Raw genomic sequence first — 46,614 nt, forward strand, 5'->3', positions numbered from 1 at the left:
TCATGGTCGACGTCCACGGCCAGGCCACGCTCGTGGACTTCGGCCTCAGCAAGCTCACCGCCGAGCACCAGACGGCCGAGGTGTGGTTCACCCCCGGCTACGCGGCTCCCGAGGTCTTCGACGGCAAGCGCACCCCGGGCACCGACCGGTACGCCTTCGGGGCCATCGCCTACTTCCTGCTGAGCGGGCAGTCCCCGCCCGCCACGCCGGGGCTGCTGGCCGACGCGATGGCCGAGCTGCCGCAGATCGCCGCGCTGGACCCAGAGCGGCGGGCGCGGGTCGCCGCGCTCTGCGCGGCCGACCCCGGGCAGCGGCCGCTGAGCCTGGCCGCCTGGGTACGGGACGTCCGCGCGGCCGTGGTCTCCGTACAGCGGGACGTCCAGGACGCCGTCCCGGGCCCGTTCCCGGCGCCGGACCGGCGGCGGCCCCGCCAGGTGATCGGCGCGGTGGCGGGGGTGCTGGTCCTGGCGGCGCTCGCGGTGGCCGGCGTACAGCTGCTCGGCGACAAGGACGACGACAAGGACAAGGGCAAGAACAACGGCGTTGCGGGGAGCGCGGAGAGCCCGAGCCCCACGCCCTCCCGGTCCCCGGAGGACGCCCCGTCCGGCCCCGGCGGGGTCTCGCTCACCACCCTGCCGGTCGACAAGAGCGAGATGGGGTGGCTCGACACGGGCCGGGGCACGCTCGCGAACCAGGAGTACGACACCGCGCTGGTCTCCTCCGGCCCGTACAAGATCTGCGACGGCTCGGCGGAGTACGACCTGGGCGGCGGCTGGAAGACCCTGACCATGGTCGCGGGCGTCGACGACTCCTCGACGTACGCGTCGGCCCGGATCAACGTGACGGTGGACGGCTCGCCCCTGTGGGCCGGCGACGTCCGGGTCGGATCGCCGAAGCCCCTGTCCCTCGACGTCACCAACGGCCGACGCCTGAAGATCTCCTACCTGGACCCCGCACGCAACTGCGGACTGGGCCCGATCGTCCTGGCCGCTCCCACCCTCAAGCGCTGACCCCGCACACACGCCAGCGGCCCCGCACCGGAGAACCGGTGCGGGGCCGCTCTTGCGTTCGGCAGCGACTACTCGGAGACGCCCAGGCGCTCCAGGATGAGCTCCTTGACGCGCGCCGCGTCGGCCTGGCCGCGGGTGGTCTTCATGACCGCACCCACCAGCGCGCCGACGGCCGCGATCTTGCCGCCGCGGATCTTGTCGGCGATGCCCGCGTTGCCCGCGATGGCCTCGTCGACGGCCGCGCCGAGCGCGCCCTCGTCCGAGACGACCTTGAGGCCGCGCTTCTCGACGACCTCGTCCGGGGTGCCCTCGCCGGCGAGGACGCCTTCGAGGACCTGGCGGGCCAGCTTGTCGTTCAGCTCGCCGGCCGCGACCAGGGCCGCGACGCGCGCGACCTGGACCGGGGTGATCGGCAGCTCGTCGACGACGACGCCCTGCTCGTTGGCGTTGCGGGCCAGCTCGCCCATCCACCACTTGCGGGCGGCGGTCGAGTCGGCGCCGGCCTCGATCGTGGCGACGATGGAGTCCACCGCGCCCGCGTTGAGGATCGACTGCATGTCGTGCTCGGTGACGCCCCACTCCTGGAGGAGGCGGTTGCGGCGCACGCGCGGCATCTCGGGCAGACCGCCGCGCAGCTCCTCGACCCAGTCGCGGGCCGGGGCCACGGGGACCAGGTCGGGCTCCGGGAAGTACCGGTAGTCCTCGGCGTTGTCCTTGATGCGGCCGGCCGTGGTGGAGCCGTCCTCCTCGTGGAAGTGCCGGGTCTCCTGCACGATCGAGCCGCCCGACGAGAGCACCGCCGCGTGGCGCTGGATCTCGAAGCGGGCCGCGCGCTCGACGGAGCGCAGCGAGTTGACGTTCTTCGTCTCGCTGCGGGTGCCGAACTCGGACTCGGGGGTCGGGCGCAGCGACAGGTTCACGTCGCAGCGCATCTGGCCCTTGTCCATGCGGGCCTCGGAGACGCCGAGCGCCTTGATGACCTCGCGCAGCTCGGCGACGTACGCCTTGGCGACCTCGGGGGCCCGTACGCCCGCGCCCTCGATCGGCTTGGTGACGATCTCGATGAGGGGGATGCCGGCGCGGTTGTAGTCCAGCAGGGAGTGGGACGCGCCGTGGATACGGCCGGTGGCGCCGCCGACGTGCAGCGACTTGCCGGTGTCCTCCTCCATGTGGGCGCGCTCGATCTCCACGCGGAAGATCTCGCCGTCCTCCAGCTGGACGTCCAGGTAGCCGTTGAAGGCGATGGGCTCGTCGTACTGGGAGGTCTGGAAGTTCTTCGGCATGTCCGGATAGAAGTAGTTCTTCCGGGCGAAGCGGCACCACTCGGCGATCTCGCAGTTCAGCGCGAGACCGATCTTGATGGCGGACTCCACGCCGATCGCGTTGACGACCGGGAGGGAGCCGGGCAGACCGAGGCAGGTGGGGCAGGTCTGCGAGTTGGGCTCGGCGCCCAGCTCGGTGGAACAGCCGCAGAACATCTTGGTCTTGGTGCCGAGCTCGACATGGACCTCAAGGCCCATGACGGGGTCGTACGACGCGAGGGCGTCTTCGTACGACATCAGTTCGGTGTAGGTGCTCACGGTGAAACTTTTCCCTCTCAGCCCAGCAGGACGTCGTCGTCGCCCAGGCGCTTCAGCTCGCGGTACAGGATCGCGAGACCGGTGACGATGGCGGCGGCGGACACGACGGCGTCGACCAGCTTCAGCGTGTCGTGCTCGGTGCGGGCCTTACGGGCCTGCTTGATCACGCTGAAGGCGCCGAAGGCGGTGGTGCCGATCGACAGGTAGGTACCGGACTTGGACTTCTTGAAGCCCTTGGCCTTGGACAGTGCACTGGTGCTCACAGCGACGGTGCCTCCTCAAGCAGCGGGTGACCCCAGCGCTCGACGAAGGCCGCCTCGATGGCGGCGCCGACCTTGTACAGCCGGTCGTCCTTCATCGCCGGGGCGATGATCTGCAGCCCGACCGGGAGGCCGTCCTCCGGAGCCAGGCCGCAGGGCAGCGACATGGCGGAGTTGCCGGCCAGGTTGGTCGGGATCGTGCACAGGTCCGCGAGGTACATCGCCAGCGGGTCGTCGGTGCGCTCACCGATCGCGAAGGCGGTGGTCGGGGTCGTCGGGGAGACGATCACGTCGACCTGCTCGAAGGACTTCTCGAAGTCCTGCGTGATGAGCGTGCGGACCTTCTGGGCGGAGCCGTAGTACGCGTCGTAGTAGCCGGAGCTGAGCGCGTACGTACCGAGGATGATGCGGCGCTTGACCTCGTCGCCGAAGCCGGCTTCGCGGGTCAGGGCGGTGACGTCCTCGGCGGACTTGGTGCCGTCGTCGCCGACGCGCAGGCCGTAGCGCATGGCGTCGAAGCGGGCCAGGTTGGAGGAGCACTCGGACGGCGCGATCAGGTAGTACGCGGCCATCGCGAGGTCGAAGGACGGGCAGTCCAGCTCGACGATCTCGGCGCCGAGCTCCTTGAGGAGCTCCACCGACTCGTTGAAGCGCTGGACGACGCCGGCCTGGTAGCCCTCGCCGGCGAACTGCTTGACGACGCCGACGCGCATGCCGGCGACGGAGCCGTTGCGGGCAGCCTCGACGACCGGCGGGACCGGGGCGTCGATGGAGGTGGAGTCCATCGGGTCGTGCCCGGCGATGACCTCGTGCAGGAGGGCCGCGTCCAGGACCGTACGGGCGCAGGGCCCGCCCTGGTCGAGGGAGGAGGAGAAGGCGACCATGCCGTAGCGGGAGACACCGCCGTACGTGGGCTTCACGCCGACCGTGCCGGTGACGGCGGCGGGCTGGCGGATGGAACCGCCGGTGTCCGTGCCGATGGCGAGCGGGGCCTGGAAGGCGGCCAGCGCGGCCGCGGAGCCGCCGCCGGAGCCGCCGGGGATGCGGGTGAGGTCCCAGGGGTTGCCGGTGGGGCCGTAGGCGCTGTTCTCGGTCGAGGACCCCATGGCGAACTCGTCCATGTTGGTCTTGCCGAGGATGACGACGTCGGCTTCCTTCAGCTTGCGCGTCAGGGTGGCGTCGTAGGGCGGGATCCAGCCTTCGAGGATCTTCGAACCGACGGTGGTCGGGATCCCGACGGTGGTGAAGATGTCCTTGAGGGCGAGCGGGACGCCGGCCAGCGGGCCGAGCTTCTCGCCGGCGGCGCGCTTGGCGTCGACGGCCGCCGCCTGGGCAAGGGCGCCTTCGCGGTCGACGTGCAGGAAGGCGTGGACCTTCTCGTCGGTCGCGTCGATGCGGGCCAGGTGGGCCTCGGTGACCTCGACGGCCGTGAGCTCGCCGGAGGCGATCTTCTCGGCGGTCTGGGCGGCCGTGAGCTTGATGATCTGGTCAGTCATGGTTGTTAGTCCTCCCCCAGGATCTGCGGCACCTTGAAACGCTGCTGCTCCTGGGCGGGAGCGCCGGAAAGCGCCTGCTCGGGGGTGAGCGACGGACGGACCTCGTCCGCGCGCATGACGTTGGTCAGCGGCAGCGGGTGGGAGGTCGGCGGGACGTCTTGGTCGGCGACCTCGGAAACGCGGGCGACCGCGCCGATGATGTCGCCGAGCTGTCCGGCGAAGTGATCCAGCTCGTTGCTGGACAGCTCAAGGCGCGCCAGCCGAGCGAGGTGGACGACCTCCTCGCGCGTAATGCCAGGCATGCAGCGATCCTCTGGGGGTGGGTGGATGTTGGTTTCGGGCCCAATCCTATGGGGCCGGGCCCGCTCACCACGAAACGGTTTGCCGCCACCCGGCCGGACCGCTGGACGGCGGGGCCTATTCCGGCCCCGCCGGGGGGCACCCCCGGCGGGTCAGACGGCGTCGGCCTCGGCGGCGGCGGAGAGTTCCGCCGTGATGTCGGCCGGGCGGCGCCAGCCGCGCTCGCCGCGGGCCAGCAGCCAGGCCGTGGCCTCCTGCGGGGGCATCGCGGCGGCCACCAGCCAGCCCTGGACGGCGTCGCAGCCCAGGTCCCGCAGGCGCTCCCACGTCTCGTCGTCCTCGACGCCCTCGGCGACGACCAGGAGGCCGAGCGAGTGCGCGAGGTCCACCGTGCAGCGGACGATCTCCGCGTCCTGCGCGTCCACCGCGAGCCGGGCCACGAAGGACCGGTCGATCTTCAGTTCGCTGACCGGGAGCCGCCGCAGGTGCACCAGGGAGGAGTAGCCCGTACCGAAGTCGTCCAGGGACATCTTCACGCCGTGGCCGGTCAGGCCCGCCATGGTGTCCGCCGCCCGCTGGGGGTCCTCCAGCAGGACGTGTTCCGTTATCTCCAGCTGGAGGCCGCTCGCCGGGACCCCGTGCCGGGCCAGCCGTGCGGCGACCGCTCCGGCGAAGCCGGGGGTGTGGACGTCGCGCGGCGAGACGTTGACGGCCACCGGGACCTTCAGGCCCTGGGCGCGCCAGCGGGCCACCTGGGCCAGCGCCGTCTCCAGGACGTACTCCGTCAGGTGCGGCATCAGCCCCGAGGTCTCGGCGATGGCGATGAACTCGTCCGGCGAGACCCGCCCCCGCTCGGGGTGCACCCACCGTACGAGCGCCTCCAGGCCGGCCACCTGGCCGTCGAACCGCACCTTCGGCTGGTAGTGCAGCTCCACCTCGCCCGCGTCCAGTGCCCGGCGCAGGTCGCCGAGGAGGCCGAGGCGGTCGGGGGTGTTGCTGTCGCGCTTGGACTCGTAGACCTCGACGCCCGTGCGGTCCCGCTTCGCCTGGTACATCGCCACGTCGGCCCGCCGCAGCAGCCCCTCCGCGTCGAGCGCGTGGTCGGGGAAGACGGCGAGCCCGGCGCTGGCCTCCAGGACCAGCGTGAGGCCGTCCAGGTCCAGCGGTGAGCTCAGCTCCGCCACCAGGTTCCGGGCGACCCGCTGGGCGCTGGTGGTGGAGTCGGCCACGGGCAGCAGTACGGCGAACTCGTCGCCGCCGAGGCGGGCGGCCTCCGCGTCCTCGGGGAGGGCGGCGCGCAGCCGGTCCGCGATCTGCAGGAGCAGCCGGTCCCCGGCGAGGTGGCCCAGGGTGTCGTTGACCGCACGGAAGCGGTCCAGGTCGATCAGCACAAGAGCTGACCGGGTGCCCAAACGTTCAGCCTGGTCCAGAGCGGTCCAGGCCCGCTCCAGCAGCCACTGCCGGTTCGGCAGCCCGGTCAGCGGGTCCCGCAGCTGTTCCTCGGCGCGCGCCCGGGCGATCCACAGGGTGGAGTCCAGGGCGATCAGCGGTACGGCGAACAGCGGCAGCAGCACCGGCTGCGTGACGGCGACGACGCAGATCAGCGGGGCGATCCCGAGCAGGGCGATGGCCACCAGGGCCTGGCGGACCAGCGCGGTACGGGCCACGGTGGGCAGCCCGCCGCCGCGCGGGGCCAGCGCCATCCACAGCAGCACACGGGTGACGAGCAGGTAGGAGACGGCGACGAGGATGACCTCGGGCACCGCGTCCAGCTCCCAGGTGGTGGGGTTCCACGGGGTCTCGACGCTCGGCGCCTCACCGAAGGCGGTGAGGACCAGAGCCCCCGCACCGATGCCGAGGATGTCGGTGGAGCCGTGCAGCAGCCCCTGGCGCCAGCGGTGCCGGCGGGCGGCGCCGACCAGGGTGACCACCGCGAGCGAGACGAGCCCGGCGGGGATCCAGCCGTAGAGGACGAGCACGCCGAGGGTGAGCGCGGCGCCCGATCCGGTGCCGCCCCACCAGCGGTCGCGGCCGAGCGCGACGAGGTGGCCGACGATGATGCCGGTGAGGAGCGCGAGCGCCCAGCCGACCGTGCCTCCGGGGAACAGGGCGTGACGGTTGCTCAGGGCCGTGACGACACCGACGGCGAGCACCACGACGGACAGGGCCACGACGGCGACGGGCAGCACGGTGCGCTGGCCCGGTCCGCCCGCGCCCACCGCGGTGTCGAGCGGTCGGGTGTCCGGCGTCCTGGAACCCAGGACACCGAGCCGGCCCGTCCTCATGGACGGGATCTCCCCGCCGAAATCTGGTGACGGGTCGGCGCTTTCGGTGGGTTTCATGCCCGTCCCTCTCACAGCCGGCGGTGCCGATGCCACGCGATGGCACCGATGTCATGCCATCACGGCCGGAATCGCGTCCCGCTGCCGTGCACGACTGGCGCACCCCTCAACAGTAGGACGCGGGAGGCTCCCAAGGGCAGCGGTCGGCGGTGGTTGCCCGAATGCGACCCAGCCATCCTCATCAGTACGGTATCCGCCGAACGGGTGAGTTTGGACCAACACCCCGCCGTCACCCGTCCGATGATCCGACAGGTCACCGCCCTGCCGACAGCTTTCTACCAGCCGTTTACCACCGCTGCTCGCGCCAGGCGTGCGCCCGCCCGTACGGCCGCACGCCACGCATCCGTTCGCCTTCGCTACTCCCCCGGGGCGAGTCCCTCTACCGGTATTACTCCGCCGCGGCGTCGCCGTCCACCGGGAGCGCCGCCTCGCGCGCCGCGTCCGGGCCCTGTTCGAGCAGGACCGCGAAGCCCGCGTCATCGAGGATGGAGAGCTTCAACTGCACGGCCTTGTCGTACTTGGAGCCGGGGTTGTCACCGACGACGACGAAGGAGGTCTTCTTCGAGACGGAGCCGGTCACCTTGGCGCCGCGGCTCTGCAGGGCCTCCTTCGCGCCGTCCCGGGTGTGGCTCTGCAAAGTGCCGGTGACGACGACGGTCAGGCCCTCCAGCGGGCGCGGTCCCTGCTCCTCGCCGGAACCTTCCTCCTCCATCCGGACACCGGCCGCCCGCCACTTGCGCAGGATTTCCTGGTGCCAGTCGACGGCGAACCATTCCTTGAGCGAGGCCGCGATGATCGCGCCGACCCCCTCGGTCGCCGTCAGCTCCTCCTCGGTGGCCTGCTCGATCCGCTCGATGGAGCGGAACTCGCGCGCGAGGGCCTCGGCCGCGACCGGGCCGACGTGACGGATCGACAGGCCGTTGATGATGCGGGCCAGCGGGCGCTCCTTGGCGGCCGCGATGTTCTCCAGCATGGCCAGGGCGTTCTTCTTCGGCTCGCCCTTCTGGTTGGCGAAGACCGTGGCGATCTTCTCCTCGCCCGTCTTCGGGTCCCGCTTGGGCAGCCCGCTGTCCGGGTCCAGGACGTACGCCTTGATGGGCAGCAGCTGCTCGATGGTGAGGTCGAAGAGGTCGCCCTCGTCGAGCAGGGGCGGCTGGGCCGGCTCCAGCGGGCCGGTCAGCGCGGCCGCCGCGACCATGCCGAAGTTCTCGATGTCCAGGGACTGCCGGCCGCCGAGGTAGAAGAGCCGCTCGCGCAACTGGGCCGGGCAGGTCTGGCCGTTGGGGCACCGGACGTCGATGTCCCCCTCCTTCATGGGCCGCAGCGCCGTCCCGCACTCGGGGCACTCGGCGGGCATGACGAACTCCCGCTCGCTGCCGTCGCGCAGGTCCGCGACCGGGCCGAGGATCTCGGGGATCACGTCGCCCGCCTTGCGCAGCACGACCGTGTCCCCGATGAGCACGCCCTTGGCCTTGACGACCTCCTGGTTGTGCAGGGTCGCGAACTCGACCTCCGAGCCCGCCACCGTCACCGGCTCCACCTGCGCGTACGGGGTCACGCGCCCGGTACGGCCGACCCCGACCCTGATGTTGATCAGCTTGGTGTTGACCTCCTCGGGGGCGTACTTCCAGGCGATGGCCCAGCGCGGGGCGCGCGCCGTGGAGCCGAGCCGGCCCTGGAGCGGGATCTCGTCGAGCTTGACGACGACGCCGTCGATCTCGTGCTCGACGGAGTGCCGGTTCTCGCCGAAGTACGCGATGAACTCCCGGACCTCGGCGAGCGAGGACACCGCCTTGTTGTGCCTGGCGGTGGGCAGGCCCCACTCGCGCAGCAGCTCGTAGGCGTGGCTGAGCTTGTCGATCTCGAAGCCCTCGCGGGCGCCGAGGCCGTGCACCACCATGTGCAGCGGGCGCGTGGCGGTGACCTTCGGGTCCTTCTGGCGCAGCGAACCGGCCGCCGCGTTGCGCGGGTTGGCGAAGGGCTTGTCGCCCGCCTCGACCAGGCGGGCGTTGAGCTCCTCGAACTTCTCCATCGGGAAGAAGACCTCGCCGCGGATCTCGACCAGGGCCGGGATCCGGTCGCCCTTGAGGCGGTCGGGGATCTCCGCGATGGTGCGGACGTTGGGCGTGATGTCCTCACCGGAGCGGCCGTCGCCGCGGGTGGCCGCGCGGGTCAGGCGGCCGTTCTCGTAGGTGAGGTTGACGGCGAGGCCGTCCACCTTCAGCTCGCAGAGGTAGTGGTAGTCGGAGGTGTTCGCGTCCCGGGCCACGCGCTCGGCCCAGGCGGCCAGTTCCTCGTCGTCGAAGGCGTTGTCGAGGGAGAGCATCCGCTCGCGGTGCTCGACGGAGGCGAAGTCCGTCTCATACGCCCCGGCCACCTTCTGGGTGGGCGAGTCGGGCGTGCGCAGCTCGGGGTACTGCTCCTCCAGCGCCTCCAGCGAGCGCAGCAGCTTGTCGAACTCGGCGTCACTGACGACCGGCTGGTCGTTCACGTAGTACCGGAAGCGGTGCTCCTCGATCTGCTCGGCGAGCAGCGCGTGCTGCTCGCGCACCGCCACCGGTACGGCCGTGTCCTGCTGTTCGGCTGCCATGCCGTGTCCTCCCGTGACCCGTCTCGACCATCACTCAGGGTTGTCGGCGAGCGACCTCGCCGCCCTGACGCAGTGCGCCTGCACCGCGCGGGCATAAGCGGGCGAAGCGCCCGCCAGACCGCACGACGGAGTGACCACGACGGACTCCGCCAGACTCCCCGGAGTCAGTCCCAGCCTGCGCCAAAGCTTCCTGACACCCATGACGCTACCGGCAGGGTCTGACAATGGACCGTCGGTGCCCGCCACCACTCCGGCGAAGAGCTTCACCCCGTCCTCGACGGCTTCCCCGATGGCGTCATCCTCGCGCTCGGTGAGCAAGGAGAAATCGAACGACACGCCCGTGGCGCCGGCCCGGCGCAGCAGCCCGAAGGGCACCTCGGGGGCGCAGGAGTGGACGACGACGTCCCCGTCGTGGACGGCGAACAGCTCGCGCAGGGTGCCCTCGACGACCTGCCGGTCGACGGCCCGGTACGTGCGGTACCCGCTCGCGGAGCGCACCCGGCCGAGCAGTACGGCCGTGAGCGAGGGCTCGTCGAACTGCAGCACGACCTCGGCGCCGGGGATCCGCTTGCGTACGTCGGCCAGGTGCTCGCGCAGGCCTTCTGCGAGGGAGCCGGCCAGGTCCCGGCAGGCGCCGGCGTCCTGGAGCACGGCCTCGCCGCCGCGCAGTTCGAGGGCGGCGGCCAGGGTCCACGGGCCGACGGCCTGGACCTTGAGCCTGCCGGTGTAGCCCTGGGTGAACTCCTCCAGCGCGTCGAGGTCCTCGCCGAGCCAGGACCGGGCCCGCCGGGTGTCCCGTCCGGGCCGGTCGCTGATGCGCCAGCCGCTGGGCTCGACGTGCGCGTACATGTCGACGAGCAGTCCGAGCGAGCGGCCGATCATGTCCGCGCCGGGACCCCGGGCGGGCAGCTCGGCGAGGTACGGGAACTCCTCGAAGGAGCCGGTGACGGTCTTGGCGGCCTCGCGGGCGTCGCCGCCCGGGAGGGAGCCGACGCCGGTCGCGCTCGCGGTCACCGGCCGGGCCTGACGGACAGGTCGTTGACCTCGGCGTCTCGGGGCAGGTCGACGGCCATGACGATGGTCGTCGCGACGGACTCGGCGTCGATCCAGGCGGCGGGGTCGTACTCCTTGCCCTCCTGGGAGTGGACCTTGGCCTGCATGGGGCTGGCGGTGCGGCCGGGGTACACGGAGGTCACACGGATGCCGTTGGGCTTCTCCTCCTCCCGGAGGGAGTCGGCGAGGGCCTTGAGCCCGTGCTTGGAGGCCGCGTAGGCGCTCCAGTCGGCGTGGGCGTGCAGCCCCGCGCCGGAGTTCACGAAGACGACGGTGGCGTGCGAGGCCCGCAGGGTGGGCAGCAGCAGCCGGGTCACCTCGGCCGGGGCGATCAGGTTGACGTTGAGCTGCTGGTGCCAGGTCTTGGGGCGCAGCTCGCCGACGGAGCCGAGGTCGACGATCCCGGCGATGTGCAGGAGCGAGTCGATCCGCTCCGGGACGGCCTGCTTGGAGAAGGCCCACGAGAGCCGGTCGGGGTCGGCGAGGTCCCCGACGAGCGCGCGGGCGCCGGGGTAGCGCTCGACGAGCTGCTTGCCGCGGGCGGCGTCGCGGGCGAGGAGCACGAGGTCGTCGCCGCGGGCGTGCAGGCGGGCCGCGACGGCCGCGCCGATGCCGGATCCGGCACCGGTGATCAGGTGAGTAGCCATACCGCCCATGCTCGCACCCGCCGGCTCCCGCGGGCCCCCCGGGCATGGGCGGCGCGAGACGTCAGAGTCCGGCGGCTTCGCGGAGGCGGGCGGCCGTCTTCGAGGCGTCGTAGTCGGCCGGGACGCCGTCGACGAGGATGGCCTCGCCCGCGATGTGGTCCGTGCGCAGCGGGAGGATCGCCTGGTAGGCGGGCGAGTCGTACCAGGCGCGGGCCCGCTCGATGTCCGGGAAGCCGATCAGGACGATCGTGCCGGGCCAGGGGCCCTCCTTGACCTCCACCTCGCGGCCGTGGACGAGGAAGCGGCCCTCGTAGGGGTCCATCGTGGCCTGGATCTCCTCGATGTACTGGAGGATGTCCTCGTTCATCGTCTCGGGTCGTATGTGGGCGATGGCGTACGCGGTCATGTCGGCCCCTTCTTCCCTGTGGGATCGGCTTGTTGCCGTCCCCATCGTGTCCCGCCGATGCCCCGGAGGCGATTACCTCCGGGGTCATCGGCGGGCGCACGGGGTCAGCCCGCGAGGTAGGCGCGGATGACGGTCACCTCCGACTTGTTGCCGGCCGGGTCGGTGACGGTGGCGCGCAGGGAGACCGCGGCGCCCTTCGCCGGGGTCTTCACGCTGACCTTGCCGCCCTTCACGGCGAGCGGCTGCCAGGTGTAGCCCTCGTCGTAGGAGACCTGCGCCCGGAGGGAGGCCGGGGCCGCGGCCGCCGGGCCCTGGACGGTCAGCGGGAAGGTGGCCGTCCGCCCCGCCGGCAGGGTGCCGTCGGCGGCCGGGCGGGCGTCGAAGCGGACCACCGAGACCGGGAGGGCCGTCGGCGCTGCCGTCTCCTTCGAGCGGAACCACCAGGTCGCCGTCACCTTGGACGAGGTGCCGGAGAGCTCGGGGCGCAGCAGCGCGGTCGTGGTCAGCTTGTACGCGGCGTCGCCGGCCGGGACCGTGAACGGCCCGCTCCTCGCCAGCGGGGCCTGGCTGCGGCCCGCGACGACCCCGTCGCGGTAGAGGACCGTACTTCCGGTGGCCCCGGCGTAGTCACCGACGTGGTTCGCGCCGTCCGCCAGCAGCGGTACGGAGCCCACGAGCGTGTTGCCCTCGCGCACGACCCCGTACCCGGCGCCCGCGCGGGGTGCGAGCACCGCCGTGTTGAAGCGCTCGGCATAGGTGCGGCCGCCCGTGTAGCTGCGGCGTTCCGCTTCGTACGACGCCTCCTGGACCGGGAAGCCGCTCTCGTCCACGCCGCCGCTCTGGGCGTAGGAGAGGTCCCACTTCGCCTGGTCGACGGTCGACACGTAGACCGTCGTCACGGTCGGCAGCGGCCGCCAGCGCGACATCCCGCTCGCGGAAGTGCTGCCCGGCAGGAAGCCCACAGCGAGGAGCGAGCCCTGCTTGCCGGGGATCGAGGCGCCCTGCTCGACCTTGAGGGCCGCCAGGTCGCGCGGCTTCAGGTGCCGGGTGTAGCCGGTGGCGAACGCGCTCACCGGCCCGCCGAGCACGGCGTGGTACTCCGTCGCGTCGCCGTCCCCCCAGTGCACGTCCCACTGCTGGCTGAGGGTGCCGGCCGCGGGCGGCGGGCCCAGGTGGCGGGTGCGGAGCTCGGCGAGCGAGTCGAGCCAGAGGCCGAAGCCGTAGTCCTCGCCGCCTGTGAGCAGGGTGTACGAGGGAGTCGCGAACAGGGACACCGCCGACTTGGACGGGACGGTGATGTCGACCGGCTCGGTGGTGCGCGCGTCGAGCGTCACCGTGGTGTCACCGGTGATGTCGAGCCGGGGTTGGACGAGCCAGTCGGCGCCCTTGTTGAAGTCGCGCGGGTCGACGATGACGTACGTGTTGAGCAGGTAACCGCCCTTGGGGACGCGCACGGTGACCGTGCCGGAGGGGTCGTACGGCTCGAAGCGGCGGGCGCCGCGGCCGTTGCCGATCCCCTCGACCGTGCTGAAGTAGTTCGCGGCCGGCTTCCCGTCCCGCGCGATATGACGGAGCGTCAGCTGGTAGGACTCCGGCTCGCGTTCGGCGACGACGGCCGTGCGGACGCTCTGGCCCCGGCCGCCGTCGCCCGCGGCCGCCGTCGCCACGGCGTACGCGGTGTACGTGCCGTCCAGCGCGCCGCCGAGGCGGGTGTCGGCGGTCAGCGCGGTCTCGGCCGTGCCGCCCGGCGGGACGGTGAGCTGCCGGGCGCCGAGGGTGAAGAAGCCCTCGGGCGCGGGCTTGCCGTCGGGGCCGCTGCCGGTGACGGCGAGGTCGAGGGTGACGGGCGTGGCGCCGAGGTTGCGGTACGTGATCTTCCGCGACTGCGGGGTGTCGTCCGCGTGCGGCCAGGGCTGCGTGCCGAAGGTCAGCGCCCCCTCCTGGGCGATCACGCTCTGGCCCAGCGCGCCGTCGACGGCGATCCGGCCGGAGCCCTGCTGGTACGGGGCGTACGCGCCGCCCTTGGCGGAGGCGATCAGCGCGCGCTTGAGCTCGGCGCCCTTCCACGCCGGATGCTGCTGCTTGAGCAGGGCGGCGGCTCCCGCGGCGTGCGGGGTCGCCATGGAGGTGCCGGAGATGCTCAGGTAGCCGGCGGGGTTCTGCCCGACTTCCCGCTCGATGACGCTGCCGGGGGCGGCGGCCGCGGTGATGTCGACGCCGGGAGCGGTGACGTCCGGCTTGACGGCCGCGTCGGCGGCGCGCGGGCCGGCGCTGGAGAACTCGGCGAGGGCGTCCGCGTCGTCGACGGCGCCGACGGTGAGCGCGGCGTCCGCGCTGCCCGGGGAGTTGATGCTGCCCGGGCGGCCGCTGTTGCCGGCCGCGATGGCGAACAGCACGCCCTTGTCGGCACTGAGTCTGTCGACGGCCGCTTCGAGGGGGTCGAGCTCGGGGCCGTCGTAGCCGCCGAGGCTGAGGTTGACGATGTCGGCGCCCTGGGCGACGGCCCACTCCATGCCGGCGAGGATGCCGGAGTCGTCGCCGAAGCCGTTGTCGTCGAGGACCTTGCCGTTCAGGAGCTTCGCGCCGGGCGCGACGCCCTTGAGGGCGCCGCCCGAGCGGGAGCCCGTACCGGCGGCGGTGGAGGCGACGTGGGTGCCGTGGCCGTAGCGGTCCTTGGCGTCCGCGGCCGTGGTGAAGTTCTGCTCGGCGACGACCTGGCCGGCGAGGTCGGCGTGGGTGGCGTCGACTCCGGTGTCGAGGACGGCGATCTTGACGCCGGCGCCGTCGTACCCGGCGGCCCAGGCCTTGTCGGCGCCGATCTGCCGGGTGCTCCTGTCGAGGGTGGCGGTGCGTACGGCGTCGAGCCAGACGGTGGCGATGCCGGGGGCGGCGGCGCGGCGGCCGGTGTCCCGCCGGGGGTCGGTGAGCGCCTCCCAGAGGGCTGCGGCGTCCTGGGGTTCGGCGGTGACGGCCTCGGCGCCGAGGGTGGCGTACGTACGGGTGACCCGGGGGCCGTCGGTGGCGCGCAGGGCGGTCCGGGCGGCGGGGGCGGAGCCGCCCTCGTAGCCGACGATCAGCTGGAGGCGGCCGGAGCGGCGGTCCTGGTACTCGGGGCGGCTCAGCTCGGTGACGTCGAACAGCCGGGGGTCGAGCTTTCCGGCGCGGATCAGGGGCTCGGCGTCGTACGGCAGGACGCTGGTGTGGCCGCCCGCGCGGCGCAGCGAGACGGGTATGTGCTCGCGGCCCTTGGCGCGTTCGAGGCCGATCGGCTTGCGGTCGGCGTCGAGGACCACGCGGTCGCCGGTGACGAGGGTGACTCGGGTGCTCTGGGAGCCGGCGGCGGCCGCCGATGTCGCGGCCGGGGAGGCTAAGGAGCGCGGCGCGGCCGTGGCCGGGCTGGTCAGCCCGGCCACGAGCGCGAGAGCGGCGAGTGCGGCGGCCGAAGCCGCCGCACCCGCCCTGCCGTGGTGGTTGCGCACGTGGTTCCCCCTGAGAGAAGTGTGCAGGAACCACGCAGTATGCCCATGGTGTGACGGTCCATCAATGGTGCGTCAGGGGTGCGGAGTTGGGCTGGAAGGTGCGTCGGTAGGCGATCGGGGAGACACCGAGGGCGGTCCGCATGTGCTGGCGCAGGGAGCCCGCGGAGCCGAAGCCGGCCCGGTGGGCGACCAGGTCGACGGGGAGGTCGCTGGACTCCAGCAGGTGGCGGGCGACCTCCAGGCGCTGGACGGTCAGCCACTGCACGGGGGTCATGCCCACCTCGTCGCGGAAGCGCCGGGTGAAGGTGCGCAGGCTCATCCGGGCGTGGGCGGCCAGCTCGGCGAGCGTGACCGGCTCGGCGAGGCGCTCCAGGGCCCAGGCGCGGGTGGCGGTGGTGGTGGCGACGGTGGGTTCGGGGACGGGCCGGTCGATGTACTGGGCCTGCCCGCCGTCCCGCCACGGCGGTACGACGCACAGCCGCGCGGCCCGGTTGGCGACGGCGCTGCCGTGGTCCTGGCGGATCAGGTACAGGCACAGGTCGACGCCGGCGGCCACGCCCGCCGAGGTCAGGATGTCGCCGTCGTCGACGAAGAGGACCTCCTCGTCGAGCCGGACCCGCGGGAAGCCGCGCTGGAACTCGGGCGCGTGCAGCCAGTGCGTGGTGGCGGGCCTGCCGTCGAGCAGTCCGGCGGCGGCGAGGACGTAGGAGCCGGTGCACAGGGAGACCAGCCGGGTGCCGGGCCTGATCGCGGCGAGGGCGTCGGTCAGCGCCCGGGGCAGCGGCGCGCCGTGCGCGAGCTCGTCCATGGAGTGCGTGGGCGTGATGATCACGGTATCGGCGGCGGCGAGGGCCTCGGGGCCCGCCGTGACGCCGACGGTGAAGCCCGCGTCACTGGTGACGGGCTGCCCGTCGGCGGTGCAGACGGTGAGCTCGTAGAGCCGGTTCCCGGCCTCGTCCAGGGCATTGCCGAAGACCCGGGAGGGGATTCCGAGCTCGAACGGGGGAACGCCTTCGAGGGCGAGTACGGCAATTCTGTGCATGGCCAGATCCTGACACATGGTGGCCGTCCGGCCAATACCACGGCTTCGTCCCGACGCCGAAGCTGGTTGCACAGCAGCAGACACACCTGAGGAGAAACACATGCGCGCCATCGTCGTCAGCCAGTGGGGCGGACCCGAGGTACTGACCGAGACCGAGCTGGACCGCCCCGAGCCCGGCATGGGCGAGATCCTGGTCCGGGTCCACGCGGCCGGGGTCAACCCGGTGGACTGGAAGACCCGCGCTTCCGGCGCCCTCATCCCCTGGGGCCCGGTCCCGGCCGTCGGCTGGGACGTGTCCGGCACCGTCGAGGCCGTCGGCCCCGGCGTGACGATGTTCCTGCCGGGCGACGAGGTCTTCGGCATGCCGCGCTTCCCGGCCCAGGCCGGCGGCTACGCCGAGTACGTCACGGCCACCGCGCGGCACTTCGCCCGCAAGCCCGCCGGCGTCGACCACGTCCAGGCGGCCGCGCTCCCCCTGGCCGCGCTCACCGCGTGGCAGGCGCTGACCGACACCGCGGGCCTCCGGGCGGGCCAGCGGGTGCTCGTCCATGCGGCCGCCGGCGGCGTCGGGCACTTCGCCGTCCAGATCGCCAAGGCGCTCGGCGCGTACGTGATCGGCACCGCCAGCGCCGGCAAGCACGAGCTGGTCCGCTCGCTCGGCGCCGACGAGGTGATCGACTACCGGACCACCGACTTCGAGGACGCGGTCTCCGGGGTCGACGTCGTGATCGACGCCATCGGCGGCGACTACGGGACGCGCTCGCTGAAGGTGCTGCGCCCCGGCGGGCACCTGATCACCCTGAACGGCCCCGACGACGTGCCCGCCGGCGCCGAGGGCTTCCGCACCGGCTGGACGCTGGTCGAGCCCGACCACGCGGGCCTGAAGGCCATCGCGGCCCTCGTCGCGGACGGCAGGCTCCGCCCGGTCATCGACACGGTCCTGCCGCTGGAGCAGGCCGCCGAGGCCCACGAGATCGGCGAGCGCGGCCGGACCAGCGGCAAGATCGTCCTGACGGTCGCCTAGGAAGTGTCGTCAAAGTGGCGTCGGCCGCCCGAAGGCCAGGCCCCGCCGGCCAGACGGGACTTCGACGACACGACCTAGGCCGAGGCGGGGGTGGCTGCCTCGGAACGGGTGGTCGAGGCGATGGTGGCGGAGCCGACCACGCGCGTGCCGTCGTAGAGCACGATCGCCTGGCCGGGGGCCACGCCGCGGACCGGCTCGGTGAAGGAGACGCGCAGCTCGCCGTCCACGACCTCGGCGAAGACCTCGGTCTCGCCGCCGTGGGCGCGCAGCTGCGCGGTGTACGTACCCGGCGCGGCGGGCGTGGAGCCGCACCAGCGGGGGCGGATCGCGGTGAGGGCGGTGACGTCGAGGGCCTCGACGGGGCCCACGGTGACGGTGTTGTTCACCGGGGAGATGTCCAGGACGTAGCGCGGCTTGCCGTCGGCGGCGGGGTGGCCGATCCGCAGGCCCTTGCGCTGGCCGATGGTGAAGCCGAAGGCGCCCTCGTGGGTCCCGATCTTCTCGCCGGTCTCGTCGACGATGTCGCCCTCGGCCTTGCCCAGGCGGTTCGCGAGGAAGCCCTGGGTGTCGCCGTCGGCGATGAAGCAGATGTCGTGGCTGTCGGGCTTCTTCGCGACGGCCAGGCCCCGCTCCTCGGCCTCGGCGCGGATCTCGTCCTTGGTGGTGAGGGTGTCGCCGAGCGGGAAGAGCGCGTGGGCGAGCTGCTTCTCGTCGAGGACGCCGAGGACGTACGACTGGTCCTTGGCCATGTCGGAAGCGCGGTGCAGCTCGCGGGAGCCGTCCTCGTTCAGGACGACGGTGGCGTAGTGGCCGGTGCAGACGGCGTCGAAGCCGAGGGCGAGGGCCTTGTCGAGCAGCGCCGCGAATTTGATCTTCTCGTTGCAGCGCAGGCACGGGTTCGGGGTGCGCCCGGCCTCGTACTCGGCGATGAAGTCCTCGACGACGTCCTCGCGGAAGCGCTCGGCGAGGTCCCAGACGTAGAAGGGGATGCCGATGACGTCCGCGGCGCGGCGGGCGTCGCGGGAGTCCTCGATGGTGCAGCAGCCGCGGGCGCCGGTCCTGAAGGACTGCGGGTTCGCGGAGAGCGCGAGGTGGACGCCGGTCACGTCGTGCCCGGCTTCGACCGCGCGGGCGGCGGCGACGGCGGAGTCCACGCCGCCGGACATGGCGGCCAGGACGCGAAGGGGGCGGGGGGTGCGCGGCAGGTTCTCAGTCATAGCACCGTCCAGGGTACGGGGAACCGCGCGAGGTCACAGCGCGTTATCGCGTACAGGGGGTGGATCACATGGGCAACACGGGGAACGCGGCGAAGAAGGACAAGGGGAAACCGGGGAGGAGCCGCAGGGCGTTCCTGTTCGGGGGCCTCGGCGTCCTCGGGGTCGCGGCCGTCGCCGGCCGGGAGGAACTGGTGCGCGCCTGGTGGCTCGTACCGGGGGTGTCCAAGCGGCGCGAGGACGGGGCCCTGGACCACGCGGGCGCGAGCTGGACTGCGGCCTCGCCGGCGAACTGGCGGCTGGCGGACCGGCCCGACGACTACCGCGTGGACCGGATCGTCGTACATGTCACACAGGGCAGCTTCGCCTCGTCGGTGGACGCCTTCAGGAATCCCTGGCACAAGGCGTCGGCGCACTACATAGTCCGCCAGGACGGCCACATCGAGCAGATGGTGCGCGAGCTGGACGTCGCCTTCCACTCGGGCAACCGCTCCATGAACGAGCGCAGCGTCGGCATAGAGCACGTGGGGTTCGTCGACCGGCCGAAGGACTTCACGGACGCGATGTACGAGGCTTCGGCGCGGCTGGCGGCCGATGTCTGCCAGCGCTACCGCATACCGGTGGACCGCAAGCACATCGTCGGCCACTCGGAGGTCCGCGGCGCCGACCACACGGACCCGGGCCGCCACTGGGACTGGGACCGGTACATCCGCATGATCGGCGAGGCCATGCCGTCGTGACGGTGGACCTTGCCGGTCACAGCACTAGCTGAGGCCGGCGGTGCGGGCGCGTTCGACGGCGGGGCCGATCGCCGCGGCCACGGCGGCGACGTCCTCCTTGGTGGAGGTGTGGCCGAGCGAGAAGCGCAGGGTGCCGCGGGCCAGCTGCGGATCGGTGCCGGTGGCCAGCAGGACGTGGCTGGGCTGGGCGACACCGGCCGTGCAGGCGGAGCCGGTGGAGCACTCGATGCCCTGGGCGTCCAGCAGGAGCAGCAGGGAGTCGCCCTCGCAGCCGGGGAAGCTGAAGTGGGCGTTGGCGGGGAGCCGGTCGAGGGGGTCTCCCCCGAGGACGGCGTCGGGAACCGCGGCGAGGACGGCGGCGATCAGCTCGTCGCGCAGCGCACCGACCTCGGCGGCGAAGCGCTCGCGCCGCTCGGCGGCGAGGACGGCGGCCACCGCGAAGGCCGCGATGGCCGGGACGTCGAGGGTCCCGGAGCGGACGTGCCGCTCCTGGCCGCCGCCGTGCAGGACGGGTACGGGGGTCTGGTCACGGCCCAGGAGCAGCGCGCCGATGCCGTACGGACCGCCGATCTTGTGGCCGCTGACGGTCATGGCGGCGAGGCCGCTGTCGCCGAACCGGACATCGAGCTGCCCGAAGGCCTGGACGGCGTCCGAGTGCAGCGGGATCGCGAACTCGCGGGCGATGGCGGCGAGTTCACGGACCGGCATGACGGTGCCGATCTCGTTGTTGGCCCACATGACGGTGGCGAGGGCCACGTCGTCGGGGTTGCGCGCGACGGCCTCGCGGAAGGCCTCGGGGTGCACGCGGCCGAAGCGGTCGACGGGCAGGTACTCGACCTGCGCGCCCTCGTGCTCCGCGAGCCAGTGGACGGCGTCGAGCACCGCGTGGTGCTCGACGGGGCTGGCGAGGACCCGCGTGCGGGCCGGGTCCTGGTCGCGGCGGGCCCAGTAGAGGCCCTTGACGGCGAGGTTGTCGGCCTCCGTGCCGCCAGCGGTGAAGACCACCTCGCTCGGGCGGGCGCCGATCGCCTCGGCGAGGGCCTCGCGGGCCTCCTCCACGGTACGGCGGGCGCGGCGGCCGGCGGCGTGCAGGGAGGATGCGTTGCCCGTTGCGGCGAACTGCGCGGTCATCGCCGCAGCGGCCTCCGGAAGCATCGGGGTGGTGGCGGCGTGGTCGAGGTAGGCCATGATCCCCCGATTCTACGAGTCCCCCGGACGGGTCCCGCGCGGACCCTTGCCTTCGCCGGCGGGATCGGGGCGTGCGTGTGCCGTGGCGCCGCCGAGGTCCGCGGCGCGGCCGAAAGATCGGGGCTCCACCCCGGACCCCGCGCCTCAATCGCCGGCGGGGCTGGATTTTGGCTGATGCCGCCTGCACCATTCCAGCCCCGCCGGCGTTTGAGGCGCGGGGTCCGGGCAGAGCCCGCAGCACCGCTGCACCGATTCAGCCCGTCCGGCGTTTGAGGACCGGGTCCGGGCAGAGCCCGGGGAACGGTGGAAGGGCGGGTAGGGGACCAGCCCCGCGCAGCGGCAACCCGCACCCCCGGCCCCGCACCCGCAGCGGGCCGAGGCCGGCGCAGCGGCGCGAGGCGGGCGTCAAGAAGGCTGGCGCGGGGCGCGAGCCAGTTGGCGGGACTGCGCCACCAGGCGATCCGCGGAGTCCCAGACCTCCGCGTCCTCCTCCAGGAAGCCACCGGCCAGGTTGCGGGTGGTGATCGAGACCCGCAGCGGGCCCGGCGCCGGCCGGTGACGGACGTGCGTGGTGAGCTCCACCGTCGGGGTCCAGCCCACCAGGCCCAGGTCGAAGGAGGTCGGCGGCAGCGCGTCCACCGCGAGCAGCAAGGACAGCGGGTCCGCGTCCCGCCCGTCGGCGAGCTCGAACCAGGCCCGCATCTCGCCCTTGCCCGAGGGCGCGCCGACGGCCCAGCCCGCCGTCGCCGGGTCCAGCCGCAGCCGGAGCCGGTCCACGATCGCGGAGCTGCCGGGGATCGGGGCCGGGCCGGCCTCGGGGCCGAGGCAGTCCAAGTACGGGGGAATGGCCGGGGGCAGCGCCGTCGTGCGGACGTCGTCCGGCAGGGAGGCGAGGTCGCCGTAGGAGGCGAGGACGCGGATCCGCTCGACCTCGGCGCCGTTCTCGTCGAACTGGAACAGCGAGGCCTGGCCGGTGGAGAGGGTGCGGCCCACCCGTACGACCTGCGTGCGGATGACGGCGGGGCCGGGCACGGAGGAGGTCAGGTAGTGCGCCGAGACCGTGAAGGGGTCCGGGTGCGGCAGGGCCGCGGACAGGGCCCGGCCGACCAGGGCCAGCAGGTATCCGCCGTTGACGGCGGCGATGATCGTCCAGCCCGCGGAGAGCTCCGCGTCGTACACGCCGGGCTCGCCCGCACGGGCGGTGACCGTGGTGTCGCGGTCGAACTCGCTGTCGCCGACGGATGACTGGGTCGCTGCGTATGACATGGAACGAACGTACACCCAGAGATTACTAAGCGGTAGCTTTGCTTTGCTACGTCCTCGTTACGGCTCTTCGGCCACCGCCGAGCGGCGGTTCCAGGCCAGCGGCGCCCGCCAGTGGTAGCGCATCGCCAGCAGCCTCAGCACGAAGGTGGTCACGATCGCGACGCTGGTCGTGAGGGCGTTGAGGACGTCGAAGCCGATGAAGACGGCGACCAGCGAGGCCCCGACGATGGCGGGCACGGCGTACATCTCCCGGTCGCGCAGCAGCGAGGGCACCTCGTTGACGAGCACGTCGCGCAGTACGCCCCCGCCGACGGCCGTGGCCAGGCCCAGCGCGGCGGACGCGGTGAGGCCGAGGCCGTACTCGTACGCCTTGGTCGTGCCCGTCACGCAGAACAGCCCGAGGCCGGCCGCGTCGAAGACGTTGATCGCGCGGTTGATCCGCTGGACCTCGGGATGCAGGAAGAAGACGATCGCGGCGGCGATCAGCGGCGTGACGAAGAAGCTGAGGTCGCCGAAGGCCGACGGCGGGACGGCTCCGATGACGAGGTCGCGGAAGAGGCCGCCGCCGAGGGCGGTGACGAGGGCGAGGACGGCGATGCCGAAGACGTCGAAGTTCTTGCGGACGGCCAGCAGCGCGCCGGCGGTTGCGAAGACGAAGATGCCCGCGAGGTCCAGGGCGTGCTGGATGCCGGGCGGGAAGAGATCGTGGAGCACGGCCCCCATTCTGCCGGGCGCCTGCCGCGGGCTCGCGCGGGCCGGGCCGGGCGGCGGTCCCGGGCGGGCGTGCATGCCCGTGCGGGCAGGCGGGCGTGCATGCCCGTGCGGGCAGGCGGGCGTGCATGCCCGTGCGGGCAGGGGCGGGCGTGCGGGCCGGTGCAGCGTGCGGGCCTGGCGGCGAACCGGGGCGTGCCCGTGCGGGCATGCGGGCCGGGGCGGGCCCGCGTGTGCCCGTGCGGGCCGGGCCGGGCGGCGGGCCCGTACGGACGTGCGGGCCGGCGCGGGGCCCATGCGGGCATGCGGGCCGACGCGGGGCCCATGCGGGCATGCGGGCCGACGCGGGGCCCATGCGGGCATGCGGGCCGACGCGGGGCCCATGCGGGCATGCGGGCCGGCGCGGGGCCCATGCGGGCGTGCGGGCCGGGGCGGGCGTGCCTGGCGACCCGGCTCGCGCGGGCCGGGCCGGGTGGCGGGCCCGTGCGGGGCTGCCGGCGGGGCTGGGGGTTGCCCGGCCCCGCCGGTTTTTTCGGCCGCTACTCCGAAATCGTGGCCGCCGCGTCGTCCGGGGCCTGGTCGGGGGCGTTCTCCGGGTGGTGGCAGGCCACCTGGTGCCCGGTCTTCAGCGCGACCAGCGGCGGCTCCTGCGTGGTGCAGACCTGCGTCGCCTTCCAGCAGCGCGTGTGGAACCGGCACCCGCTCGGCGGCGAGATCGGCGACGGCACGTCGCCCTTGAGCAGGATGCGGCCGCTCTTCGCACCGCGCCGACGCGGGTCCGGCACCGGCACGGCCGACATCAGGGCCGTCGTGTACGGGTGCATCGGCGCCTCGTACAGCGACTTGCGGTCGGCCAGCTCGACGATCTTGCCGAGGTACATGACCGCGATGCGGTCCGAGACGTGCCGGATGACCGACAGGTCGTGCGCGATGATCACGTACGTGAGGCCGAGCTCCTCCTGGAGGTCGTCCAGCAGGTTGACCACCTGGGCCTGGATCGACACGTCCAGCGCCGAGACCGGCTCGTCGGCGACGACCAGCTTCGGCTTGAGGGCCAGCGCCCGGGCGATGCCGATGCGCTGCCGCTGGCCGCCCGAGAACTCGTGCGGGTAGCGGTTGTAGTGCTCCGGGTTGAGGCCCACCAGCGACAGCAGCCGCTGGACCTCCGCCTTGATGCCGCCCTCGGGGGTGACCTTCTGGAGCTTGAACGGGGCGCCGACGATGGTGCCCACCGTGTGGCGCGGGTTCAGGGAGCCGTACGGGTCCTGGAAGATCATCTGCACGTCGCGGCGCATCGGCCGCATGCCGGCCACACCGAGGTGCGTGATGTCCTTGCCCTCGAACTCCACCGTGCCGCCGGTCGGTTCGAGCAGGCGCGTGATCAGCCGGCCCATGGTCGACTTGCCGCAGCCGGACTCGCCGACGATGCCGAGGGTCTCACCGCGGCGGACGTCGAAGTCGATGCCGTCCACGGCCTTGACCGCACCGGCCTGGCGGCGCAGCAGGCCCTTGGTGATCGGGAAGTGCTTGGTCAGGCCGGTGACCTTGAGCAGCACCTCGCGGGAATCGTCCGAGGGCGAGTCCGAGGCCTGTGCGGGGATGACGGCTGTTTCCGTCTTCTTGATGTCGTCGCTCACAGCTTCGGCGCAATCTCTTCGGTCCAGATCCGGGTCCGCTCCTCCTGCGACATGTGGCAGGCGGACCAGTGGCGGCTGTCGTCCTCCGTGAGCTCGGGCCGCACCGTGCGCGTCACGTTGTCCTTGGGCACGTCGGCGTACGGGCAGCGCGGGTTGAAGGCGCAGCCGCTCGGGATGTTGATGAGGCTGGGCGGCGAGCCCTTGACCGGGATGAGGCGCTCGGTCTGGTCGCGGTCGATGCGCGGCATCGAGCCCAGCAGGCCCCAGGTGTAGGGGTGGCGGGGCTCGTAGAAGACCTTCTCGGCGGTGCCCCGCTCGACGCACCGGCCGCCGTACATCACGAGGAGTTCGTCGGCCATCTCGGCGACCACGCCGAGGTCGTGCGTGATCATGATGACCGCGGAGCCGAACTCCTGCTGGAGGTCGCGGATGAGGTCGAGGATCTGCGCCTGGACGGTGACGTCCAGTGCGGTCGTCGGCTCGTCCGCGATGAGCAGCTCCGGGTTGTTGACCAGCGCCATCGCGATCATCGCGCGCTGGCGCATGCCGCCGGAGAACTCGTGCGGGTAGCTGTCGACCCGCTTGTGGGGCTCGGGGATGCCGACGCGGTCGAGGAGTTCGACGGCCCGCTTGAGGGCCACCTTCTTGTCGACCTTGTGGTGGACCCGGTAGGCCTCTGCGATCTGCTTGCCGATGGTGAAGTACGGGTGCATCGCGGACAGCGGGTCCTGGAAGATCATCGCGATCTCCCGGCCGCGCAGCTTGCGGACCTCGTCCTCGGGGGCGGAGAGCAGTTCCTTGCCGTTGAGCCAGATCTCGCCGGAGATCTGCGCCCGCTGGCGGCCGTACTGGCCCACGCGGTGCAGGCCCATGATGCCCAGCGAGGTGACCGACTTGCCGGAGCCGGACTCGCCGACGATGCCGAGGGTCTTGCCCTTCTCCAGCGTGAAGGAGAGGCCGTCGACGGACTTGACCAGGCCGTCCTCGGTCGGGAAGTGCACCTTGAGGTCGCGGACTTCGAGGAAGGCGCTGGAGGGCCGGCTCGCGGCGACGGGCTCGTTGAGAGCTCCGGTCTTGGTCAGATCGGTCATGACAGCCTCACTCGGGGGTCGATCACCGCGTACATGAGGTCAACGATGAGGTTCGCCGCGACGACGAAGAAGGCGGAGATCAGGGTGATGCCGAGGATGACCGGCAGATCGTGCTCGCTGATCGCGCGGACGGCGCTGTAGCCGAGGCCGTGCAGCGAGAACGTGTACTCGGTCAGCACCGCGCCGCCCATCAGGGCGCCGAGGTCCAGGCCGAGGACGGTCAGGATGGGGGTCATCGTGGAGCGCATGGCGTGCTTGCCGATGACGACGGGTTCCGTCAGCCCCTTGGCGCGGGCGGTGCGGATGTAGTCCTCGTTGAGGACCTCCAGCATGGTCGCCCGGGTGAGCCGCGCGTACATCGCCGCGTAGAGGAAGGCGAGCGAGACCCACGGCAGGATCATGCCGTTGAACCACTTGCCCGGGTCGTCGGCGAAGGTCGCCTCGGGGCGCCCGAACCAGCCGAGCTGGTCGGAGAAGAGGGCGATGGCGAGCATGCCCGTGAAGTAGATGGGGAGGGAGACGCCGGCGAGGGCGATGCCCATGGCCGAACGGTCCAGGACCGTACCGCGCTTGAGGGCGGAGATGACGCCGGTGGCGACACCGCCGATGACCCAGAGCACGACGGCTCCCGCGGCGAGCGAGAGGGTGACCGGCAGCCAGTCCAGCAGCAGCGGCCAGACCTCCTGCTCGGTCTTGAAGGAGTAGCCGAAGCAGGGCGCGGCGCATTGCGTGACGTCGGAGCCGTTGGCGTACGTGCGACCCGCCACCAGCCCGACGACGAACTTGCCGAACTGGACGAGGATCGGGTCGTCGAGACCCATCTTCTGCCGGATGCCCTCGATCGCGGCGGGGTCGGACTGCTTGCCGACGAAGTACAGGGCCGGATCCGTCCCGATCATCTTCGGGAAGAGGAAGAAGATTCCGAAGGTCACCAACGAGATGACCAACAGCATGACGATGACGGCGAAGATCCGTCGGGTGAGATATGCAAGCACTGCGCTCGGCCTGGCTGCGGCCCGGGGGCGCCCTCTTCTGGAGAGCGCCCCCAGGCCGTAACCGCGGCCATCACCTGCCCTTCGTGCCTAGCGGGTGTGGCACCGGAACACTGGAAACCGGAACTGGACCTTGTCTGACGGGTGTTACTTGGTGACGCCGAGGGACGCGTAGTCGTAGCGGCCGTTGTAGGCGTCGGAGGTGTAGGCGTTCGTCAGACGGCTGGAGCGCCAGGTGATCGTCTTGTCGTAGACGAAGGGAAGGTAGACCGCGGCCTCGGAGACCTTCTGGTTCATCTTCTTGTAGATCTCGCCGGCCTTGGCCGGGTCGGTCTCCGCGATGGCGTCGTCGAAGAGCTTGTTGATCGCCGGGTCGTTCAGCTCGGAGAAGTTGTTGTTGCCGCTCTGCAGGATGAAGCGACCGTCGACCAGCGGCTGGGAGAAGCCCTGACCGGTCGGGAAGTCGGCACCCCAGCCCATGATGATGATGCCGTAGTTCTTCTCCTTGACGACCTTCGGCGAACCGATGATGCCGGAGGTCTGGGCGCCGTCGAACTGGTCGACGTCAGCCTCGATGCCGACCTGCTTCAGGGCGTTCTGGAGCGAGACCGCGGTGGCGACCTCGACCGGCTTGTTGTTGCGGACCGCGATGGTGGTCTTGAAGCCGCTCTCCTTGCCACAGGCCTTCAGGGCGGCCTTGGCCTTCTCGAGGTTCGGCTTGCCGTCGTTCGTCAGGACCTCGTACGGGTCGTACGCGCCGTCGGAGCCCTTGATCCCGAGCGGGAGCATGTTGGGGGCGATGTCGCCACCGGCCTGCGGGCCGCCGCGGGCGGTCTGCAGGGACTTGTGGTCGGCCGCGTAGATGACGGCCTTGCGGCAGTCGATGTTGTCGAACGGCGCGACGGTCTGCGGCATGACGGCGTACCGGATGAAGCCGGTCTGGCCGTTGTCCAGGTTGCCCTTGTGGTCCTTCAGCGCGGTGGCGCGGGCCGCCTGGCCGATGCCGGTCGCGTTGATGTCCAGGTCGAACTCGCCGTTCATCAGACGCTTGTCCATGTCGTCCGCGTTCGCCATGAACGTGACCGAGATGGTGTCCGGGAGCGCCTTGCGGATGGTGTCCGACTCGGGCTTGTAGTTCGTGTTGCGCGAGAGCTTCATGCTCTTGTTGGGCTCGTACGAGTCGATCTTGTACGGGCCGTTGGAGAAGGGCTTCAGGCCGTACTTGGCCGCGGTGTCCTTCTCCTGCTTGACCGGGCTCGCCGCCGGCATGGCCAGCATCTGCTCGAAGTCGCCGTTGGGCTGCGGAAGCTTGAAGATGATGGTCTTCGCGTCCGGGGTCTCGATCGCCTTGAGGCCGAGCTTGTCCGGGGCGGTGTCCTTGTACGGGCCCGGGTACTCGGTCTTCGGGTCGAGGACCTGCATCAGGTAGACCGGGCCGCCGGAGATGACGTCCTGGGCCCAGGTGCGCTCGATGCCGTACTTCACGTCCTGGGCGGTGACGGGGGTGCCGTCCTCCCAGGTCACGTTGTCCTTGAGGGTGTACTTGTAGGTCTTGCCGCCGTCGCTGATCTCGGCCTTGGCGGTGGCGAGGTCGGGAACGAGGTCCGTGCTCTGCTCACCGGGGGCGGCCTTGTAGCTGACCAGCTGGCGCGCGTAGTAGCGGGAGAAGTCCCACATGAAGCCGTAGTAGCCGCGCTGCGGGTCCCACGAGTCGGCTTCCTGGGTACCGACGAACTTGAGCTCGCCACCCTTCGTGTCCGACGCGTTGGCGACCTTGCCGATACCGGCGTTGAAGCCGGACGCGCCGGCGGGCTTCGCGTCCTTCTTGTCTTCGCCTCCGCCACAGGCGGTCGCGGTCAGCATGGCGGCGAGCACGACGGCCGTGCCAGCGGCAAGCCTGCGCTTCGACGTGCGATGGGTAGTCACGATGCTCGCAACCCTCCGTTGTAGTTCCGGTGAACTGGTGTACTCACGGCTCGAAGCGCGAAGCTCGATACCGGGATCTGGGGTGACCTGCAAGGCTGCTAGCGGGAACCCTTCGGGTCGAGGGCGTCGCGGACGCCGTCGCCGAAGAGGTTGAAGGCCAGCACGGTGATGAAGATCGCCACGCCGGGGAAGATCATGAAGAGCGGATCGTCCTCGTAGGTCCGCACCGCCGTGGAGAGGGTCTCTCCCCAGGACGGCGTGGGCGGCTTGACGCCGACTCCGAGGAAGCTCAGGGCGGCCTCGGTCAGCACGTTGGTGGGGATCATCAGCGTCGAGTAGACGGTGATGGGCGCCACCAGGTTCGGAAGCAGTTCGCGGAAGAGGATGTACGCGCGGCCGGCACCGAGGCTGCGGGCGGCTTCGACGTATTCGCGCTCGCGCAGTGACAGGGTCTGCCCGCGGACGATGCGGCCGATGTACGGCCAGCCGAAGAAGCCGATGACCAGCACCAGCACGGCGATGCGCAGGCCCGACCCCTCGAAGCCCCACAGCTTGCTGGGGATCACGGAGATCAGCGCGATGATGAACAGCAGCTGCGGGAAGGCCAGCAGCAGGTCCATGACGCGGCTGATGGCCGCGTCGACCCAGCCGCCGAAGTAGCCGGCGATGATGCCGAAGATGGTGCCCAGCGAGACCGCCACGAAGGCGGACAGGAAGGCCACCAGGAGCGAGATCCGGGCGCCGTAGACGATCCGGCTGAAGACGTCGCGGCCGTTGACCGGCTCGATGCCCAGCAGGAAGTCGCCGCTCATGCCGCCGCGGGGGCCGGCCGGCAGGCCGAGCAGCGGGTCCAGCAGGTCCTCGTGCAGCTCCTCCGGCGGGTGCCCGAGGAGTTTGACGATCAACGGCGCGAAGACCGCGACGAGGATCAGCAGGAGCACGATGACACCGCCGGCCAGGGCGACCTTGTCACGCTTGAGCCGGAGCCAGGCGATCTTCCACGGTGAGCGCCCCTCGATCGCCTTCTGCGGCAGTTCGGGGGCGGCCACGGCCGCGGGCTCGGCCGCGCTGGTGTCGTGCAGTGGTGCCGTCATCGTGGTGGGGACCCCTCTCGGCCGACGGTGGCCGGCCAATGCCCGCCGCTGTGGCGGCTTGGTTCTTTCGGCGTCGCGGATGGTGCGATTGACGCGAATTGCGCCTGAAGTGCACGTGAAGAGCCAGTGCTTGTGGGATTGACCGGCCTTCGGTGGGGGGAGTCTTCAACGGCCTCACGAGCAGCCGCCAGACCTGCCGGGGATGTGATGCGCAACCGTGATCTGCGCCTGCACCTTCCGTTATCCGAACGGCTGGTTCTGGTCAGCGGTGAAAGACGGTCCGTACCGCGCGGAACGGACATCGTGCCCAAGTGCCATTTCGGGGCCTCTACTTGGGCGGATTCCCTGGATAACGCCGAAGGCCGCACCGGAGGGGACCGGTACGGCCTTCGGACGAGATGTCTCAATATGCGGTCATGCCGCCGCGCAGTCAGTACGACGGGGCCTGGCCCTCGCGGTCGTAGAACGGCCGGGTCTGCGCGCGCAGCCACATCGCCACGGGGTCGTGCTCGTCCGCCAGCGCCACCGTGCACACCGGCACCCCCTCCGGCACCGCGCCGACCGACTGGCGCATCATCTCGCGTACGGACTCCAGCGCGGGCGCGGAGGCGTCGTACAGGTCGAGCCCCACCGCGAGGTACGGGGAGCCCAGCGCGGGCTGCACCCAGGCGCGCCGCAGCGAGCGCACGGCGGGGGTGCGGTGCGCGTGCTGGGTGAGCAGCCCGTAGAACTGCGGGAGCTCGATGGCGGGTTCGGACAGCCGCAGCGGTCCGGCCGGCATCCGGTCCAGGCCGGTCGCGATCCGGCGCAGGTCGGCCCACGGAATGCCGACGCCGCCGCCCTGGGCGTGCGGATTGAGCCACAGCCCCCAGCGGTCGGGGTACAGGGCGCGGGCGATGTCCCGGCCGGTGACCACTTCGTAGCCGCGGTTCCAGCCGCTGGCGGCCAGTTCCTGCGGGGAGGTGACGCAGGGCGCGTAGCCCAGGCCCTCCACCTCCATGCCCGCGTACTGGGCGTCCGGGGAACCCGGCTGCCCCTGCCAGAGCAGCATCCACAGCCGGCCCTCGGCGAGGGCGTGCAGGAGTGACTCGTAGCTCTCATAGCGCCCGGGAGTCACCTGGCGCAGCATGTGCTCGACCTGCCCGGCCGCGGCCGTGCCTGACGCACTCACCCGGTACCCCTCTTCGTCCGCCCGTCGTCCACGCGTGCCCAGGCCACGCGTGCGGCCAGGAGATGTAACCAGCTTAATCGGGTCTACGGCAGGTAGAAGGGGCGTACGCGCGTAACGATGAAGTCCGTCACCGGGTCCTGGACCGCGTCCAGGAGGATCAACTGCACGGGCCAGGGCGCCGGGACACGGGCCAGGGCCCGGCCCAGGGCGTCCATCGGGGCGTTTCGCATCTCGGGCTCCCATCCCACCAGCTGGACACCGATGTAGAGCTCCGGCGCCCCGCCCTCGACGCTGGCGAAGCAGCGCGAGGCGGAGGCGACCACGCCGGTGGCCCGGAACTCCTCGGCGGCGGCGGCCAGGAAGTCGACCGGGTCGTCCTGCCAGTCGGGCTCGTAGAGCCGCACCCGGCCGCCGGAGGCGGTCCCGTCGAGCGGGGTCCGTCCGATGCGGCAGAGCTCCGCGACGGCGGGCGGGGGCAGCGGGACGCCGACCGCGCCCTCGGGGTTCACCGCGATGCCGAGCTGCGGGGGCAGGCCGCGGGCGAACTCGACGGCGGGGGCGACGGCGAAGTCCATGGCGGGGCCGACGCAGACGCGGAACTGCGCCTCGGAGCTGTAGACCGGGACGTACGCCGCGCCGGCGATCTCCATGGTGGGCAGGGAGAGGGAGGCGCGGTCGGGTCCGCCGCCGGCGGGCAGCGGAACCCATACGCGGCTGCGTCCGAGCACCTCCAGGATCCGCGCCCCGGCGTCCGCCTGGCCCAGCGCCGCCCCGAGCACCTGCTCCAGCTCATTGTCCGGCCAGCCGCCGCTGTGCATGTGCCCTGCCTCCGTGTGGGTCGCTGTGTGTCGCCCCGAGGCTATCGGCCGCGGCCGCCCCGCCGCGTCCCGGACCCCGGGCGGCGGTCAGCCGTGGAAGCCGATGCGGGTCACCGCGGCGGCCGAGCGGCGGTCCAGGAGGACCACCGAGGCGCAGCCCGCGGGAGGGCGGCCCGCCTCGGCCTCGCGCAGCAGCCGCGACACGGCGCCGCGGTGCCGGGCGAAGGCGTACGCCGATACGCCCCGGCCCCGCGCGGCCTGGCCGGACAGCGCCTCCTCGGGGGTGGTGTCCAGCAGCAGCAGGTGCAGCGCCCGGCCCCGGCGGCGCGCGGCCGCGGCGAGCAGGCCCCGTACCCAGCTCTGGGTACCGCAGTCGTGGACGACCACGGACGCGCCGGAGCTCAGGGCCCGCCACAGCCCCCAGTAGTGCGCGGCGCGCACCAGCGGCCGGTACACCGCGTACGGCAGCGCCCGCGGCATGCGCAGCTCCCACCGCTCGCGGGCGTCCTGGGAGTCGATGCCGCCGCCCTCCGCGGCCCGCTTGATCAGCGTGCTCTTGCCGCCGCCGGGCAGGCCGGAGACCACCACGATGTCGCCCGCGGCGAAGCCGAGCCGCTGCGGCCCGCGCACCCCGGGGCCGCGCAGGTCCCGTACCGGCCCGGCCGCCTCGCACGCGTCGCGCACCCGGCCGCGCTGCGCCGGAACCCCCGCCACGGCCCCGGTCGCCGCCAGTGCTCCGAATCTCCGCACAGTGATCGCCTCCCCCGAATCGGGCTCCTGGGGAGCCCCATGCCCACTGAGTGTAAAGAGACGGTAATCCGGCGGCCCCGGTTCCGGTCCGTACGCTCTTTCGACCCCCCAGCGCCAATCGGCGCCGCACCGTGCAATGATGTGCGCCATCTGGACACCAACTGCATACCGGCCGCTTGAATCCGCGCGGGAGAGTCCCGGCACGCCGCAAGGCCGTGTCCGGGCGCCGAAGGAGCAAGTACCTCCCTTGAATCTCTCAGGCCCCGTACCGCGTGGATGAGGCAGATCTGAAAAGCGAGCCGCGCCTTTCGTCCCCGTGACACCGGCGTGCGCTCCACCCAAGGTGCAAGCCGACGAATCCCCGTGAACGGGGGAACTCTCGGCGAACCTCTCAGGTTCCGATGACAGATGGGGAGGATCCTCCTCGTCATGTCATGCCCTGGGACCCGGGAGCCACACCCATGAGCACTGCCCCCCGTCTGACCGCCCTCGATGCTCTGCACCGCTCGCTCGGTGCGACCATGACCGACTTCGCGGGCTGGGACATGCCCCTGCGGTACGCCAGCGAGCGCGACGAGCACAACGCGGTCCGCACGAAGGCCGGCCTGTTCGACCTCTCCCACATGGGCGAGATCACCCTGACCGGCCCGGAGGCCGTCAAGGTCCTCGACTACGCGCTGGTCGGCAACATCTCCACCGTCGGCGTGGGACGCGCCCGGTACACGCACATCTGCCAGGAGGACGGCGGGATCGTCGACGACCTGATCGTCTACCGCCTGGGCGAGACCGAGTACATGGTCGTCGCCAACGCATCGAACGCCCAGGTCGTGCTGGACGCGATCACCGAGCGCGCCGCCGGCTTCGACGCCGAGGTCCGCGACGACCGCGACGCGTACGCCCTGATCGCCGTCCAGGGCCCCGAGTCCCCCGGCATCCTGGCCTCGCTGACCGACGCCGACCTGGACGGTCTGAAGTACTACGCCGGCCTGCCCGGCACGGTGGCCGGGGTGCCCGCGCTGATCGCGCGTACGGGCTACACCGGCGAGGACGGCTTCGAGCTGTTCGTCTCCCCCGAGCACGCCGTGGAGCTGTGGCAGGCCCTGACCAAGGCCGGCGAGGGCGTCGGCCTGGTCCCGGCCGGCCTGTCCTGCCGCGACACCCTGCGCCTGGAAGCGGGCATGCCGCTGTACGGGCACGAGCTGACCACCTCCCTCACCCCGTTCGACGCGGGTCTGGGCCGGGTCGTGAAGTTCGAGAAGGAGGGCGACTTCGTGGGCCGCGCCGCCCTGGAGGCCGCCGCCGAGCGCGCCGAGTCCAACCCGCCGCGCAAGCTGGTCGGCCTGATCGCCGAGGGCCGCCGCGTCCCGCGCGCCGGCTTCCCCGTCGTGGCCGACGGCCAGGTCATCGGCGAGGTCACCTCGGGCGCCCCGTCCCCGACGCTGGGCAAGCCGATCGCGATGGCGTACGTCGACGCGGCGCACGCCGCGCCCGGCACCTCCGGCGTCGGCGTGGACATTCGCGGTACGCATGAGGCGTACGAGGTCGTGGCCCTGCCGTTCTACAAGCGGCAGAAGTAGCGCCCGTACGCCGTACCGGCCGTCTCACTCCGCAAGACCACCGTTCGTATCCACTCCCCCGCATCCAGGAGAATCAGGTCATGAGCAACCCCCAGCAGCTGCGTTACACCAAGGAGCACGAGTGGCTGTCGGACGCCGTGGACGGCGTCGCGACGGTCGGCATCACGGAGTTCGCGGCCAACGCGCTCGGTGACGTCGTCTACGCCCAGCTCCCCGCGGTCGGCGACACCGTGACCGAGGGCGAGACCTGTGGCGAGCTGGAGTCGACCAAGTCGGTCAGCGACCTGTACTCCCCCGTCTCCGGTGAGATCGTCGAGTTCAACCAGGACGTCGTGGACGACCCGGCCCTGGTGAACTCCGCCCCGTTCGAGGGTGGCTGGCTGTTCAAGGTGCGTCTCTCGGAGGAGCCGAAGGACGTGCTGACGGCCGACGAGTACGCCGCGCTCACCCACTCCGACAACTGAGTCCCAGGGGAACCTGATGTCCGTTCTGAACACCCCCCTCCACGAGCTCGACCCCGATGTCGCCGCCGCCGTCGACGCCGAGCTCGTGCGCCAGCAGTCGACCCTGGAAATGATCGCGTCGGAGAACTTCGCTCCGGTCGCCGTCATGGAGGCCCAGGGCTCGGTCCTGACCAACAAGTACGCCGAGGGCTACCCCGGCCGCCGCTACTACGGCGGCTGCGAGCACGTCGACGTGGTCGAGCAGATCGCGATCGACCGCATCAAGGCGCTGTTCGGCGCCGAGGCCGCGAACGTCCAGCCGCACTCCGGTGCGCAGGCCAACGCCGCCGCGATGTTCGCACTGCTGAAGCCGGGCGACACGATCATGGGCCTGAACCTGGCCCACGGCGGTCACCTGACCCACGGCATGAAGATCAACTTCTCCGGCAAGCTCTACAACGTGGTCCCGTACCACGTCGACGAGACCGGCGAGGTCGACATGGCCGAGGTCGAGCGCCTCGCCAAGGAGTCCAAGCCGCAGCTGATCGTCGCCGGCTGGTCCGCCTACCCGCGCCAGCTGGACTTCGCCGCCTTCCGCCGCATCGCGGACGAGGTCGGCGCGTACCTGATGGTCGACATGGCGCACTTCGCCGGCCTGGTCGCCGCGGGCCTGCACCCGAACCCGGTGCCGCACGCCCACGTCGTCACCACCACCACGCACAAGACCCTCGGCGGTCCGCGCGGCGGTGTCATCCTGTCGACGCAGGAACTGGCCAAGAAGATCAACTCCGCGGTCTTCCCGGGCCAGCAGGGCGGTCCGCTGGAGCACGTGATCGCAGCCAAGGCGGTCTCCTTCAAGGTGGCGGCCTCGCCCGAGTTCAAGGAGCGCCAGGAGCGCACCCTGGAGGGCGCGAAGATCCTCGCCGCCCGCCTGGTCCAGGACGACGTCAAGGCCGTGGGCGTGGACGTCCTCACCGGCGGCACCGACGTACACCTGGTCCTGGTCGACCTGCGCAACTCCGAGCTGGACGGCCAGCAGGCCGAGGACCGCCTCCACGAGGTCGGGATCACGGTCAACCGCAACGCCATCCCGAACGACCCGCGGCCGCCGATGGTCACCTCGGGTCTGCGGATCGGTACGCCGGCGCTGGCCACCCGCGGTTTCGACGCCGAGGCCTTCACCGAGGTCGCCGAGATCATCGCGGCGGCCCTGAAGCCCGCGTACGACGGCGAGGCCCTGAAGGCGCGCGTCTCCGCGCTCGCCGCGAAGTTCCCGCTGTACCCGACGCTCTAGGCGCCGGCCTGGAAGGGCCCGGCCTTGTTCTGCAGGCCGGGCCCTTCTCATGACCAAAGCCCCAGGCGGATGCGGCCCATTGCCACTGATTCGACCAAAAAATGGCAAATAGGCTCCGAATAAGAGCATGACGGCATCCCCCTGGCAGGACGGACACGCACCCATGGACATGAGCGCAGCCAACAAGAAGGGACTCAGTCTCTTCGCGTTGATCATGATCGGCATCGGTTCGATCTTCGGTTCGGGATGGCTCTTCGGAGCCGGCACGGCCGCGCAGGTCGCCGGTCCGGCGGCGCTCGTCGCCTGGGTCATCGGCGCCGTGTTCATCGGCATGATCGCCATGTCCTACGCCGAGGTCGGCGCGGCCTACCCGATCCCGGGCGGCATGGCCCGGTACGGCACCATCTCGCACGGCCCGGTGCTCGGCTTCATCACCGGCTGGGCGGTGTGGATCGCCGTGGCCTCGCTGATCCCGATCGAGTCGATCGCGGCGACCCAGTACATGTCCTCATGGAGCTTCGGCTGGGCCAAGGACCTGGTGGACGCCCAGTCCCACCAGCTGACCACCTTCGGCATGTTCGTGGCCCTGGCGCTCACCATCCTGCTGTGGCTGTCCTGCTACTGGTCGGTCCAGCTCCTGGCGAAGATCAACGCGGCCCTGACCCTGGTCAAGTTCGCCATCCCGGTGCTCGCCGTCGCCGCGCTGATCGCCTCCGGCTTCCACACCGACAACTTCACCGCCCACGGCGGCTTCGCACCCAACGGCTGGACCGCCGTCCTGACCGCCGTCACCACCTCCGGCGTCGTCTTCGCCTTCAACGGCTTCCAGGCCGTCGTCAACCTCGGCGGCGCCGCCAAGAACCCGGGCCGGGCCATCCCCATCGCCCTGGTCGGCGCGCTCTCCCTGGGCCTGGTCATCTACCTCGCCCTGCAGACGGCCTTCCTGGGCGCCGTGCCTCCGGAGCACCTGGCGCAGGCCGGCGGCTGGGCGGGTGTGAACTTCAACTCGCCGTTCGCCGAGCTCGCCAAGCTGCTGATGATCCACTGGGTCGTGGTGATGCTCCAGTTCGGCGCCTTCATCTCCCCCGCCGGCTCCAACATCGCCAACGTCGCCTCGGCCGCGTACATGGTCCAGAACCTGTCCGAGACCGGCTTCTTCCCCAAGCGGCTCAAGGAGACCCACCCCTTGTACGGGACCGCGCGCCCGGCCATGTGGATGAACCTCGGCTTCTCCGTGCTGCTCCTGGTCACCGTCGGCCACAGCTGGAAGACCCTGGCCCCGATCATCTCGGCCGCCATGGTCATCTCGTACCTGATCGGCCCCATCGCGGTGGGCGTCTTCCGCCGGACCAAGCCCGGCCTGCCCCGCCCCTTCCGGCTGCCCGCCGCGAAGGTCCTCTGCCCGCTGACCTTCGTCTTCGCCGCCTGTGCGCTGTACTGGTCGAAGTGGCCGAACACCGGCATCGTCACCGCCCTGACGCTGCTGGCCGCACCGATCGCCGCGCTCGTGCTCTCCCGCAAGGGTGAGAGGAACCTCTCGAAGCAGTTCGCCCCGGCCTGGTGGATCGTCTTCTTCCTCGGCGCCCTGTCCCTGCTGTCCTGGCTCGGCTCCACCGACTTCGGCGGCCGCGGCACCATCCCGGGCGGCTACGACATCGCGCTGGTGGCCGCCATGGCCCTCGGCACCTATTTCTGGGCCGTCGAGGCGGGCGTCAGGGCCCACCACGCGGGCCTGCCGGGCCCCGACCCGGTCCTGGACGGCTCCGCGGAGCCGCAGGCCCAGGGCGAGGCGCCGGAGCGAGAGCTGACCCACGCCTGAACGAAACCCCTCCTACCCGTCCGGCAGCCGAGCTGTTCACCTCACCGAGTTAAGCTCGTCTGCCGGACAAAATCCGCAGATCACCCACCCCGCTTCTCCTGCCCCCTCCCACCCCACGAGCAGACAAGGGAGTCCGCCAGTGGCCATCTCCGTCTTCGATCTCTTCTCCATCGGCATCGGTCCGTCCTCCTCCCACACGGTCGGTCCGATGCGGGCGGCACGCATGTTCGTGACCCGCCTGAAGAAGGACGGTGTCCTTGCGCAGACCGCCTCCGTGCGCGCTGAGCTCTTCGGCTCCCTCGGCGCGACCGGCCACGGCCACGGCACCCCCAAGGCGGTCCTGCTGGGCCTGGAGGGCCACTCCCCCCGCACCGTGAACGTGGAGACGGCCGACGCCGAGGTCGAGCGGATCCGCCAGAGCGGCCGCCTGCGCCTGCTCGGCGCCGAGATAGGCGATGTGCACGAGATCGCCTTCGACGAGCCGAACCAGCTGATCCTGCACCGCCGCCGGTCCCTGCCGTACCACGCGAACGGCATGACCCTCTTCGCGTACGACGAGGCCGGCGCCCCGCTGCTGGAGAAGACGTACTACTCGGTCGGCGGCGGGTTCGTCGTGGACGAGGACGCGGTCGGCGAGGACCGGATCAAGCTGGACGACACCGAGCTGAAGTACCCCTTCCGCTCCGGCGACGAGATGCTCCGCCTGGCGAACGAGACCGGCCTGTCGATCTCCTCCCTGATGCTGGAGAACGAGAAGGCCTGGCGCACCGAGGAGGAGATCCGCGAGGGCCTCCTGGAGATCTGGCGCGTCATGCAGTCCTGCGTCTCGCGCGGCATGTCCCGCGAGGGCATCCTCCCGGGCGGCCTGCGGGTCAAGCGCCGGGCCGCCTCGACGGCGCGCCAGCTGCGCACCGAGGGCGACCCGATGATGCACCGCAGCGAGTGGACGACGATCTACGCGATGGCGGTCAACGAGGAGAACGCGGCGGGCGGCCGCGTCGTCACCGCGCCCACGAACGGCGCGGCGGGCGTCCTGCCGGCCGTCCTGCACTACTACGTCAACTTCGTGCCGGGCGCGGACGAGGACGGCGTGGTCCGCTTCCTCCTCGCGGCGGGCGCGATCGGCATGCTCTTCAAGGAGAACGCCTCGATCTCCGGCGCCGAGGTCGGCTGCCAGGGCGAGGTCGGCTCGGCCTGCTCCATGGCGGCCGGCGCCCTCGCCGAGGTCCTGGGCGGCACCCCGGAGCAGGTCGAGAACGCGGCCGAGATCGGTATGGAGCACAACCTCGGCCTGACCTGCGACCCCGTCGGCGGCCTGGTGCAGATCCCGTGCATCGAGCGCAACGGCATGGCGGCGGTCAAGGCCGTCACGGCGGCCAAGATGGCGATGCGCGGCGACGGCACCCACAAGGTCTCCCTCGACAAGGTCATCAAGACCATGAAGGAGACCGGCGCCGACATGAAGGTCAAGTACAAGGAGACCGCCCGCGGCGGCCTCGCGGTCAACGTCATCGAGTGCTGATCCGCCACGACTGACGAGGAGGGGCCCGGCGTCCGCGCCGGGCCCCTCCTCGTTTCCGGTGCCGGGCCGGGCGCCGTGCACCCGTCCGCCCCCGTGCGCCCCCGCCGTCCTGGCGGAAAAAGGTCGAGGGACCCGCCCTCACGGGACCTTTGGCACGGGGGCGCCGCCGGGGCGTGGGCTAACTTGCCCGAGTGGGCGGGAAATCCCCCACGCCGAGAGAGAGGCGGGCCGCATGTCCTGCACCGAACACCGCGTCCTGCCGCTCCGGCTGGAGGCCACTCCCGTATCCGTCCCGCTGCGGGGCGTGTTCGCGTACCGCTCCGAGCGGCCCTACGAGGTCACCCTCGACTTCGAGGGCGCCGGGACGCATCTGGCGCGCTGGGTGTTCTCCCGGGAGCTGCTGCTCGACGGGCAGGTCTGCGCCACCGGCGAGGGCGACATCCAGGTCTGGCCGCGCTGGGAGGGCAGCGAGCCGCGGATCTTCCTCGCCTTCAGCAACGGCGCGCAGAGCTGCGTGGTGTCCGCCCGGGCCAAGGACGTGCGGGAGCTGTGCCGGCGGATGACGCAGCTGGTGCCGCGCGGGCACGAGCAGCGCCACTACGACCTCGACGCCGAGCTGAGCGCCCTGCTGCTGCGCTGAGGGCCGGCAGGTCGGCGGGGCGGCGGGGCGGCGGGGCCTGGAACCGGGGGCGCCGCGGCGGTGTCCTCATGAGTGACACCCGTTTGTCCCGTCTGAGGAGATTCGGAGGGACGCCATGAACCGCCTACGTCGCCGCCAGGTCACCGCCCTGATCACGGGCGCCCTGCTCACCGCGGGCATCGGCCTGGCCGCACCGGCCTCCGCCGCCACCCGCACCCAGACCCCGCTCGTCGTCAACGCCCGCTGGGGCGGGCACTGCACCTACGACCGGCTCGTCATCGACCTCCAGGGGTACGTGCCCCCGGTCACGGTCGAGGCCGTACCCGAGCTGGTCTACGACGGGTCCGGCAAGCCCGTACCGCTGGCCGGGAACCACTTCCTGTCGATCCGCCTGCACCCCGCCGCCGGTCACGACGACGCGGGGAACAACGTCTACCAGGGCCCCGAGCTCCAGAAGATCTACCTGAGCAAGCTCAAGGGGATCGCCCTGACCGGCGACTTCGAGGGGTACGTCACCTTCGGTGCCGCCTTCGACACCAAGCCCACCTACACCACCTCGGTCCTGCACTCGCCGGAGCGGCTCGTCGTCGACTTCCCGCATCCCTCCGTGTGCTGAGCGCCCGGTGCCCGGGGCGCCGCCGCGCGCCCCGGGCGGCTCAGCGGTGCTCGGGGTTGGGGAAGTCGAAGCGGCAGCCGGCGTCCCACTCGGAGCGCTGGTTGCCGTGCGCCGGCATGCCGCCGGCCCGCTTGAGGAGGGCGGCCAGGTGCATCAGGTTCCACGACATGAAGGCGGTGTTGCGGTTGGTGAAGTCGTTCTCCGGGCCGCCCGATCCGGGGTCGAGGTACGAGGGTCCGGGCCCGGCCTCGCCGATCCAGCCGGCGTCGCCCTGCGGGGGGATCGCGTAGCCGAGGTGCTGGAGGCTGTAGAGGATGTTCATGGCGCAGTGCTTGACGCCGTCCTCGTTCCCGGTGATCAGCGCCCCGCCGACGCGCCCGTAGTACGCGTACTGGCCCCGCTCGTTCAGGATCGAGGAGCAGGCGTAGAGCCGCTCGATCACCTGCTTCATCACGGAGCTGTTGTCGCCGAGCCAGATCGGGCCGCAGAGCACGAGGATGTCGGCGTCCATGATCTGGCTGTACAGGACCGGCCACTGGTCGCTCTCCCAGCCGTGCTCGGTCATGTCCGGCCAGACACCGGTGGCGATGTCGTGGTCCACGGCGCGGATCAGCGAGGTCCGGACGCCGGCCGCCGCCATGACGGCGCGGCTCCTGTCGATCAGGCCCTCGGTGTTGCTGGTCTCGGGCGAGCGTTTGAGCGTGCAGTTCACGTAGACGGCGGTCAGGTCCGAGTAGTCGAAGTCAGAGGCCACTCCCCCACCCTCCCCGGGGCCGCGCGGGCCCGCCACCGGACCGCGGCCGTACGAATCGGTGCAAGTTGTTACCGGTCCGTCCGGGCGACTAGGGTCAGCGGGCCTTGGTGTTCGGGAAGCCGGTGGGAAACCGGCGCGGCCCTCGCCACTGTGAACGGGAAGTCCGGCTCCACTCCTGCGGGAAAGCCACTGGGCTGTGCGGGAGGTTCCGCGCCGCCCGGGAAGGCGGAGACAGGGCATCACCACCCGTGAGCCAGGAGACCGGCCGGGGTGCGTTGTCCATCCACGAGGTGCTGGAGAGGTCTCCCTACTCATGCATATAGCCGAGGGGTTCCTGCCCCCTTTGCACGCGGTCGCCTGGGGCGCCGCGTCCGCTCCCTTCGTCGTACACGGTGTCCGGGCCCTCACCCGTGAGGTGAAGGCCAACCCCGAGAGCACGCTGCTGCTCGGCGCGTCCGGAGCGTTCACGTTCGTCCTTTCCGCCCTGAAGATCCCTTCGGTGACGGGCAGTTGCTCGCACCCCACCGGGACCGGGCTCGGAGCGATCCTGTTCCGGCCGCCGATCATGGCCGTGCTCGGCACGATCACCCTGCTGTTCCAGGCGCTGCTGCTGGCGCACGGCGGGCTGACCACGCTCGGCGCCAACGTCTTCTCCATGGCCATCGCAGGCCCTTGGGCGGGCTACGGGGTCTACCGGCTGCTGCGCCGCTTCGACCTCCCCCTGATGGTGACCGTCTTCTTCGGCGCCTTCTTCGCCGACCTGGTCACCTACTGCGTCACCAGCGTGCAGTTGGCGCTGGCCTTCCCGGACCCGGGTACGGGCTTTGCCGGTGCGCTCGCGAAGTTCGGCGGGATCTTCGCGGTCACCCAGATCCCGCTCGCGGTGAGCGAGGGCCTGCTGACCGTCCTCGTGATGCGGCTGCTCGTGCAGTCCAGCAAGTCGGACCTGGTCCGCCTGGGCGTCGCGAAGCTCACCGGGGACAAGCAGCAGGGAGCGGCGGCCTGATGGGCATCAAGATGAGCAAGAACACGAAGGTCAACGCTCTGCTGCTGCTCCTGGTGGCGGCGCTCGCCGTGCTCCCGATCGCGCTGGGGCTGGGCGAGGGCAAGGAGGAGCCGTTCACGGGCGCCGACGCGCAGGCGGAAGCGGCCATCACCCAGCTCAAGCCGGACTACGAGCCGTGGTTCTCCCCCCTGTACGAACCCCCGTCCGGGGAGGTCGAGTCGGCGCTGTTCGCGTTGCAGGCCGCCCTCGGAGCGGGCGTGCTCGCGTACTACTTCGGCGTGCGCAAGGGCCGCCGCCAGGGTGCGGCCGCCGCGCGCGAGGCCGCCGCCGAAGCCGCCCCGGAGTCCTAGGCGGTGCTGCCCATCGACGTAGCGGCCCACAGCAGCCGCTGGCGCCGCCGCCATCCGCTGGAGAAGGCGCTGCTCGGCCTCGGACTGACGGTCACCGCCGTGTCCCTCCCGCCCTGGCCCGGCGGGCCGTTGGTCGGCGCGGCGACCCTCGCCCTGCTGCTCGGCCCCGCCGGGGTGGGCGGACGGCAGCTGTGGCGTGCCTTCCGGATCCCGCTCGGCTTCTGCTTCACCGGCGCGCTGCCGCTGCTGTTCGCCGTCGGCGGTCCGGCCGGGCCGCTCTCGCTCGCCCCCGACGGGCCGCGCCATGCGGCGGAGCTGCTGCTGCGCACCTCGGCCGCCTCGCTCGGCGTGCTGCTGTTCGCCTTCACCACCCCGGTCTCGGACGTGCTGCCGCGGCTGGTGCGGGCGGGGGTGCCGGCCCCGGTGGTGGACGTGGCCCTGGTCATGTACCGGATCGGGTTCCTGCTGCTGGACTCGATGGCCCAGGTCCGCCGGGCCCAGGCGGCCCGGCTCGGGCACACCGGCCGGGCCGCGGTGTGGCGCTCCCTGGCGGGGCTCGCCGCGACCTCGTTCGTACGGGCCTTCGACCGCGCGGCCCGGCTCCAGGTGGGGCTGGCCGGGCGCGGCTACGACGGCGCGCTGCGGGTCCTCGTACCGGAGGCGGCGCTGTCGTGGCGGTTCCTGGCGGGGACCGCGGCCCTGCTGGCCGCACTGATCACCCTGACTCTCCTGCTGAAGGGGCTTTACCTGTGAGGCCGTTGGTGGAACTGGTGGGCGCGGGCTACGCGTACGAGGACGGCCCGGCCGTCCTGTCCGGCGTGGACTTCGCCATCGCGCAGGGACGGGCGCTGGTGCTGCTGGGCCGCAACGGCAGCGGGAAGACCACGCTGATGCGGCTGCTGAGCGGGGGCCTGCGGCCGGGTACGGGCGAGCTGCGGCTCGACGGCGCGGAGGTCGGCCACGACCGCAAGGGGCTGACGCGCCTGCGCACGGCGGTCCAGCTGGTGGTCCAGGACCCGGACGACCAGCTCTTCGCCGCCTCGGTGGAGCAGGACGTGTCCTTCGGCCCGATGAACATGGGCCTGGCGCCGCAGGAGGTACGGTCCCGCGTGGACTCGGCGCTGGCGGCCCTGGACATCACGGCCCTGCGGGACCGCCCGACGCACCTGCTCTCGTACGGGCAGCGCAAGCGCGCGGCCATCGCGGGCGCGGTGGCTATGGCGCCGCGCGTGCTGATCCTGGACGAGCCGACGGCGGGCCTCGACCCGGACGGGCAGGAGCGGCTGCTGGACGCCCTGGCGGGCCTGCGTGCGCAGGGCACCACGGTGGTCATGGCCACGCACGACGTGGACCTGGCGGTCCGCTGGGCCGACGACGCGGCGGTCCTGACCCCGTCGGGCATCCGCTTCGGCCCGGCCGCGACCCTCCTGTCGGACCCGGCCCTGCTGGCCTCGGCGGGCCTGCGCCAGGCCTGGTCCCCGGCGGTGACGGCCTTCCTGCGCGCCCACGGCCTCCTGCCCCCGCAGGTCCCGGGCCCCCGCACGCCGGAGGCCCTCGCGGCCTTGCGGTGACGCGGGCGCCGCAAACCTAGGATGGCCGCATGTCGCTGCCGCACGCCATCCTCACCGCCCTGCTGGAGAAGCCCTCGTCGGGGCTGGAGCTGACCCGGCGGTTCGACAAGTCGATCGCGTACTTCTGGTCGGCCACGCACCAGCAGATCTACCGCGAGCTCGGCCGGCTGGAGGAGGCCGGGCTGATCCGCGCGCTGCCGAGCGAGGTGCCCGTACGGGGACAGAAGAAGGAGTACGAGGTCCTCCCCGACGGCAGCGCGGAGCTGGCCCGGTGGGTCGGCGAGAGCCAGGACCCGAAGCCGATGCGCGACCCGCTGCTGCTGCGGATCCGCGCGGCGGGCGTGGTGGGGCCGCAGGGGCTGGGCGCCGAGCTGCGCCGGCACCTGGAGCTGCACCGGGACCAGCTGGCGAAGTACGAGGCCATCGAGGCGAAGGACTTCCCCCCGGGGCGGGACGCCGTCGAGGACCGGCTGCGCCGGCTCGTGCTGCACGGCGGGATCGCCCTGGAGAGCTTCTGGCTGGCCTGGCTGGAGGAGGCCCTCGGCGAGGTCGAGGACATGGGCTGACGCGCATGGCCTGACGCGCCCCCGCTGCGGCAGGCGGGCGGGGGCGGGGCCTGTTCGGTGCGGGGCCTACTTGTTGAGGGAGGCCCAGAACTCGTCGAAGCTGAGGAGCTTGTCGCCGTCGGTGTCCTTGGCGGCTATGACGGCGTCCGCGACCGCGCCGGTGACGAAGGCGTCACCCATGGCCTTCATGGCCGCGCTGTACTCGTCGGCCGTGATGAAGCCGTCGCCGTCCGCGTCGAACTTGCCGAACGTCGCCCGTGCGCTCTCGATGTCCGCCACTGGGTCCACCCCTTCTTGGTGCTTGTTGACCGGCTCAGGGTAGCGGCCTCACGCCCCCGTCCGTCCCGCGGGTCCCGTTCGAGCGGCAGATAGAAATTCGATTACCCTTCCGTAATGCGGAAGCGATAATTCCAGCCAACAAATGAGACCCCCACTTGTCACGCTCCGGGGCCACGGCATAACGTACCGACATTGCCGCCACACCAGGAGCGCAGGGCTCCCAGGGACAAGCGGCAACAAGGGCGATCACACAGGTGACGATCACAGCCGACGCATCATTCGAAGTTCTGCCCTTCACCCGCACCTGCCGCCATATCTGGGAAGACGGCGACCATGTGCTCATCGGAGTCAGTCCTGGAAACAGCTACTTCAGTTCCGAGCGCATCACCAGCCTCGCCCGATGGGCCACGACCCGCTTCGCGCAGGTCGACTTCGTCTACGCAGACCTTCACGTCGACCGGATGTTCGCCGCTTTCGGCTACACCCGGGAACACGCCGAGAAGCGCGCGACCAAGGAAATCAAGGCGGTCCGGCGAAGGATTCTCAAGGGCGTGGAGGAATCAGGGACCTCGCACGCCGAGATCCGAGTGAGGGCACTTTCGGAGTTCCAGGCGAACCCCGTGTACCAACTACTGCACCGGCGCGTGCTGCATTTCCTGGAGAACGACGACGAATTCCGCAAGGGCTGCGAGGAAATGGCCCTCCACTTTGTCGGCTCCAAGTTGCCGGAAGGTGAATCCATCACGGACAGCCAGTTGCAGGTCTGTTTCGATTACATGGCAGCCGAGCTGCCGTTCTTCGTGGACACCCCGAGCATTCTCGACGTGCCGTCCTCGGTGGCGGCCTACCACGTCAAGATGCCGATGACCGATGTCCTGTTCGCGCGGGGCGGGGGCCTGCGCGCGACCCGGAACCAGGCGTACGCCGTCGTCCGGCCCGAACCGGCCGAGGCCGCGGCCGCCGTACCCACCACGAACCACGCACCAACCGAAAGGAACGTCGATGAGCGTCGAGCAGCTTGAGGGCCGGGAGATCCAGGAGCAGCCGCTCCTCGACTTCCCGCTCTCGCGGCGCGGTGACGTGCTCCCCGAGGAGTGCACCTGGCTGCGCGAGAAGGCACCCGTCGCCAAGGTCCGCACCCTCACCGGGGACCCGGCCTGGCTGGTGAGCAGCTACGCGCTGGCCAAGCAGGTGCTGGAGGACGAGCGCTTCAGCCTCAAGGACACGGCGAACGCCGGGGTCCCCCGCCAGTACGCGCTGACGATCCCGCCCGAGGTCGTCAACAACATGGGCAACATCAACAGCGCCGGCCTGCGCAACGCGGTCATGAAGGCGCTCAACCCGCGCCAGAAGGGGCTCCAGGACTGGCTGCGCGCCAAGGCCGGGGAGCTCATCGACCAGCTGGTCGCCGAGGGCGGTCCTGCAGACCTCCGGGCGGGGTTCGCCGACCCCTTCTCGGCGGCCATGCACTGCCAGGTGCTGGGGGTGCCGTTCGAGGACTGGCGGCGCCTGATGTCGGGGCTGGACGTCGCGTTCATGACCGCGCGCGAGCCGTTCGCCGACTCGGCGCTCAACTGGTACAAGGACGTCGGCTACTTCGAGGACCGGCTGAGGGCGCAGCTCGCGCTGCCCGCCGAGGAGCGTACGGGGCTCCTCGGCAAGTTCGCCGAGCTGAAGGAGGCGGACCCGGAGTCGGCGCACCTGACCGACGACATGTTCGCGACCGTCGCCGTCTCCCTCTTCGGCGCCGGCGCGGTCTCCACCTCGGCCTTCCTCACCCTCGCGGTCCTGGCGCTGCTCCAGAAGCCCGAGCTGATCGGGTACCTGCGCAAGCACCCGGAGCGCATGGGCAAGGCGGTCGACGAGCTGCTGCGCTGGAACCTGTCGGTCGGTGACGGCCTGCCGCGCATCGCGATGGCGGACGTCCAGGTCGGGGACGTGCTGGTGAAGGAGGGCGAGCTGGTCCTCGTCCTCCTGGAGGGCGCCAACTTCGACCCGGAGGCCTTCGAGAACCCGGACGAGCTGGACCTGGAGCGCGAGGGCTCCAACGCCAACCTGGCCTTCGGCGCCGGCCGGCACTTCTGCCCGGCGTCCGCGCTGGGCCGGGCGCACGCCGAGATCGCGCTGGAGGTGCTGGTCGAGCGGCTGCCCGAGCTGCGGCTCGCGGTGCCCGCGGAGAACCTCGTATGGCGCACCGGCTTCATCAAGCGGCTGCCGGAACGACTGCCCGTCGCCTGGTAGTCGGGCGTCCCCATGACGCGGGGGGGGGGGGGGGGGGGGGGGGGGGGGGGGGGGGGGGGGGGGGGGGGGGGGGGGGGGGGGGGGGGGGGGGGGGGGGGGGGGGGGGGGG

At 71.6% G+C, this 46,614-nt stretch carries 42 protein-coding genes and 2 riboswitches (1 of these 44 only partly in view); of the genes, 17 read left to right on the forward strand and 25 right to left on the reverse strand.

The features are described from left to right. Positions 1-1,010, forward strand: the 3' portion of a protein-coding gene (locus ACZ7GJ_RS30275; protein ID WP_470756090.1) for a serine/threonine protein kinase. It extends 469 nt beyond the left edge of the window; only the last 1,010 of its 1,479 coding nucleotides appear in the window; the start codon falls outside the window, past its left edge; it ends in the stop codon at positions 1,008-1,010. Positions 1,011-1,078: 68 nt separating this feature from the next. Here the strand turns inward: ACZ7GJ_RS30275 and gatB are convergent, their stop codons facing one another. The 11 genes from gatB to ACZ7GJ_RS30330 all read right to left on the reverse strand — a co-directional run bounded on the left by gatB (position 1,079) and on the right by ACZ7GJ_RS30330 (position 16,205). Further along, positions 1,079-2,569, reverse strand: coding sequence for an Asp-tRNA(Asn)/Glu-tRNA(Gln) amidotransferase subunit GatB (gene gatB / locus ACZ7GJ_RS30280; RefSeq protein WP_470756124.1), 1,491 nt, complete (start codon positions 2,567-2,569; stop codon positions 1,079-1,081). 38 nt (positions 2,570-2,607) lie between these two features. Beyond that, the gene (locus ACZ7GJ_RS30285; RefSeq protein WP_365917573.1) at positions 2,608-2,853 is read right to left on the reverse strand and encodes a hypothetical protein; all 246 of its coding nucleotides are present in this window, start codon (positions 2,851-2,853) and stop codon (positions 2,608-2,610) included. Further along, a complete protein-coding gene (gene gatA / locus ACZ7GJ_RS30290) occupies positions 2,850-4,346 on the reverse strand; it encodes an Asp-tRNA(Asn)/Glu-tRNA(Gln) amidotransferase subunit GatA (protein WP_470756091.1) in 1,497 nt (498 codons plus the stop codon). Before gatA ends, ACZ7GJ_RS30285 begins: the two co-directional genes overlap by 4 nt. Before the next feature lie 5 nt (positions 4,347-4,351). Further along, a complete protein-coding gene (gatC, locus tag ACZ7GJ_RS30295; protein ID WP_030010586.1) occupies positions 4,352-4,648 on the reverse strand; it encodes an Asp-tRNA(Asn)/Glu-tRNA(Gln) amidotransferase subunit GatC in 297 nt (98 codons plus the stop codon). Between the two features lie 150 nt (positions 4,649-4,798). Beyond that, a complete protein-coding gene (locus ACZ7GJ_RS30300; protein ID WP_470756092.1) occupies positions 4,799-6,988 on the reverse strand; it encodes a putative bifunctional diguanylate cyclase/phosphodiesterase in 2,190 nt (729 codons plus the stop codon). Between the two features lie 388 nt (positions 6,989-7,376). Continuing rightward, on the reverse strand, positions 7,377-9,578 hold the full coding sequence (gene ligA / locus ACZ7GJ_RS30305; RefSeq protein WP_470756093.1) for an NAD-dependent DNA ligase LigA: 2,202 nt from the start codon (positions 9,576-9,578) through the stop codon (positions 7,377-7,379). A gap of 30 nt (positions 9,579-9,608) precedes the next feature. Then, on the reverse strand, positions 9,609-10,592 hold the full coding sequence (locus tag ACZ7GJ_RS30310; RefSeq protein ID WP_470756094.1) for a methionine synthase: 984 nt from the start codon (positions 10,590-10,592) through the stop codon (positions 9,609-9,611). Then, positions 10,589-11,278, reverse strand: coding sequence for an SDR family oxidoreductase (locus ACZ7GJ_RS30315; RefSeq protein ID WP_470756095.1), 690 nt, complete (start codon positions 11,276-11,278; stop codon positions 10,589-10,591). Before ACZ7GJ_RS30315 ends, ACZ7GJ_RS30310 begins: the two co-directional genes overlap by 4 nt. Positions 11,279-11,339: 61 nt before the next feature. Then, on the reverse strand, positions 11,340-11,684 hold the full coding sequence (locus tag ACZ7GJ_RS30320; RefSeq protein ID WP_470756096.1) for a DUF1330 domain-containing protein: 345 nt from the start codon (positions 11,682-11,684) through the stop codon (positions 11,340-11,342). 104 nt (positions 11,685-11,788) lie between these two features. Continuing rightward, the gene (locus tag ACZ7GJ_RS30325) at positions 11,789-15,163 is read right to left on the reverse strand and encodes a S8 family peptidase (RefSeq protein WP_470756097.1); all 3,375 of its coding nucleotides are present in this window, start codon (positions 15,161-15,163) and stop codon (positions 11,789-11,791) included. 61 nt (positions 15,164-15,224) lie between these two features. After that, a complete protein-coding gene (locus ACZ7GJ_RS30330; RefSeq protein WP_470756098.1) occupies positions 15,225-16,205 on the reverse strand; it encodes a GlxA family transcriptional regulator in 981 nt (326 codons plus the stop codon). A gap of 100 nt (positions 16,206-16,305) precedes the next feature. Between ACZ7GJ_RS30330 and ACZ7GJ_RS30335 the strand changes: the two genes are divergently transcribed. Beyond that, entirely contained in the window at positions 16,306-17,229 is a 924-nt protein-coding gene (locus ACZ7GJ_RS30335) for an NADP-dependent oxidoreductase (protein ID WP_470756099.1), read from the forward strand. A gap of 74 nt (positions 17,230-17,303) precedes the next feature. On the opposite strand, the gene mnmA is transcribed toward ACZ7GJ_RS30335, so the two are convergent. Further along, complete coding sequence (mnmA, locus tag ACZ7GJ_RS30340; RefSeq protein ID WP_470756100.1) at positions 17,304-18,446, reverse strand: tRNA 2-thiouridine(34) synthase MnmA; 1,143 nt, start codon at positions 18,444-18,446, stop codon at positions 17,304-17,306. A 68-nt stretch (positions 18,447-18,514) separates the two neighbouring features. Here mnmA and ACZ7GJ_RS30345 point away from each other — a divergent pair, with 68 nt between their 5' ends. Continuing rightward, complete coding sequence (locus tag ACZ7GJ_RS30345) at positions 18,515-19,183, forward strand: N-acetylmuramoyl-L-alanine amidase (RefSeq protein WP_470756101.1); 669 nt, start codon at positions 18,515-18,517, stop codon at positions 19,181-19,183. Positions 19,184-19,207: 24 nt separating this feature from the next. On the opposite strand, the gene ACZ7GJ_RS30350 is transcribed toward ACZ7GJ_RS30345, so the two are convergent. The 11 genes from ACZ7GJ_RS30350 to ACZ7GJ_RS30400 all read right to left on the reverse strand — a co-directional run bounded on the left by ACZ7GJ_RS30350 (position 19,208) and on the right by ACZ7GJ_RS30400 (position 31,833). Then, positions 19,208-20,371 (reverse strand): cysteine desulfurase family protein, encoded by a 1,164-nt coding sequence (locus ACZ7GJ_RS30350; RefSeq protein WP_470756102.1) that lies wholly within the window; start codon positions 20,369-20,371, stop codon positions 19,208-19,210. Positions 20,372-20,776: 405 nt separating this feature from the next. Then, positions 20,777-21,637 carry a thioesterase family protein gene (locus tag ACZ7GJ_RS30355; RefSeq protein ID WP_470756103.1) on the reverse strand — a complete coding sequence of 287 codons (861 nt, stop codon included), beginning with the start codon at positions 21,635-21,637 and terminating at the stop codon, positions 20,777-20,779. A 57-nt stretch (positions 21,638-21,694) separates the two neighbouring features. Continuing rightward, positions 21,695-22,351, reverse strand: a complete 657-nt coding sequence (locus ACZ7GJ_RS30360; RefSeq protein ID WP_365927312.1) for a trimeric intracellular cation channel family protein — start codon at positions 22,349-22,351, stop codon at positions 21,695-21,697. Positions 22,352-22,887: 536 nt separating this feature from the next. Next, positions 22,888-23,949 carry an ABC transporter ATP-binding protein gene (locus ACZ7GJ_RS30365; protein WP_470756125.1) on the reverse strand — a complete coding sequence of 354 codons (1,062 nt, stop codon included), beginning with the start codon at positions 23,947-23,949 and terminating at the stop codon, positions 22,888-22,890. A 32-nt stretch (positions 23,950-23,981) separates the two neighbouring features. Then, positions 23,982-25,076, reverse strand: a complete 1,095-nt coding sequence (locus ACZ7GJ_RS30370; RefSeq protein ID WP_470756104.1) for an ABC transporter ATP-binding protein — start codon at positions 25,074-25,076, stop codon at positions 23,982-23,984. Beyond that, on the reverse strand, positions 25,073-26,071 hold the full coding sequence (locus tag ACZ7GJ_RS30375) for an ABC transporter permease (protein WP_470756105.1): 999 nt from the start codon (positions 26,069-26,071) through the stop codon (positions 25,073-25,075). Before ACZ7GJ_RS30375 ends, ACZ7GJ_RS30370 begins: the two co-directional genes overlap by 4 nt. A 144-nt stretch (positions 26,072-26,215) precedes the next feature. Then, entirely contained in the window at positions 26,216-27,994 is a 1,779-nt protein-coding gene (locus ACZ7GJ_RS30380) for an ABC transporter substrate-binding protein (RefSeq protein WP_470756106.1), read from the reverse strand. 98 nt (positions 27,995-28,092) lie between these two features. Further along, positions 28,093-29,088 (reverse strand): ABC transporter permease, encoded by a 996-nt coding sequence (locus ACZ7GJ_RS30385; RefSeq protein ID WP_470756107.1) that lies wholly within the window; start codon positions 29,086-29,088, stop codon positions 28,093-28,095. A 430-nt stretch (positions 29,089-29,518) separates the two neighbouring features. Further along, positions 29,519-30,259 carry an enhanced serine sensitivity protein SseB C-terminal domain-containing protein gene (locus ACZ7GJ_RS30390; RefSeq protein ID WP_365927301.1) on the reverse strand — a complete coding sequence of 247 codons (741 nt, stop codon included), beginning with the start codon at positions 30,257-30,259 and terminating at the stop codon, positions 29,519-29,521. An 83-nt stretch (positions 30,260-30,342) separates the two neighbouring features. Next, positions 30,343-31,077 carry an enhanced serine sensitivity protein SseB gene (locus tag ACZ7GJ_RS30395; RefSeq protein WP_470756108.1) on the reverse strand — a complete coding sequence of 245 codons (735 nt, stop codon included), beginning with the start codon at positions 31,075-31,077 and terminating at the stop codon, positions 30,343-30,345. Positions 31,078-31,164: 87 nt separating this feature from the next. Continuing rightward, positions 31,165-31,833 carry an AAA family ATPase gene (locus tag ACZ7GJ_RS30400; protein ID WP_470756126.1) on the reverse strand — a complete coding sequence of 223 codons (669 nt, stop codon included), beginning with the start codon at positions 31,831-31,833 and terminating at the stop codon, positions 31,165-31,167. Between the two features lie 171 nt (positions 31,834-32,004). Next, positions 32,005-32,108: riboswitch (glycine riboswitch) on the forward strand. A 180-nt stretch (positions 32,109-32,288) separates the two neighbouring features. Between ACZ7GJ_RS30400 and gcvT the strand changes: the two genes are divergently transcribed. The 7 genes from gcvT (at position 32,289) to ACZ7GJ_RS30435 (ending at position 39,738) form a co-directional block, all read left to right on the forward strand. Continuing rightward, entirely contained in the window at positions 32,289-33,404 is a 1,116-nt protein-coding gene (gene gcvT, locus ACZ7GJ_RS30405; protein WP_470756109.1) for a glycine cleavage system aminomethyltransferase GcvT, read from the forward strand. A gap of 80 nt (positions 33,405-33,484) precedes the next feature. Next, entirely contained in the window at positions 33,485-33,868 is a 384-nt protein-coding gene (gcvH, locus tag ACZ7GJ_RS30410; RefSeq protein ID WP_470756110.1) for a glycine cleavage system protein GcvH, read from the forward strand. Positions 33,869-33,884: 16 nt separating this feature from the next. Further along, a complete protein-coding gene (gene glyA, locus ACZ7GJ_RS30415) occupies positions 33,885-35,141 on the forward strand; it encodes a serine hydroxymethyltransferase (RefSeq protein WP_470756111.1) in 1,257 nt (418 codons plus the stop codon). A gap of 163 nt (positions 35,142-35,304) precedes the next feature. Continuing rightward, positions 35,305-36,960 carry an APC family permease gene (locus tag ACZ7GJ_RS30420; protein ID WP_470756127.1) on the forward strand — a complete coding sequence of 552 codons (1,656 nt, stop codon included), beginning with the start codon at positions 35,305-35,307 and terminating at the stop codon, positions 36,958-36,960. Positions 36,961-37,099: 139 nt separating this feature from the next. Then, a complete protein-coding gene (locus ACZ7GJ_RS30425; RefSeq protein ID WP_470756112.1) occupies positions 37,100-38,482 on the forward strand; it encodes an L-serine ammonia-lyase in 1,383 nt (460 codons plus the stop codon). A gap of 232 nt (positions 38,483-38,714) precedes the next feature. After that, a complete protein-coding gene (locus ACZ7GJ_RS30430; protein ID WP_470756113.1) occupies positions 38,715-39,122 on the forward strand; it encodes an SsgA family sporulation/cell division regulator in 408 nt (135 codons plus the stop codon). 115 nt (positions 39,123-39,237) lie between these two features. Then, positions 39,238-39,738, forward strand: a complete 501-nt coding sequence (locus ACZ7GJ_RS30435; RefSeq protein WP_470756114.1) for an AMIN-like domain-containing (lipo)protein — start codon at positions 39,238-39,240, stop codon at positions 39,736-39,738. A gap of 40 nt (positions 39,739-39,778) precedes the next feature. On the opposite strand, the gene ACZ7GJ_RS30440 is transcribed toward ACZ7GJ_RS30435, so the two are convergent. Beyond that, positions 39,779-40,492 carry a flavodoxin family protein gene (locus ACZ7GJ_RS30440; protein WP_470756115.1) on the reverse strand — a complete coding sequence of 238 codons (714 nt, stop codon included), beginning with the start codon at positions 40,490-40,492 and terminating at the stop codon, positions 39,779-39,781. An 88-nt stretch (positions 40,493-40,580) separates the two neighbouring features. Continuing rightward, positions 40,581-40,776, forward strand: a riboswitch (cobalamin riboswitch). Between the two features lie 29 nt (positions 40,777-40,805). Between ACZ7GJ_RS30440 and ACZ7GJ_RS30445 the strand changes: the two genes are divergently transcribed. The 5 genes from ACZ7GJ_RS30445 to ACZ7GJ_RS30465 are packed head-to-tail and all read left to right on the forward strand — an operon-like array spanning position 40,806 to position 43,985. Then, a complete protein-coding gene (locus ACZ7GJ_RS30445; RefSeq protein ID WP_470756116.1) occupies positions 40,806-41,498 on the forward strand; it encodes an energy-coupling factor ABC transporter permease in 693 nt (230 codons plus the stop codon). Then, complete coding sequence (locus ACZ7GJ_RS30450) at positions 41,498-41,848, forward strand: energy-coupling factor ABC transporter substrate-binding protein (protein WP_470756117.1); 351 nt, start codon at positions 41,498-41,500, stop codon at positions 41,846-41,848. Before ACZ7GJ_RS30445 ends, ACZ7GJ_RS30450 begins: the two co-directional genes overlap by 1 nt. 3 nt (positions 41,849-41,851) lie before the next feature. Further along, a complete protein-coding gene (cbiQ, locus tag ACZ7GJ_RS30455; RefSeq protein ID WP_470756118.1) occupies positions 41,852-42,601 on the forward strand; it encodes a cobalt ECF transporter T component CbiQ in 750 nt (249 codons plus the stop codon). Beyond that, positions 42,598-43,419, forward strand: a complete 822-nt coding sequence (locus ACZ7GJ_RS30460) for an ATP-binding cassette domain-containing protein (protein WP_470756119.1) — start codon at positions 42,598-42,600, stop codon at positions 43,417-43,419. Before cbiQ ends, ACZ7GJ_RS30460 begins: the two co-directional genes overlap by 4 nt. Positions 43,420-43,448: 29 nt before the next feature. Further along, on the forward strand, positions 43,449-43,985 hold the full coding sequence (locus ACZ7GJ_RS30465) for a PadR family transcriptional regulator (protein WP_470756120.1): 537 nt from the start codon (positions 43,449-43,451) through the stop codon (positions 43,983-43,985). 66 nt (positions 43,986-44,051) lie between these two features. On the opposite strand, the gene ACZ7GJ_RS30470 is transcribed toward ACZ7GJ_RS30465, so the two are convergent. Beyond that, positions 44,052-44,264 carry an EF-hand domain-containing protein gene (locus ACZ7GJ_RS30470; RefSeq protein ID WP_365927318.1) on the reverse strand — a complete coding sequence of 71 codons (213 nt, stop codon included), beginning with the start codon at positions 44,262-44,264 and terminating at the stop codon, positions 44,052-44,054. A gap of 254 nt (positions 44,265-44,518) precedes the next feature. Between ACZ7GJ_RS30470 and ACZ7GJ_RS30475 the strand changes: the two genes are divergently transcribed. Both ACZ7GJ_RS30475 and ACZ7GJ_RS30480 read left to right on the forward strand, forming a co-directional pair. Beyond that, positions 44,519-45,286: a tRNA-dependent cyclodipeptide synthase gene (locus tag ACZ7GJ_RS30475; protein WP_470756121.1), complete on the forward strand. Its 768-nt coding sequence runs from the start codon at positions 44,519-44,521 to the stop codon at positions 45,284-45,286. Further along, complete coding sequence (locus tag ACZ7GJ_RS30480; RefSeq protein WP_470756122.1) at positions 45,267-46,505, forward strand: cytochrome P450; 1,239 nt, start codon at positions 45,267-45,269, stop codon at positions 46,503-46,505. Before ACZ7GJ_RS30475 ends, ACZ7GJ_RS30480 begins: the two co-directional genes overlap by 20 nt. The last annotated feature ends 109 nt before the right edge of the window (positions 46,506-46,614 follow it).

It is taken from the genome of Streptomyces sp. NPDC037242 (assembly GCF_055604165.1).

Excerpts from the sequence above, each read along its gene's own strand:
- gatB (WP_470756124.1), bottom strand. The coding sequence starts at position 2,569 with ATGTCGTACGAAGACGCCCTCGCGTCGTACGACCCCGTCATGGGCCTT.
- gatA (WP_470756091.1), bottom strand. The coding sequence starts at position 4,346 with ATGACTGACCAGATCATCAAGCTCACGGCCGCCCAGACCGCCGAGAAG.
- gatC (WP_030010586.1), bottom strand. The coding sequence starts at position 4,648 with ATGCCTGGCATTACGCGCGAGGAGGTCGTCCACCTCGCTCGGCTGGCG.
- ACZ7GJ_RS30300 (WP_470756092.1), bottom strand. The coding sequence starts at position 6,988 with ATGAAACCCACCGAAAGCGCCGACCCGTCACCAGATTTCGGCGGGGAG.
- ligA (WP_470756093.1), bottom strand. The coding sequence starts at position 9,578 with ATGGCAGCCGAACAGCAGGACACGGCCGTACCGGTGGCGGTGCGCGAG.
- ACZ7GJ_RS30315 (WP_470756095.1), bottom strand. The coding sequence starts at position 11,278 with ATGGCTACTCACCTGATCACCGGTGCCGGATCCGGCATCGGCGCGGCC.
- ACZ7GJ_RS30320 (WP_470756096.1), bottom strand. The coding sequence starts at position 11,684 with ATGACCGCGTACGCCATCGCCCACATACGACCCGAGACGATGAACGAG.
- ACZ7GJ_RS30330 (WP_470756098.1), bottom strand. The coding sequence starts at position 16,205 with ATGCACAGAATTGCCGTACTCGCCCTCGAAGGCGTTCCCCCGTTCGAG.
- ACZ7GJ_RS30335 (WP_470756099.1), top strand. The coding sequence starts at position 16,306 with ATGCGCGCCATCGTCGTCAGCCAGTGGGGCGGACCCGAGGTACTGACC.
- mnmA (WP_470756100.1), bottom strand. The coding sequence starts at position 18,446 with ATGACTGAGAACCTGCCGCGCACCCCCCGCCCCCTTCGCGTCCTGGCC.
- ACZ7GJ_RS30345 (WP_470756101.1), top strand. The coding sequence starts at position 18,515 with ATGGGCAACACGGGGAACGCGGCGAAGAAGGACAAGGGGAAACCGGGG.
- ACZ7GJ_RS30350 (WP_470756102.1), bottom strand. The coding sequence starts at position 20,371 with ATGGCCTACCTCGACCACGCCGCCACCACCCCGATGCTTCCGGAGGCC.
- ACZ7GJ_RS30355 (WP_470756103.1), bottom strand. The coding sequence starts at position 21,637 with ATGTCATACGCAGCGACCCAGTCATCCGTCGGCGACAGCGAGTTCGAC.
- ACZ7GJ_RS30370 (WP_470756104.1), bottom strand. The coding sequence starts at position 25,076 with ATGACCGATCTGACCAAGACCGGAGCTCTCAACGAGCCCGTCGCCGCG.
- ACZ7GJ_RS30385 (WP_470756107.1), bottom strand. The coding sequence starts at position 29,088 with ATGACGGCACCACTGCACGACACCAGCGCGGCCGAGCCCGCGGCCGTG.
- ACZ7GJ_RS30395 (WP_470756108.1), bottom strand. The coding sequence starts at position 31,077 with ATGCACAGCGGCGGCTGGCCGGACAATGAGCTGGAGCAGGTGCTCGGG.
- gcvT (WP_470756109.1), top strand. The coding sequence starts at position 32,289 with ATGAGCACTGCCCCCCGTCTGACCGCCCTCGATGCTCTGCACCGCTCG.
- gcvH (WP_470756110.1), top strand. The coding sequence starts at position 33,485 with ATGAGCAACCCCCAGCAGCTGCGTTACACCAAGGAGCACGAGTGGCTG.
- glyA (WP_470756111.1), top strand. The coding sequence starts at position 33,885 with ATGTCCGTTCTGAACACCCCCCTCCACGAGCTCGACCCCGATGTCGCC.
- ACZ7GJ_RS30420 (WP_470756127.1), top strand. The coding sequence starts at position 35,305 with ATGGACATGAGCGCAGCCAACAAGAAGGGACTCAGTCTCTTCGCGTTG.
- ACZ7GJ_RS30430 (WP_470756113.1), top strand. The coding sequence starts at position 38,715 with ATGTCCTGCACCGAACACCGCGTCCTGCCGCTCCGGCTGGAGGCCACT.
- ACZ7GJ_RS30435 (WP_470756114.1), top strand. The coding sequence starts at position 39,238 with ATGAACCGCCTACGTCGCCGCCAGGTCACCGCCCTGATCACGGGCGCC.
- ACZ7GJ_RS30445 (WP_470756116.1), top strand. The coding sequence starts at position 40,806 with ATGCATATAGCCGAGGGGTTCCTGCCCCCTTTGCACGCGGTCGCCTGG.
- ACZ7GJ_RS30450 (WP_470756117.1), top strand. The coding sequence starts at position 41,498 with ATGGGCATCAAGATGAGCAAGAACACGAAGGTCAACGCTCTGCTGCTG.
- ACZ7GJ_RS30465 (WP_470756120.1), top strand. The coding sequence starts at position 43,449 with ATGTCGCTGCCGCACGCCATCCTCACCGCCCTGCTGGAGAAGCCCTCG.
- ACZ7GJ_RS30480 (WP_470756122.1), top strand. The coding sequence starts at position 45,267 with ATGAGCGTCGAGCAGCTTGAGGGCCGGGAGATCCAGGAGCAGCCGCTC.